This is a genomic window from Streptomyces sp. NPDC058751, from assembly GCF_042746485.1.
Taxonomy (GTDB): Bacteria; Actinomycetota; Actinomycetes; order Streptomycetales; family Streptomycetaceae; genus Streptomyces.
In genome coordinates this window covers 1-57671 of record NZ_JBHYPZ010000051.1, presented here as the reverse complement: position 1 = coordinate 57671, position 57671 = coordinate 1, and the positions used below count along the sequence as shown (strand labels likewise).

At 73.0% G+C, this 57671-nt stretch carries 50 protein-coding genes and 2 pseudogenes (1 of these 52 running past the window's edge); 36 read left to right on the top strand and 16 right to left on the bottom strand.

Features of this window, described 5'->3' with window-relative positions:
• From ACFW6B_RS34910 to ACFW6B_RS34900, 3 genes are all read left to right on the top strand, one after another.
• Positions 1–607, top strand: the 3' portion of a protein-coding gene (locus tag ACFW6B_RS34910) for a FecCD family ABC transporter permease (protein WP_386602651.1). It extends 437 nt beyond the left edge of the window; 607 of the gene's 1044 nt are visible here — the last part of the coding sequence; the start codon falls outside the window, past its left edge; it ends in the stop codon at positions 605–607.
• Positions 608–702: 95 nt separating this feature from the next.
• A complete protein-coding gene (locus ACFW6B_RS34905; protein WP_386602659.1) occupies positions 703–1704 on the top strand; it encodes a FecCD family ABC transporter permease in 1002 nt (333 codons plus the stop codon).
• Positions 1701–2636 (top strand): ABC transporter ATP-binding protein, encoded by a 936-nt coding sequence (locus tag ACFW6B_RS34900; RefSeq protein WP_386602649.1) that lies wholly within the window; start codon positions 1701–1703, stop codon positions 2634–2636. Before ACFW6B_RS34905 ends, ACFW6B_RS34900 begins: the two co-directional genes overlap by 4 nt.
• Here the strand turns inward: ACFW6B_RS34900 and ACFW6B_RS34895 are convergent.
• Complete coding sequence (locus ACFW6B_RS34895; RefSeq protein ID WP_386602647.1) at positions 2620–2967, bottom strand: sterol-binding protein; 348 nt, start codon at positions 2965–2967, stop codon at positions 2620–2622. The genes ACFW6B_RS34900 and ACFW6B_RS34895 overlap by 17 nt on opposite strands.
• 42 nt (positions 2968–3009) lie before the next feature.
• Between ACFW6B_RS34895 and ACFW6B_RS34890 the strand changes: the two genes are divergently transcribed.
• The 5 genes from ACFW6B_RS34890 (at position 3010) to ACFW6B_RS34870 (ending at position 8723) form a co-directional block, all read left to right on the top strand.
• A complete protein-coding gene (locus tag ACFW6B_RS34890; protein ID WP_386602646.1) occupies positions 3010–3327 on the top strand; it encodes a hypothetical protein in 318 nt (105 codons plus the stop codon).
• A 96-nt stretch (positions 3328–3423) separates the two neighbouring features.
• Positions 3424–4239, top strand: a complete 816-nt coding sequence (locus ACFW6B_RS34885) for a TlyA family RNA methyltransferase (RefSeq protein ID WP_386602644.1) — start codon at positions 3424–3426, stop codon at positions 4237–4239.
• Positions 4236–5141 carry an NAD kinase gene (locus ACFW6B_RS34880; protein ID WP_386602642.1) on the top strand — a complete coding sequence of 302 codons (906 nt, stop codon included), beginning with the start codon at positions 4236–4238 and terminating at the stop codon, positions 5139–5141. The genes ACFW6B_RS34885 and ACFW6B_RS34880 overlap by 4 nt, the downstream gene beginning before the upstream one ends.
• Before the next feature lie 139 nt (positions 5142–5280).
• Complete coding sequence (recN, locus tag ACFW6B_RS34875; RefSeq protein ID WP_386602640.1) at positions 5281–7023, top strand: DNA repair protein RecN; 1743 nt, start codon at positions 5281–5283, stop codon at positions 7021–7023.
• 563 nt (positions 7024–7586) lie between these two features.
• Positions 7587–8723 (top strand): glycosyltransferase family 4 protein, encoded by a 1137-nt coding sequence (locus ACFW6B_RS34870; protein ID WP_386602638.1) that lies wholly within the window; start codon positions 7587–7589, stop codon positions 8721–8723.
• Positions 8724–8743: 20 nt separating this feature from the next.
• On the opposite strand, the gene ACFW6B_RS34865 is transcribed toward ACFW6B_RS34870, so the two are convergent.
• The 3 genes from ACFW6B_RS34865 to ACFW6B_RS34855 form a co-directional block, all read right to left on the bottom strand.
• On the bottom strand, positions 8744–10372 hold the full coding sequence (locus tag ACFW6B_RS34865) for a PucR family transcriptional regulator (protein WP_386602636.1): 1629 nt from the start codon (positions 10370–10372) through the stop codon (positions 8744–8746).
• Positions 10373–10471: 99 nt separating this feature from the next.
• A complete protein-coding gene (locus tag ACFW6B_RS34860) occupies positions 10472–11866 on the bottom strand; it encodes an FAD-binding oxidoreductase (protein ID WP_386602635.1) in 1395 nt (464 codons plus the stop codon).
• A gap of 103 nt (positions 11867–11969) precedes the next feature.
• Complete coding sequence (locus ACFW6B_RS34855) at positions 11970–13772, bottom strand: glycoside hydrolase family 15 protein (RefSeq protein WP_386602657.1); 1803 nt, start codon at positions 13770–13772, stop codon at positions 11970–11972.
• A gap of 547 nt (positions 13773–14319) precedes the next feature.
• Here ACFW6B_RS34855 and ACFW6B_RS34850 point away from each other — a divergent pair.
• From ACFW6B_RS34850 to ACFW6B_RS34795, 12 genes are all read left to right on the top strand, one after another.
• Entirely contained in the window at positions 14320–15987 is a 1668-nt protein-coding gene (locus ACFW6B_RS34850) for a CTP synthase (protein ID WP_386602633.1), read from the top strand.
• A gap of 111 nt (positions 15988–16098) precedes the next feature.
• A complete protein-coding gene (locus tag ACFW6B_RS34845) occupies positions 16099–16725 on the top strand; it encodes an NUDIX domain-containing protein (RefSeq protein WP_386602631.1) in 627 nt (208 codons plus the stop codon).
• A 283-nt stretch (positions 16726–17008) separates the two neighbouring features.
• Complete coding sequence (locus ACFW6B_RS34840; protein ID WP_386602628.1) at positions 17009–19090, top strand: tetratricopeptide repeat protein; 2082 nt, start codon at positions 17009–17011, stop codon at positions 19088–19090.
• Positions 19091–19251: 161 nt separating this feature from the next.
• The gene (gene ald, locus ACFW6B_RS34835) at positions 19252–20376 is read left to right on the top strand and encodes an alanine dehydrogenase (RefSeq protein WP_386602626.1); all 1125 of its coding nucleotides are present in this window, start codon (positions 19252–19254) and stop codon (positions 20374–20376) included.
• Between the two features lie 426 nt (positions 20377–20802).
• Positions 20803–21930, top strand: coding sequence for a ParA family protein (locus ACFW6B_RS34830; protein WP_151474659.1), 1128 nt, complete (start codon positions 20803–20805; stop codon positions 21928–21930).
• Entirely contained in the window at positions 21915–22493 is a 579-nt protein-coding gene (locus tag ACFW6B_RS34825; protein WP_386602624.1) for a hypothetical protein, read from the top strand. Before ACFW6B_RS34830 ends, ACFW6B_RS34825 begins: the two co-directional genes overlap by 16 nt.
• An 18-nt stretch (positions 22494–22511) precedes the next feature.
• The gene (locus ACFW6B_RS34820) at positions 22512–23954 is read left to right on the top strand and encodes a segregation/condensation protein A (protein ID WP_386602622.1); all 1443 of its coding nucleotides are present in this window, start codon (positions 22512–22514) and stop codon (positions 23952–23954) included.
• A complete protein-coding gene (gene scpB, locus ACFW6B_RS34815; RefSeq protein WP_386602620.1) occupies positions 23951–24607 on the top strand; it encodes an SMC-Scp complex subunit ScpB in 657 nt (218 codons plus the stop codon). Before ACFW6B_RS34820 ends, scpB begins: the two co-directional genes overlap by 4 nt.
• Positions 24607–25830, top strand: a complete 1224-nt coding sequence (locus ACFW6B_RS34810; protein WP_386602618.1) for a pseudouridine synthase — start codon at positions 24607–24609, stop codon at positions 25828–25830. The genes scpB and ACFW6B_RS34810 overlap by 1 nt, the downstream gene beginning before the upstream one ends.
• Positions 25831–25984: 154 nt before the next feature.
• Complete coding sequence (locus tag ACFW6B_RS34805; protein WP_386602616.1) at positions 25985–26779, top strand: NUDIX domain-containing protein; 795 nt, start codon at positions 25985–25987, stop codon at positions 26777–26779.
• Between the two features lie 10 nt (positions 26780–26789).
• The gene (locus ACFW6B_RS34800) at positions 26790–27812 is read left to right on the top strand and encodes an ADP-ribosylglycohydrolase family protein (protein ID WP_386602614.1); all 1023 of its coding nucleotides are present in this window, start codon (positions 26790–26792) and stop codon (positions 27810–27812) included.
• A 3-nt stretch (positions 27813–27815) separates the two neighbouring features.
• Positions 27816–28613, top strand: coding sequence for a DNA polymerase beta superfamily protein (locus ACFW6B_RS34795; protein ID WP_386602612.1), 798 nt, complete (start codon positions 27816–27818; stop codon positions 28611–28613).
• Here ACFW6B_RS34795 and ACFW6B_RS34790 read toward each other — a convergent pair.
• Genes ACFW6B_RS34790 through ACFW6B_RS34775 form a run of 4 tightly spaced genes read right to left on the bottom strand, consistent with a single transcriptional unit; the run spans position 28581 to position 31104 of the window.
• Complete coding sequence (locus tag ACFW6B_RS34790; RefSeq protein ID WP_386602610.1) at positions 28581–29387, bottom strand: DNA polymerase beta superfamily protein; 807 nt, start codon at positions 29385–29387, stop codon at positions 28581–28583. The genes ACFW6B_RS34795 and ACFW6B_RS34790 overlap by 33 nt on opposite strands.
• A 22-nt stretch (positions 29388–29409) precedes the next feature.
• On the bottom strand, positions 29410–29820 hold the full coding sequence (locus ACFW6B_RS34785; RefSeq protein ID WP_386602608.1) for a Rieske (2Fe-2S) protein: 411 nt from the start codon (positions 29818–29820) through the stop codon (positions 29410–29412).
• On the bottom strand, positions 29817–30401 hold the full coding sequence (locus ACFW6B_RS34780) for a DUF6529 family protein (RefSeq protein ID WP_386602605.1): 585 nt from the start codon (positions 30399–30401) through the stop codon (positions 29817–29819). Before ACFW6B_RS34780 ends, ACFW6B_RS34785 begins: the two co-directional genes overlap by 4 nt.
• A gap of 25 nt (positions 30402–30426) precedes the next feature.
• On the bottom strand, positions 30427–31104 hold the full coding sequence (locus ACFW6B_RS34775) for a hypothetical protein (RefSeq protein WP_386602603.1): 678 nt from the start codon (positions 31102–31104) through the stop codon (positions 30427–30429).
• A 256-nt stretch (positions 31105–31360) separates the two neighbouring features.
• Here ACFW6B_RS34775 and aroH point away from each other — a divergent pair, with 256 nt between their 5' ends.
• The 5 genes from aroH (at position 31361) to der (ending at position 35861) form a co-directional block, all read left to right on the top strand.
• Complete coding sequence (gene aroH / locus ACFW6B_RS34770; protein ID WP_386602601.1) at positions 31361–31723, top strand: chorismate mutase; 363 nt, start codon at positions 31361–31363, stop codon at positions 31721–31723.
• Positions 31720–32805, top strand: a complete 1086-nt coding sequence (locus tag ACFW6B_RS34765; protein ID WP_386602599.1) for a prephenate dehydrogenase — start codon at positions 31720–31722, stop codon at positions 32803–32805. The genes aroH and ACFW6B_RS34765 overlap by 4 nt, the downstream gene beginning before the upstream one ends.
• A 133-nt stretch (positions 32806–32938) precedes the next feature.
• A complete protein-coding gene (gene cmk / locus ACFW6B_RS34760; RefSeq protein WP_386602597.1) occupies positions 32939–33634 on the top strand; it encodes a (d)CMP kinase in 696 nt (231 codons plus the stop codon).
• Positions 33592–34305, top strand: coding sequence for a lysophospholipid acyltransferase family protein (locus tag ACFW6B_RS34755; RefSeq protein WP_386602596.1), 714 nt, complete (start codon positions 33592–33594; stop codon positions 34303–34305). The genes cmk and ACFW6B_RS34755 overlap by 43 nt, the downstream gene beginning before the upstream one ends.
• A 77-nt stretch (positions 34306–34382) precedes the next feature.
• A complete protein-coding gene (der, locus tag ACFW6B_RS34750) occupies positions 34383–35861 on the top strand; it encodes a ribosome biogenesis GTPase Der (protein WP_386602594.1) in 1479 nt (492 codons plus the stop codon).
• 77 nt (positions 35862–35938) lie between these two features.
• Here the strand turns inward: der and ACFW6B_RS34745 are convergent, their stop codons facing one another.
• Complete coding sequence (locus ACFW6B_RS34745) at positions 35939–36280, bottom strand: hypothetical protein (protein WP_386602592.1); 342 nt, start codon at positions 36278–36280, stop codon at positions 35939–35941.
• 268 nt (positions 36281–36548) lie between these two features.
• On the bottom strand, positions 36549–37322 hold the full coding sequence (locus ACFW6B_RS34740) for a hypothetical protein (protein ID WP_386602590.1): 774 nt from the start codon (positions 37320–37322) through the stop codon (positions 36549–36551).
• Between the two features lie 535 nt (positions 37323–37857).
• Here ACFW6B_RS34740 and ACFW6B_RS34735 point away from each other — a divergent pair.
• Both ACFW6B_RS34735 and ACFW6B_RS34730 read left to right on the top strand, forming a co-directional pair.
• The gene (locus ACFW6B_RS34735) at positions 37858–38562 is read left to right on the top strand and encodes a transglycosylase family protein (RefSeq protein ID WP_386602588.1); all 705 of its coding nucleotides are present in this window, start codon (positions 37858–37860) and stop codon (positions 38560–38562) included.
• 192 nt (positions 38563–38754) lie between these two features.
• Positions 38755–39288: pseudogene (locus ACFW6B_RS34730) on the top strand (transglycosylase family protein); the annotation flags it as partial.
• A gap of 34 nt (positions 39289–39322) precedes the next feature.
• Here the strand turns inward: ACFW6B_RS34730 and ACFW6B_RS34725 are convergent.
• From ACFW6B_RS34725 to ACFW6B_RS34715, 3 genes and pseudogenes are all read right to left on the bottom strand, one after another.
• Complete coding sequence (locus tag ACFW6B_RS34725) at positions 39323–40069, bottom strand: ATP-binding cassette domain-containing protein (RefSeq protein ID WP_386602586.1); 747 nt, start codon at positions 40067–40069, stop codon at positions 39323–39325.
• Complete coding sequence (locus ACFW6B_RS34720; protein WP_386602584.1) at positions 40066–43248, bottom strand: ATP-binding cassette domain-containing protein; 3183 nt, start codon at positions 43246–43248, stop codon at positions 40066–40068. Before ACFW6B_RS34720 ends, ACFW6B_RS34725 begins: the two co-directional genes overlap by 4 nt.
• Positions 43249–43364: 116 nt before the next feature.
• Positions 43365–43832, bottom strand: a pseudogene (locus ACFW6B_RS34715) (hypothetical protein); the annotation flags it as partial.
• Positions 43833–43954: 122 nt separating this feature from the next.
• Here ACFW6B_RS34715 and ACFW6B_RS34710 point away from each other — a divergent pair.
• From ACFW6B_RS34710 to ACFW6B_RS34695, 4 genes are all read left to right on the top strand, one after another.
• The gene (locus tag ACFW6B_RS34710; protein ID WP_386602582.1) at positions 43955–44500 is read left to right on the top strand and encodes a hypothetical protein; all 546 of its coding nucleotides are present in this window, start codon (positions 43955–43957) and stop codon (positions 44498–44500) included.
• A gap of 6 nt (positions 44501–44506) precedes the next feature.
• Positions 44507–45787, top strand: a complete 1281-nt coding sequence (locus tag ACFW6B_RS34705) for an ABC transporter substrate-binding protein (RefSeq protein ID WP_386602580.1) — start codon at positions 44507–44509, stop codon at positions 45785–45787.
• 55 nt (positions 45788–45842) lie between these two features.
• Entirely contained in the window at positions 45843–46892 is a 1050-nt protein-coding gene (locus ACFW6B_RS34700) for a helix-turn-helix transcriptional regulator (protein WP_386602578.1), read from the top strand.
• A 362-nt stretch (positions 46893–47254) separates the two neighbouring features.
• Positions 47255–47470, top strand: a complete 216-nt coding sequence (locus tag ACFW6B_RS34695; RefSeq protein ID WP_386602576.1) for an I78 family peptidase inhibitor — start codon at positions 47255–47257, stop codon at positions 47468–47470.
• A 161-nt stretch (positions 47471–47631) separates the two neighbouring features.
• Here ACFW6B_RS34695 and ACFW6B_RS34690 read toward each other — a convergent pair whose 3' ends face one another.
• Both ACFW6B_RS34690 and ACFW6B_RS34685 read right to left on the bottom strand, forming a co-directional pair.
• A complete protein-coding gene (locus tag ACFW6B_RS34690; protein ID WP_386602574.1) occupies positions 47632–48675 on the bottom strand; it encodes a phosphatase PAP2 family protein in 1044 nt (347 codons plus the stop codon).
• Between the two features lie 251 nt (positions 48676–48926).
• Positions 48927–50105, bottom strand: coding sequence for a glycosyltransferase family 39 protein (locus ACFW6B_RS34685; protein ID WP_386602572.1), 1179 nt, complete (start codon positions 50103–50105; stop codon positions 48927–48929).
• A 256-nt stretch (positions 50106–50361) separates the two neighbouring features.
• On the opposite strand from ACFW6B_RS34685, the gene ACFW6B_RS34680 reads away from it, so the two are divergent.
• Together ACFW6B_RS34680 and ACFW6B_RS34675 are read left to right on the top strand one after the other, a co-directional pair.
• Positions 50362–52077, top strand: coding sequence for an MFS transporter (locus tag ACFW6B_RS34680; protein ID WP_386602570.1), 1716 nt, complete (start codon positions 50362–50364; stop codon positions 52075–52077).
• 130 nt (positions 52078–52207) lie between these two features.
• On the top strand, positions 52208–53398 hold the full coding sequence (locus tag ACFW6B_RS34675) for an acyl-CoA dehydrogenase family protein (RefSeq protein WP_386602568.1): 1191 nt from the start codon (positions 52208–52210) through the stop codon (positions 53396–53398).
• A 65-nt stretch (positions 53399–53463) separates the two neighbouring features.
• Here the strand turns inward: ACFW6B_RS34675 and ACFW6B_RS34670 are convergent, their stop codons facing one another.
• Positions 53464–53901 (bottom strand): cell division protein SepF, encoded by a 438-nt coding sequence (locus tag ACFW6B_RS34670; RefSeq protein WP_386602566.1) that lies wholly within the window; start codon positions 53899–53901, stop codon positions 53464–53466.
• A gap of 287 nt (positions 53902–54188) precedes the next feature.
• Here ACFW6B_RS34670 and ACFW6B_RS34665 point away from each other — a divergent pair, with 287 nt between their 5' ends.
• The 3 genes from ACFW6B_RS34665 to ACFW6B_RS34655 all read left to right on the top strand — a co-directional run bounded on the left by ACFW6B_RS34665 (position 54189) and on the right by ACFW6B_RS34655 (position 57477).
• Positions 54189–55424: a DUF5685 family protein gene (locus ACFW6B_RS34665; protein ID WP_386602564.1), complete on the top strand. Its 1236-nt coding sequence runs from the start codon at positions 54189–54191 to the stop codon at positions 55422–55424.
• A 106-nt stretch (positions 55425–55530) separates the two neighbouring features.
• The gene (locus tag ACFW6B_RS34660) at positions 55531–56331 is read left to right on the top strand and encodes a DUF1684 domain-containing protein (RefSeq protein ID WP_386602562.1); all 801 of its coding nucleotides are present in this window, start codon (positions 55531–55533) and stop codon (positions 56329–56331) included.
• A gap of 243 nt (positions 56332–56574) precedes the next feature.
• Entirely contained in the window at positions 56575–57477 is a 903-nt protein-coding gene (locus ACFW6B_RS34655; protein ID WP_386602560.1) for a S1 family peptidase, read from the top strand.
• Positions 57478–57671: the final 194 nt, after the last annotated feature.

Genomic DNA, 57671 nt, shown 5'->3' with positions numbered 1-57671 from the left:
AGCGCTGGTCTGGTTCCTGGGCGGCAGCCGGGGCGCGACCCCGGTACGGCTCGCGCTCGCCGGAACCGCGATCAGTGCCGCGCTCTACGGCTATCTGCAAGCCGTGATGATCATGGACAACGCGGCGCTCGGCAAGATGCGCTTCTGGACCGTCGGTTCGCTCGCCTCGGCGACCGACTCGACGATCGAGCAGGTGGCCCCCTTCCTCGCCGTCGGCACCCTCGTCGCGCTGGCCCTCGCCCGGCCGCTGAACGCGATGGCCATGGGCGACGACACCGCCCGGGCGCTCGGCGCCAACCTGAACCGCACCCGCGCGCTGTCCATGGCCGCCGCGACCGTGCTCTGCGGCGCCGCGACCGCCGCCTGCGGGCCCATCGTGTTCGTCGGGCTCATGGTCCCGCACGCCGTCCGCTCCTTCACCGGGCCCGACCTGCGCTGGATCCTGCCGTACGCCACCGTCCTGTCGCCCGTCCTGCTGCTCGGGGCCGACGTCCTCGGGCGGATGGTCGCCCGGCCGGCGGAGCTCCAGGTCGGCATCGTCACCGCGGTGCTGGGCGGTCCGGTCTTCATCTTTCTCGTACGGCGACGGAGGACGGCGCAGCTGTGACGACCCCACGTGTCCCAAGCACCCGGAACGCCCGCGAACGGGGCGTCCCGGCACGTCCCGGCCGCCGCGTCCGGGCCGTCCGCACCGGCGGCGGACTGTCCGTCCGCCTCGACGTCCGCGCGTTCACCGTGACCGTCCTGCTGCTGGTGGCCGCGGCCGCCGCGAGCGTGGTGCTCATCGGCACCGGCGACTTCCCGATACCGGCCGTCGACGTGCTCAAGACCCTGGCCGGCGACGGCAACCCCGGCCAGGAGTTCATCGTCAACGAGCTGCGGCTGCCGCGCGTTCTCGTCGGGCTGCTGGTGGGGGCCTCGCTCGGGCTGTCCGGGGCGCTCTTCCAGTCCATCTCGCGCAACCCGCTGGGCAGCCCCGACGTGCTCGGGCTCGGACAGGGGGCCACGGCCGGCGCGCTCATCATGATCGTGCTGTTCTCGGGCAGCGCGACGGAGGTCGCACTCGGGGCGCTCGTCGGGGGACTCCTGACCGGGTTCGCGATCTACCTGCTCGCGTGGAAGCGGGGCGTGCACGGCTACCGGCTCGTCCTGGTCGGCATCGGTGTATGCGCGGTCGCCACGGCGGTCAACGGCTATCTCCTCACCAAGGCCGACCTCGTCGACGCGGCCCGTGCCGTCGTCTGGATGACCGGCTCCCTCAACGGCCGGGACTGGGCCCAGGTCTGGCCGCTGCTCATCATGTGCGCCGTCCTCGTCCCCCTCGTCCTCGGCAACGCGCGCGGGCTGCGGATGACGGAGATGGGCGACGACGTGTCGTACGCCCTCGGAGTGAGCGTCGAGCGGACGCGGCTGCTGCTGATGGTGGCCGCCGTGCTGCTCACCGCGGGTGCCACCGCCGCCGCGGGCCCGGTCGGTTTCGTGGCGCTCACCGCCCCGCAGCTCGCCCGGCGGCTCACCCGCTCGCCCGGACCGAACCTGATGGCGTCGATGTGCATGGGCGCGACCCTGCTCGTCGTCGCGGACTGGGCCTCGCAGCGCGCCTTCGGCGCCGACCAGCTGCCGGTCGGCGTCGTGACCGGCGTCGTCGGCGGCGTCTACCTGTTGTGGCTGCTGGTCACCGAACGCAAGGCGGGCCGGATATGAGCGGCGCGGCGGACCAGGCCGTGAGCGGCCCGGCGGACCAGGCCGTGCGAGGACCGAAGAACGCGGCGCGTGCGAACGACCGGGCGCACGAGAACACCCCAAGGAGCACTGTGAACCGCCTGTCCGCCGACAACGTCACCCTCGCCTACGACCAGCGCGTCATCGCGGAGAAGCTGTCGGTGGAGATTCCCGACCGGTCCTTCACGGTGATCGTCGGCCCGAACGCCTGCGGCAAGTCCACCCTGCTGCGCGCCCTCTCCCGCATGCTGAAGCCCTCGGAGGGGCGGGTGCTGCTCGACGGACAGACGATCCAGTCGATGCCCGCGAAGAAGGTGGCGCGCACCCTCGGGCTGCTGCCGCAGTCGTCGATCGCGCCGGACGGGATCACGGTCGGCGACCTCGTCGGCCGGGGCCGCTACCCCCACCAGGGGCTGCTGCGCCAGTGGTCCGCGGAGGACGAGCGGGTGGTCCAGGAGTCGATGGCCTCGACCGGGGTCGCCGAGCTCGCCGACCGCTACGTCGACGAACTGTCGGGCGGTCAGCGCCAGCGCGTGTGGATCGCGATGGCGCTCGCGCAGCAGACCCCGCTGCTCCTGCTGGACGAGCCGACGACCTACCTCGACATCCAGCACCAGATCGACGTCCTCGACCTGTGCGCCGAGCTCCACGAGACGCAGGGCCGCACCCTGGTCGCCGTCCTGCACGACCTCAACCACGCGGCCCGCTACGCCACCCACCTGATCGCGCTGCGCGGCGGCGAGGTCATCGCCGAGGGCGCCCCCAACGACATCGTCACGGCCGAGCTGGTCGAGGAGGTCTTCGGACTGCGCTGCCAGGTCATCGACGACCCCGAGACCGGGACGCCGCTCGTGGTGCCCGCGGCGCGCAAGGCCAGGGTCCGCACCGCCGTGGTCGCTAAAGAAGCGTCCTGAGCCGCAGCAGGTCGCGCAGGCCCGCCTCCAGCTTCACCCGGCCCGAGCCCCAGGCCCTGGCGAAGTGCAGCTCGCCGTCCACCATCGACACCAGGTCGTCGCCCTTCATCGTCAGACGGATCTGGGCCCGCTCGGGCGGCGGGCCCTGGAGCGTGTCGAGCACCTCGATCCGGCCGCCCCTGAGGCGGCCGACGAAGGTGATGTCCAGGTCGGTGATACGGCAGCTCAGCGAGCGGTCCAGGGCCGCCGCGGCACGTACGTTCCCGTCGGCGCCCGCCATGTTGTCCGAAAGTTTGTCGAGTGCGGCGCGGCACTCCTCAGTCGTCGCCATCGTGCTCGACGGTACCTCAGCCCTTCGCGGTAGCGTCGGGGCATGAACGACTCAGCCCCCGAGGGCGAGCTCCCCGAGGCCGTGACCGCGGAGGAGCCCGGTCCCGTCGCGGACACGGAACAGGGACCCGCGTACGACCCCGCCGCACCGGCCCCGCTCGACGTCCCGCGCGTCCCCACGGGCCACGCCGACGTCGACGCCCGGCTCGACCGGCTGGCCGACGCCGACGACCTCACCACCGACGGACACCTCGAGGTGTACGAGGATGTGCACCGGGGGCTGCGCGACGCGCTCACCGCGCTCGACGTCCGCCCGGGAGCCCCGGCTCCCGCCGTCCGTCCGTCCGGCGTCCCCCAATGAGATCCTTCGGGAACACCCGGAAGACCTCCGGGACACCCGGGGAGCCTCCCGGGCGCCCGTTTCCATCACCGTACGACCGCAGGAGCTGAACCGAACGTGGCAGGAGTGGCACGCCGCCGCCTCGACGCCGAGCTGGTCCGCAGGAAGCTCGCCCGCTCGCGCGAGCACGCCGGACAGCTGATCGCGGCGGGCAGGGTCAGCGTGGGCAAGACCCTCGCGACCAAGCCCGCCACGCAGGTCGAGACCGCCGCGGCGATCGTGGTCAGCAAGGACGACAGCGACCCCGACTACGTCTCGCGCGGCGGGCACAAGCTCGCGGGCGCGCTCGCCGTCTTCGGACCGCAGGGCCTGAAGGTCGAGGGCCGGCGGGCGCTGGACGCCGGCGCGTCCACCGGAGGCTTCACCGACGTACTGCTGCGCGCGGGCGCGGCCCACGTCGTCGCCGTGGACGTCGGTTACGGACAACTTGCGTGGTCTCTCCAGAGCGATGAACGCGTCACCGTCAAGGACCGTACGAACGTACGCGAGTTGACGTTGGAGGCGATCGATGGGGAGCCCGTGGACCTTGTTGTCGGGGATCTGTCCTTCATCCCGCTCGGACTGGTGCTGCCCGCCCTCGCGCGGTGCACGGCGCCGGACGCCGATCTGGTGATGATGGTCAAGCCGCAGTTCGAGGTGGGGAAGGACCGGCTGGGCAGCGGCGGTGTCGTGCGCAGTCCGGAGCTGCGTGCCGAGAGCGTGCGCGGCGTGGCGGGGCGAGCCCGGGAACTGGGGCTCGGAGTGAAGGGCGTGACAGCGAGCCCGTTGCCCGGACCGTCGGGCAACGTCGAGTACTTTCTGTGGCTGCGAGCCGGGGCACCCGCACTCGACCCGGCCGACGTTGACCGTGCAGTGGCGGAGGGGCCGCGTTGACACAGACCCGAGCTCGTACTGTTTTCCTGCTGGCCCACACCGGGCGGCCGGCAGCCATCCGCAGCGCCGAACTGGTGGTCCAGGGGCTGCTGCGTTCCGGCATCGGCGTACGGGTCCTCGCCGCCGAGGCGGCCGACCTGCCGCTGCCGCACGAGGTGGAACTGGTCCAGGAGGCGACTCCGCAGTGCCTCGACGGCTGCGAACTGCTCATCGTCCTCGGCGGTGACGGAACGCTGCTGCGCGGCGCCGAGTTCGCCCGCGCCTCCGGCGTGCCGATGCTCGGCGTCAACCTCGGACGGGTCGGCTTCCTCGCCGAGGCCGAGCGCGACGACCTGGACAAGGTCGTCGACCGGGTCGTCACCAAGGCCTACGAGGTCGAGGAGCGCATGACGGTCGACGTGGTCGTGCACCGCAACGGCGACATCGTGCACACCGACTGGGCGTTGAACGAGGCGGCCGTGCAGAAGGTGTCCGCCGAGAAGCTCCTCGAAGTGGTGCTGGAGATCGACGGGCGGCCCGTCACCGGGTTCGGCTGCGACGGCATCGTCTGCGCGACCCCGACCGGGTCGACGGCGTACGCCTTCTCCGCGGGCGGGCCCGTGGTCTGGCCCGAGGTCGAGGCACTGCTGATGGTGCCGATCAGCGCCCACGCCCTGTTCGCCAAGCCGCTGGTCACCTCGCCGGACTCGGTGCTCGCCGTGGAGGTGCTGCCGCACATCCCGCCGGGCGTGCTGTGGTGCGACGGGCGGCGCACGGTGGAGCTGCCGCCGGGCGCGCGGGTCGAGGTGCGCCGCGGGACCGTGCCCGTGCGGCTCGCCCGGCTGCACCACGCGTCCTTCACCGACCGGCTCGTCGCCAAGTTCGCGCTGCCGGTCTCCGGGTGGCGCGGGGCACCGCACTAGGGACACGTACGGCACCCGGGTTCCGCCCGGGTGCCGGGGCCGCCTCCGCGCGGACCCCGGCGAACGAGATCGCTCCCGGAAAGTAACGCTCGGTTCTCTTTGCGGGGGGCGGCGTCGCACGGCGCCGGGAAAACCTCGTATGGTCGGGGACGTGTTGGAGGAGATGCGGATACGGTCGCTCGGAGTCATCGACGACGCGGTCGTCGAGCTGTCGCCCGGCTTCACCGCCGTGACCGGTGAGACCGGCGCGGGCAAGACGATGGTGGTCACCAGCCTCGGGCTGCTGCTGGGCGGGCGCGCGGACCCGGCCCTCGTACGGATCGGCGCCAAGAGCGCCCTCGTGGAGGGGCGGATCAGCGTACCCGCGGACGGGACGGCCGTCGTACGGGCCGAGGAGGCCGGCGCCGAGCTCGACGAGGGCGTGCTGCTGATCAGCCGTACCGTTTCGGCCGAGGGGCGTTCACGCGCGCACCTGGGCGGGCGCTCGGTGCCGGTGGGCGTGCTCGCCGAGCTAGCCGACGAACTCGTCGCGGTGCACGGCCAGACCGACCAGCAGGGGCTGCTCAAGCTGTCCCGGCAGCGGCAGGCCCTGGACCGGTACGCGGGTGACGCGGTCGCCGTACCGCTCGCCAAGTACGCGGGCGCCTACCGTCGGCTGCGGGCCGTCTCGGCCGAGCTGGACGAGATCACGACGCGTGCGCGGGAACGGGCCCAGGAAGCCGACATGCTGCGCTTCGGCCTCGACGAGATCGCGGCCGTCGAGCCGCGCGCGGGCGAGGACGCGGAGCTGGCCGCGGAGGCGGAACGGCTCGGTCACGCCGAGGCGCTGGCGTCGGCCGCCACCGCCGCGCACGCCGCGCTGGCGGGCAACCCCGAGGACCCGGAGGGCATCGACGCGGCCACGCTCGTCGCGGGCGCCCACCGGGCGCTGGAGGCCGTGCGGTCGCACGACGCGGCCCTCGCCGTGCTGTCCGGGCGCATCGGGGAGATCAACATCCTGCTCGGCGACGTCGCGGGCGAACTCGCGGGCTACGCCGACGACCTCGACGCCGACCCGCTGAGGCTGGCGGCCGTCGAGGAGCGCAGGGCCGCGCTCACCCAGCTCACCCGCAAGTACGGCGAGGACGTCGACGCGGTGATCGCCTGGGCCGAGGCGAGCGCCGAGCGGCTCACCGAACTCGACGGCGACGACGAGCGGATCGGCGAGCTGACCGCCGAGCGGGACGCGCTGCGCGGCGAACTGGGCGGTCTCGCCCAGGCGCTGACGGACGCCCGTACGGAGGCGGCCGAGCGGTTCGCCGCAGCCGTCACCGCCGAGCTGGCCTCGCTCGCGATGCCGCACGCGCGGGTGTCCTTCGAGATCCGGCAGACCGACGACCCGGAGGGGGTGGAGGTCGGCGGACGGCCGGTGGCCTACGGTCCGGCCGGCGCCGACGAGGTGGAGCTGCTGCTCGCCCCGCATCCCGGGGCGCCGCCGCGGCCCATCGCCAAGGGGGCGTCCGGTGGTGAGCTCTCGCGCGTGATGCTCGCGGTGGAGGTCGTGTTCGCGGGCACCGACCCCGTGCCGACGTATCTCTTCGACGAGGTCGACGCGGGTGTCGGCGGCAAGGCCGCGGTCGAGATCGGGCGGCGGCTGGCGAAGCTCGCCAAGAGCGCGCAGGTCGTCGTCGTGACGCATCTGCCGCAGGTGGCCGCGTTCGCCGACCGGCAGCTCCTGGTCGAGAAGACCAACGACGGCTCGGTGACACGGTCCGGCGTGAAGGTGCTGGAGGGCGAGGAGCGGATCCGGGAGCTGTCCCGGATGCTCGCCGGGCAGGAGGACTCCGAGACGGCTCGGGCCCATGCGGAGGAGTTGCTCGCGGCGGCCCGCGCGGACGCCTAGGGGCGGTTCTGCCGCCCCCTCGGCGGGGGCGGGGCCGACCCGGTCGGGCGGGGGCTGCCCCCGACGGGGGACTGCCCTTTGGCGGGGTCTTGCCCGGGTGGGCGGTCCCGCCCGGGCTGCGGGGCCGTTTCGTCTGCTTTTTCGCCCCTCCGTCCCTACCCTTCCCGTACCCGGGGCTCCGCCCCGGACCCCGCTCCTCAAACGCCGGAGGGGCTGAAACCTCTCCCCCCGTGTGCCGGGGGAGTGCGGGGGCTTCGGTGCGCCTTTTGGTGCGCGGGTGCACCTTCCTCGGGGTGTGGTGCGTGCGAGGGGGGCCTGGGGGGCCGTTCGCTCTTGTGGTCCCGTCCTCCCCGGAACGGGCTATTCATCACTCGTGAGGGTGATCGTCGTCGCCGGGTTGCCCCGTCTGACGTGCCCTCGTCGTGACGGCGGTGCGGAGAGGCCCGGGCGGCCTGGCATCCTTGGCGTAGTACGCGGTGCACGACGTGCGGCCCCTTCCCCCGCACGATCCTTCTGTACGTTTCCCCGTGACCGTCCGACGCCGAACCAGGAGCCCCGGCCACGTGAGCCACGTGAGCAGCCACTCAGCGCACGGCCAGTCCCCGCTGCGCACCGTGCAGGTGCTCGGCGGCGGAAGCGCGGGCAGCAGCGCGCACGTACGGTCGCTGGCCGCGGGTCTGGTCGCCAGGGGGGTCCGGGTCACCGTCTGCGCTCCCGCCGAGGCGGACCGCGTGTACGGGTTCACCGGGGTCGGCGCGCACCACGTCCCCGTGCCCCGCAGCAGCGACCCCGCCTCGGTGTCCGCGCTGCGGGCGGCCTGCGCGGACGCGGACCTGGTGCACGCGCACGGGATCCACGCGGCCCTGCGGGCGGTGCTGGCGCTCAGCGGACGGCATGTTCCCCTCGTCGTCACCTGGCACACCCGCTCGGAGGCGGACGGCGCCCGGGCCCACGTCCTGCGGCTCCTCGAACGCCGGGTCGCCAGGGCCGCGGCCGTGGTGCTCGGGACCTCGTCCGACCTGGTGGACCGGGCCCGCAGGAGGGGAGCGCGTGACGCGCGGCTCGCCGCCGTCGCGTTTCCGGCGCCCCGCCCGCCCGCCGAGCCGGTGGAACCCGACCGGTTCCGGCACAAGGCGCGGGCCGAACTCGGTGCGACCGACCGTCCGTTGCTCGTCGCGGTCGGCTCTCTCGACCGGTACCGCGGCTACCACACCCTGCTGGACGCCTCGCGCGCCTGGTGCCGCCTCGACCCCGTGCCGCTGTTGGTGATCGCGGGGGAGGGGCCGCTGCGCACCGTTCTCCAGCGCCGGATCGAGGACGAGGAACTGCCGGTCCGGCTCATCGGACGGCGCGAGGACGTCACGGAACTGCTGGCGGCCGCCGACCTCGTCCTGCTGCCCAGCAGATGGGAGTCGCGCTCGGTGCTGGCGCGGGAGGCCCTGCAGGCGCGCGTCCCGCTCGTCGCCACGGCGGTCGGGGGCATTCCCGAGATGGTCGGTGACGCGGCCGAACTCGTCCCGTACGGGAACGCCAAGGCGTTGGGCGACGCCGTCGTACGGCTGCTCGCCGATCCGGCGCGGCAGGAGGCGCTGCGGGAGAAGGGCGCCCGGCAGGCCGCCACATGGCCGACCGAGGACGAGACGGTCGCCCAGGTACTGAGCGTCTACGACGAGTTCACGCGGTTCCGGCCGCTGGTCTGACACCGGGCCGCGGGCGGTCCTCAGGGAACGTGTCTGCGGGCCCGCAGCGCCAGGCTCAACGCCAGTACGGTCTGCGGGTCGTCCAGGTCCATGCCCAGCAACTCGCCGATCCTGGCGAGGCGGTTGTACAGGGTCTGCCGGTTGAGGTGCAGTTCGCGGGCGGTCTCCGCCTTGCGGCCGGCGTGCGCCAAGTACGTCTGCAGGGTGGGGAGGAGAGGCGGTTTCGAGCGGACGTCGTGGTCGCGGAGCGGGCCGATCGCGCGCTCCACGAAGGCCGCCAGGTCGGGGTGCTCGCGCAGTCGCCACAGCAGCAGGTCGATGTCCAGCCGGCGCGCGTCGTACCAGGGCCGGTCCGACAGGCCCTGCGCGGCCGTCGCCGTCTCCGCCGCGTGCCGAAGGCCCGCCGACGCGGCCGCCCAGCCCCCGGCGGCGCCGACCACCACCACGGGCGGATGCGCCCCGGGCCGCTGCATGCCCGCGCGTTCCACACCGGCGCGCAGCGCCGCCGCGACACGGTCCGCCACGGCCACCCGCTCCGACTCCGAGCGCAGGCCGAGCAGCAGCGGGACCCGGCCCTCGACGGGACGTACGCCCAGCAGGACCGGGACGCCCACCGAGGCCAGCTCCTCGGCCACGGCGCGGGCCAGGACCGCCCAGCCGCCGCCGGGCGCGAGGCCGTCGGCGAGCCGCATCACGACCGGCAGGAGCGGGCCGCCGCCGGGCTTGAACCCGAGGACGCGGGCCTCGGCCGGCGCGTCCTCGGCCTCGATGCGGCCCTCGGCGAGGTCGGTCAGGAAGTCGCCGCGCCCCCGCGCCGCGAGCTCCTCCTCCTGGCGGGCCTGCATCAGCACGACGGCCAGGATGCCGGCGGCCCGCTCGGCGGCGATCCGGTGCACCGGGGCGACCGGCGCGCCGACGGGCAGCAGCACCAGGCGGGCGCGCACGGAGCCGGTGCCGGGGCCGCCGCCGGGCACGTCGACCAGGGTGGTCCCCGCGGGCGGCTCCTCCTTGTGCTGGCCGCGCAGCCCCTCCCAGACCTGGAGCGGGTCGGCGCCGGTGGGGCCGGCGCCGGCGGCGTACAGGAGCTGTCCGTCGGCCGTCTCCAGGAAGACCGGGTTGCCGCTGAAGTCGGCGAGGATGCGCAGGACCTGGGGCACCCCGCCGCCGCCGAGCAGGGCCTCGGTGCAGCGCCGGTGCACTTCCTCGGCCTGCTGGAGCAGGGCGTAGTGGCCGTTGACGATCTCGGTGTGGATCTCCTCCGTGACCGTCACGAAGGGCACCTCGCGGTGGAGCTGGACCAGTGGCAGACCGGTGGTGCGCGCGGTCTCCACGAGCGCGGCCGGGAGCCGGGCGAAGCGCGGGCCGAGCTCCACGACGAGCGCCGCGATCCCGCGCTCGGCGAGCGTGCGGACGAACGCGCGCTGGTCGGCCGGACGGGTGCCGAGACCGTAGCCCGTGGTCAGCAGCAGTTCGCCGCCCTTGAGCAGCGAGGCTATGTTCGGCACCTCGCCCGCGTGCACCCAGCGCACGGTCCGGTGCAGCCGCTCGGCGCCCGCGACGATCTCCGGCAGCCCGCCGCGCAGTCCGGGCAGCTCGAGGGCCCGCTGCACGGTGATCCCGGCGCCCTGGGTGTCGTGACGGCTGTCCATGGAGCGGACGCTACCCGCGGACGGCTCGCGGAGGCATCCCCGGGCCGTCCGGGGGCGACGGCGGGGCCGCCGCGGGCGGTGTCCGGGTGGGTGCCGGGGTCAGGCGCCGGCCGGTACCGGGGTGATGTTGTGGTTGAAGCGGAAGACGTTGTCCGGGTCGTACTCGGCCTTCACCGCGGCGAGCCGCCGCAGGTTGTCCTCGCCGAGGCCGGCCGTGACGCGGTCCGTGCCCTCGTCGCCGATGAAGTTCAGGTAGACCGCGCCGGTGCTCCACGGCCGGACGTCCTCGCGGACCTTCCTGACCCACTCGACGCACCGCTCGTCGTCGGCCGGGTCCTCCCAGACCCCGAAGGGGTGCACGGCCCAGGGTGCGTCGCGGTAGGGGACCGGGAAGCGGGACGGTCCGGAGGCGATGGCGCCGCCCTGCGGGAACAGCACGTGCTGGGTGCCGGTGGGGACGGGCATGGTGTCGCCGAGGGCGCAGAAGACGTCCACGAAGTCGTCGGGCGCGCCGGTCAGGTACTCCGCCGACCAGTAGTTCCGCATGCCGGGCGGGTCGTCGATCATGCACTGGAAGTCGGGGTAGGGCAGGGCGGTGACGATCTCGACCTCGTGCGGCAGCGCCAGCAGGGGCTGGGCGACCTTGCGCATGGCGTCCTCGGGGCCCGCGTACGCGACGAGGGCGCCGCACAGGAGCTTGCCGACCACTTCCTCGGGCACGAACTCCTCGGGCGGGCCGGTGAGGTAGAGGATGCCGCCGCTCGCTTCCGGCGGCCCGTTCGTGATGATCTCGCGGTAGACGCGGACCACGTCGGGGCCGTGCTCCGGCCGGTACATCAGCAGGGCGATCGAGAACTCGGGCAGCGGGTGCAGCTTGAGGGTCAGCGCGGTGGCGACGCCGAAGTTCCCGCCGCCGCCGTGCAGGGCCCAGAACAGCTCGGGGTTCTCCTGGTCGGTGGCGCGCACGGGCGAACCGTCGGCCGCCACCAGCTCGACCCCGAGCAGATTGTCGACGGCGAGGCCGAAGGACCGGTCCAGCCAGCCGCTGCCGCCGCCGAGGACGAAGCCGCCGACGCCGGTTGTCGAGACCCGGCCGCCGGTGGTGGCGAGACCGTAGGGCTGGGTGGCCCGGTCGAGATGGCTCATCAGGGCCCCGCCCTCGACCCGGACCGTCTCGGACCCGGGATGGACGGTGACCGCGTTCATACGGCTGAGATCGATGACGAGTCCGCCGTCGTTGAGCGACATGCCGGAGACGCTGTGACCGCCTCCGCGTACGGCGATCGGCAGGTCCAGCTCACGCGCGAAGCGCACCGCGCGCGTCACGTCGGCCTCGCCCTCGCACCGGGCGATCACGGCGGGCCGCCGGTCGATCATCGCGTTGAAGATCGTCCGGGCTTCGTCGTATCCCGGATCGTCGGGGGTGAGCACCTCACCGGAGAGACTCGCGCGGAGCGCGGCCAGTGCCGCGCCGGCCTTCGAAAGGGGAGCCATGGAAGCCGCCCCCTTCCATGAGGGGACAGGACTTCTTCCAGGCTAGGCGGGCACGGCGCATCGGGCGCGCCGGGGAGGTCCCGGCGCGCCCGCGCGGTGCGGTTCAGCCGCCGTACGCCCCGCTCGCCGTCAGCCTGAGGGCCGTGTCGATCAGCGGAACGTGGCTGAACGCCTGCGGGAAGTTCCCGACCTGGCGCTGCAGCCGCGGGTCCCACTCCTCGGCCAGCAGGCCGAGGTCGTTGCGCAGGGCCAGCAGGCGCTCGAAGAGCTTGCGGGCCTCGTCGACCCGGCCGATCATCGCGAGGTCGTCGGCCATCCAGAACGAGCAGGCGAGGAAGGCGCCCTCGTCGCCCTCCAGTCCGTCCACGCCCGCGATTTCGCCTTCGGTCGGGTAGCGCAGGATGAAGCCGTCGGAGGTGGACAGCTCGCGCTGGATCGCCTCGATGGTGCCGATCACCCGCTTGTCGTCGGGCGGCAGGAAGCCCATCTGCGGGATCAGCAGCAGCGAGGCGTCGAGCTCCTTCGAGCCGTAGGACTGCGTGAAGGTGTTCCGCTCCTGGTCGTAGCCCTTCTCGCACACGTCCCGGTGGATGTCGTCGCGCAGTTCGCGCCACTTCTCCAGCGGGCCGTGCGCGTCCCCGGACTCGATGAGCTTGATGGTGCGGTCGACGGCGACCCAGGCCATCACCTTGGAGTGCACGAAGTGCCGCCGCGGGCCCCGGACTTCCCAGATTCCCTCGTCCGGCTGGTCCCAGTGGGTCTCCAGGTAGCGGATCAGTTTCAGCTGGAGGAGCGAGGCGTAGTCGTTGCGGGACAGGCCCGTCATGTGGGCCAGGTGCAGGGCCTCGGTGACCTCGCCGTAGACGTCGAGCTGGAGCTGGTGCGCGGCGCCGTTGCCGACCCGGACCGGCGCCGAACCCTCGTAGCCGGGAAGCCAGTCGAGCTCGGCCTCGCCCAACTCCCGTTCCCCCGCGATGCCGTACATGATCTGGAGGTTCTCCGGGTCGCCGGCGACCGCGCGCAGCAGCCACTCGCGCCAGGCGCGGGCCTCCTCGCGGTAGCCGGTGCGCAGCAGCGAGGAGAGGGTGATGGCCGCGTCGCGCAGCCAGGTGTAGCGGTAGTCCCAGTTGCGTACGCCGCCGATCTCCTCGGGCAGGGAGGTGGTGGGCGCGGCGACGATGCCGCCCGTGGGTGCGTACGTCAGGGCCTTCAGCGTGATCAGGGAGCGGACGACGGCCTCGCGGTAGGGGCCGTGGTACGTGCACTGGTCGACCCAGTCGCGCCAGAACCCCTCGGTCGCCTCCAGCGACTGCTCCGGCTCGGGCAGCGGCGGCGGCTGCTTGTGCGAGGGCTCCCAGGAGACGGTGAAGGCGACCCGCTCGCCCGGCGCCACGGTGAAGTCGGCGTAGGTGGTCAGGTCCTTGCCGTACGTCTGGCACTCCGTGTCGAACCAGACCGAGTCGGGTCCGGCGACCGCGACCGTGCGCCCCTCGTGGCGGCGCACCCAGGGCACCACGCGGCCGTACGAGAACCGCATGCGCAGCGCGGAGCACATCGGAACCCGGCCGCTGATGCCCTCGACGATCCGGATCAGCTGCGGGGCGCCGTCGCGGGGGGGCATGAAATCGGTCACCCGGACCGTGCCGCGCGGGGTGTCCCACTCGGATTCGAGGATCAGCGAGTCGCCGCGGTACCGGCGGCGCGAGGCCGTCGGCGGCTGGGCGTCGGCGGCGTGCGCGGGACCGATGCGCCAGAAACCGTGATCCTCCGTGCCGAGCAGTCCCGCGAAGATGGCATGGGAGTCGAAGCGGGGCAGGCACAGCCAGTCGACTGTGCCGTCCCGGCAGACCAGCGCGGCTGTCTGCATGTCTCCGATGAGTGCGTAGTCCTCGATGCGCCCGGCCACGTGCATCTCCAGTCGAACGGCCACGGCGCCCCTCGCGGGGCGGTCGCTCTTGCGGTCAAAGGGAACGTAGGTACTGCAAAAACAGTAGGCAATGAGAGTGGGTAACTGCAGAACGTCGATGATGGGGGACGTCCGCCGTACGTCGCTGCAAAACGCCGGTTGTGGGTGCGATGGGCGATGCGATTGTCGTTTCGAACGAACTGACAGGCCCTCTTCGTTCCGGTTGCGTGCGGGGTGATGCCGTGTGCCGGAGGGGCTCGGCAGCGAGTGTCCGAGCAGGATACGACGCACGTGGAAGATCCGCGTGCCGCTCCGGACAACCCGGCTGAGCCGATCGAGTGAGTGGTATGCGAGCCGTGTGCCGGGCCGGAGTGTCCGGGCGTGCGCGGAGCGTGGCCGGAAGCGGCCTCCTCCGGTCGCTGATACCCTGGTAGCCCGTGGACCGGTGGGCGAGAAACCCCCGAACCGCAGCGACGGCACCCCCGGAAATCTCCGGGCCCCACGCCGGCACGCACCCCAGACCGACCACGGGAGCCCCCTCTTGGCCATGCCGCCCAGTGCTTTTCGAAACAGCACAGCCACGACGACCAAGCACATCTTCGTCACCGGGGGTGTCGCCTCCTCCCTCGGCAAGGGACTGACCGCCTCCAGCCTGGGCGCGCTGCTCAAGGCACGGGGTCTGCGCGTCACCATGCAGAAGCTCGACCCGTACCTGAACGTGGACCCGGGCACCATGAACCCGTTCCAGCACGGCGAAGTGTTCGTCACCAACGACGGCGCCGAGACGGACCTGGACATCGGGCACTACGAGCGCTTCCTCGACGTGGACCTGGACGGCTCGGCCAACGTGACCACCGGGCAGGTGTACTCCACCGTCATCGCCAAGGAGCGGCGCGGCGAGTACCTCGGCGACACCGTGCAGGTCATCCCGCACATCACCAACGAGATCAAGCACCGCATCCGCCGCATGGCGACCGACGACGTCGACGTCGTCATCACCGAGGTCGGCGGCACGGTCGGCGACATCGAGTCGCTGCCCTTCCTGGAAACGGTCCGCCAGGTCCGTCACGAGGTCGGCCGCGACAACGTGTTCGTCGTGCACATCTCGCTCCTGCCCTACATCGGTCCCTCCGGCGAGCTGAAGACCAAGCCGACCCAGCACTCGGTCGCGGCGCTGCGCAACATCGGCATCCAGCCGGACGCGATCGTGCTGCGGGCCGACCGCGACGTCCCCACCGCGATCAAGCGCAAGATCTCGCTGATGTGCGACGTCGACGAGGCCGCCGTGGTCGCCGCGATCGACGCCAAGTCGATCTACGACATTCCGAAGGTCCTGCACACCGAGGGCCTGGACGCCTACGTCGTCCGCAAGCTGGACCTGCCGTTCCGCGACGTCGACTGGGCGACCTGGGACGACCTCCTCGACCGCGTCCACAACCCGGTCCACGAGATCACCATGGCGCTCGTCGGCAAGTACATCGACCTGCCCGACGCCTACCTCTCGGTCACCGAGGCGCTGCGCGCCGGCGGCTTCGCCAACAAGGCCCGCGTCAAGATCAAGTGGGTCACGTCGGACGACTGCAAGACCCCGGCGGGCGCCGCCAAGCAGCTCGGCGACGTCGACGCGATCTGCATCCCCGGCGGCTTCGGCGACCGCGGTGTGTCCGGCAAGGTCGGCGCGATCCAGTACGCCCGCGAGAACCGCGTCCCGCTCCTCGGCCTCTGCCTCGGCCTCCAGTGCATCGTGATCGAGGCCGCGCGGAACCTGGCCGACATCCCCGACGCCAACTCCACCGAGTTCGACTCCGGCACCGGTCACCCGGTCATCTCCACGATGGCCGAGCAGCTCGACATCGTGGCGGGCGAGGGCGACATGGGCGGCACCATGCGTCTGGGCATGTACCCGGCCAAGCTCGCCGAGGGCTCGATCGTGCGCGAGGTGTACGACGGCAAGGAGTACGTCGAGGAGCGCCACCGTCACCGCTACGAGGTGAACAACGCCTACCGCGCCGAGCTGGAGAAGAAGGCCGGCCTGCAGTTCTCCGGCACCTCCCCGGACGGCAAGCTCGTCGAGTACGTCGAGTACCCGCGCGAGGTCCACCCCTACCTGGTCGCGACCCAGGCGCACCCCGAGCTGCGCTCCCGTCCGACCCGGCCGCACCCGCTCTTCGCGGGCCTGGTCAAGGCCGCCGTGGCGCGCAAGACGGGCAAGTAGCACCAGGGTTGTACGGTGACCGGGGTGCGGGTCCTCGGGTTCTCCCGCAGGGCGCGCGCCCCGGTCCCGTCACCGGACCGGCTTCTGTTTGCGCGTGTGGGAGGACAGGCCATGACGATCAAGGACACCCCCGAGGAGTGGGAGGTCCGGGCGACCGAGACCCCCTTCAAGGGCAACAAGACCTCGGTGCGCACCGACGACGTGGTCATGCCCGGCGGGTCGGTCGTCCGCCGTGACTACCAGGTCCACCCGGGCTCCGTGGCCGTGCTCGCCCTGGACGACGAGGACCGCGTCCTGGTCCTGCGCCAGTACCGCCACCCCGTGCGCCACAAGCTGTGGGAGATCCCGGCGGGCCTGCTCGACGTCCCCGGCGAGAACCCGCTGCACGCCGCCCAGCGCGAGCTCTACGAGGAGGCGCACGTCAAGGCGGAGAGCTGGCGGGTGCTGACCGACGTCTACACCACGCCGGGCGGCTGCGACGAGGCCATCCGGATCTTCCTGGCCCGCGGCCTCTCCCAGGCGGAGGGCGAGCGGTTCGAGGTCGAGGACGAGGAGGCCGACATGGAGCTGGCCCGCGTCCCCCTCGGCGAACTCGTCAGCGGTGTGCTCGCCGGCGACCTGCACAACAACTGCCTGGTCGTGGGCGTCCTCTCGCTCCTCGCCGCGCGGCAGGGCGACGGACTCGACGCCCTGCGCCCGGCCGAGGCGCCCTGGCCCGCCCGCCCCTTCGAGGCCTGACGTCCGCCTCCGGGGCGGCCCGGCCGTCCCGGAAGGCGCCCCGGGCGGTCCTCCGGTACCCGCCTCGGACGCTCCGGCGCGTCCGTCAGGGCTGCCGGGTGCGCCCGTCCGGGGATCCTGGCGGGCCGTCCGGGGATGCCGGTCCTACGATCACCTGATCCGATCGGGGGACGTCACCGCCGCGCTCCGCCCGGATCGTCGCAGAGCGTGAACTAGGCTCTGGAAAACGCCCGTACCGGAGTCCCGGCGGGCTAGCGCGTGCAGTGGAACGGGAGCGTGGCCCGTGGCGGATCAGGCAGTGGACGGCGGCGGCACCGGGGTGTCGTCCGAGGGGCAGCTCCCGGCTGCCGGGTCCGCTCCCACGGTGAGTCAGTTCCTGGGCCGTGCAAGAGAGTTGAAGGAACTCCGGGCGGACATCGAGCGCGCGGGCCTCGACACCATCGCCGGCCGCAAGGCCCCGCGGGCACGGGTGCTGCTCATCGCGGGCAAGCCCGGCTCCGGCCGTACCGCGCTCGCCGACCGGCTCGCCGCGCAGGTCGCCGAGAGTTACCCCGACGGCATACTGCGCGCCCGGCTCGCCGAACCCGACGGCACACGGGTGCCCACCGAGGCCACCGCGCGGGAACTGCTCACCGCCCTCGGACTGTCCGCACCCCCCGGAGCCGACGCCGACGACCTGGGCGAGCGGCTGCGCGAGGCCCTGGCGGTCCGCCGGGCGGTGCTCCTGCTCGACGACGCGGCCGACGCCGAGCAGGTCGACGCCCTGCTGCCCGACTCCCCCGACTGCCTGGTCGTCGCCGTCTCCGGCGGGCCGCTGACCGGGATCGCGGACGTCCGCCCCTGCACGCTGGGCGGCCTGGACACCAAGTCCGCCCTCGAACTCCTCGGCCACTTCACCGGCTCGGTGCGCATCACCGTCGACCCGCTCGCCGCCGAAGGGCTGGTCGAACTGTGCGCGGGCCAGCCGACGGCCCTGGTGCTGGCCGGCGGCTGGCTCGCCGCGCGCCCCGCCTCCGCCGTCGCCGACCTGGCCAAGCACCTGCGCACCGAGGGCGAGGACGGCACACCGCTGGACCGTGTCTTCCGGCTCTCGTACGCGTCCCTGCCGGGCCCCGCCGCACGGATACTGCGACTGCTCTCGCTGGCCCCCGCGGGCCTCGTCGACCCGCACACCGCCTCCGCGCTGGCCGGCTGCTCGGTCCAGGCCGCGCACACCACCCTGGACGAGTTCGCCGGCCTCGGCCTGCTGCGCGCGGTCCCCTCGGCGCTGCCCCAGTACGAGGTGCCCGGTTGTCTGCACCCCCTGCTCCGGGCGCTCGTCGACACCCACGACCGGCCCGCCGAGGTGCAGCTCGCCCGCGCCCGGATGCTGGAGCGGACCGTACGGCTCCTGGTGTCCTGCCGCGCCATCACCGAGACCGACAGCTCGCCCGCCCGGGAGAAGCTCGCCGGGATGCCGCGCGCCCTGCGCTTCGCCGGCCCCAAAGCGGCCGAGGACTGGCTGCGCGTACGCCGGCCCGCGCTGCTCGCCTCCGCCCGGCTGGCCGTCGCCGACGGGGAGCTGGACACCCTCGCCCGGCGGCTGATGGCCGCCCTGGTGCGGGCCATGGCGGCTCATTTCGGCACCCGGGCCGCGGCGCCCGACCTGTACGGCATCCACCGTCTCGTCCTGGGCGTCGCCGAGCGCCGCGACCTGCCCCGTGAGAGGGCGGCGGCTCTGCTCAACCTCGCCGACCTGGACGCGCAGACCGGCCGAAGGACCGACGCCCTCGCCCGCTACCGGGCCGCGCTCGACGCCGGACGCGAGGCGAACGACCCGTACGCGACCGGCCGCGCGATGGAATCCGTAGGCGGCGCCCACCAGGAACTCGGGGACCACGACCGGGCCGCCGACTGGTACGGCAGGGCGCTCGCCCAGCGGCTCGCGCGCGACGAGCGCGTGGACGCCGCCCGGCTGTACGGGCGCATCGCCACCGCGCACACCTACGCGGGCCGTTACGGCGAGGCGCAGGTCAACTGGCGCGCCGCGGTCGCCTGGCACCGCAAGAACGGTGATGTCGCCTCCCAGGCAAGGGCGTTGAGCGAGATGGCCCGGGTCCAGGAGTACGCCGGACGGCCCGAGGAGTCGCTGCGCACCTGCCAGGAGGCCGTCGAGTGGGCGCGCCGCGCCGACGACGTACGCCTGCAGGCCGCGCTGCAGGTCAGGCTGGCCGACACCCTGGACCGGCTCGGCGACCCGGCGGCCGCCCGGCTGCACCGGGCGGCCGCCGAGCGCATGCTGGGAGATGAGCTCCCGGAGAGCGCATCCGACGCGAAACGCGACGCTAACGCCTACGAAATCCGCAGTGCATCACCTGAAGATTGATGCATTGAAAGGCTAGACACTGGGAATCCCTTCATTAGACTGGCTCCGCCGCGTTCTTCCGTGGTGTCTCCCGGTGTGCTCCCGTACGTCGGGTATGTCATGCATCGCCAGGCTTGCATCGCCCCGGCATGCACAGCCCAGAGCCCTCTGAGTCAAGGACCGTGATCGACGTGAAGGTCGGCATCCCCCGCGAGGTCAAGAACAACGAGTTCCGGGTGGCCATCACCCCCGCCGGTGTGCACGAGCTCGTGCGCCACGGCCACCAGGTCGTCGTCGAGCAGAACGCCGGTGTCGGCTCCTCGATCACGGACGAGGAGTACGTCGCCGCCGGCGCGCAGATCCTGCCCACCGCCGACGAGGTGTGGGCCACCGCGGACCTGCTGCTGAAGGTCAAGGAGCCCATCGCCGAGGAGTACCACCGCCTCCGCAAGGACCAGACGCTCTTCACCTACCTGCACCTGGCCGCTTCCAAGGAGTGCACGGACGCCCTCCTGGAGTCCGGCACCACGGCGATCGCCTACGAGACCGTCGAGCTGCCCAGCCGCGCCCTGCCGCTGCTCGCCCCGATGTCCGAGGTCGCGGGCCGTCTCGCCCCGCAGGTCGGTGCCTATCACCTGATGCGCGCCAACGGCGGCCGCGGTGTCCTGCCCGGCGGTGTCCCGGGCGTGCTGCCGGCCAAGGCCGTCGTGATCGGCGGCGGTGTCTCCGGCTGGAACGCCGCGCAGATCGCCATCGGCATGGGCTTCGATGTGACGCTGCTCGACCGTGACATCAACAAGCTGCGCGAGGCCGACAAGATCTTCGGCACGAAGGTCAAGGCCGTCATGTCCAACTCCTTCGAGCTGGAGAAGGCCTGCCTCGAGGCCGACCTCGTGATCGGCGCCGTGCTGATCCCCGGCGCCAAGGCGCCGAAGCTGGTCACCAACGAGCTCGTCTCGCGGATGAAGGCGGGAAGTGTCCTTGTCGACATCGCGATCGACCAGGGCGGCTGCTTCGAGGACTCGCGTCCCACCACGCACGCCGAGCCGACCTTCCCGGTCCACGGCTCGGTCTTCTACTGCGTCGCCAACATGCCCGGCGCGGTCCCCAACACCTCGACGTACGCGCTGACCAACGCCACGCTGCCGTACATCGTCGAGCTCGCCGACCGCGGCTGGACCGAGGCGCTGCGCCGCGACAACGCGCTGGCCAAGGGTCTCAACACGCATGACGGCAAGGTCGTTTACCGCGAGGTCGCCGAGGCCCACGGGCTGGAGCACGTCGCGCTGGAGAGCCTGCTCGGCTGAGTTTCCCGGACGACTCCGGAAGTCGACATTCGCGGCCGACTCGCCGCTGACAAAAGGCGATAGGTCAACACGGGTCGTCAACACCGCTCACCAGGCCGGACCTTGCCCGACAAGGTCCGGCCGGGTGTGTGTCAGGTCACTTCGCGGCACTCGTTCAAGTCGCCGCGAACGTGACTCTTCGACCGATTCGCACACCGGTGAAACCTGCCGTGCGACGGCCTTACGCCCTTGACAGAGGGGTGTTCGGTTGCCGACACATCGGGTCGGGTCCGGCGGATTGTGTTGCTGCGGAGCGGTGACACGCCATAGAGTCGCCAACCGTCGGCATGGTGCCACGCTGACCTATCGAGAAGTTCCCTGGTCACCAAGGAGGTAAGACGACTTGTGAATGAGTCGACATTTACTCCCGGGGGTGGTCAACCAGGAATGCCGGCGCGGGGCCAGGACTCCACGGGGCTCGAGGCTGTCGGCTCCGTCGCTGTCCGCACCTTCGCAGCCCACCAGAGTCCCCGGACGACTCAGACAGCACACCCGAGCATGGATGGCCATCACGTGAACGCCATGGCCGGCAACGGAAGTGGCGAGAACCACACCCACTTCGCCGACTACGACGAACTGCCCGAGGGGCACTTCTACGACCCCGACGCCGAGTACGAGCCCGATCCGGAGTACGCGGCCACGCTCGCGCCCGACGCGGCCCGCCAGCGCCGTGAGCGCATCGGTCCGACCGGGCGCCCGCTGCCGTACTTCCCGATCCCGGGCCCGCTGACCAGTCACGGCCCCGCGACGATCATCGCGATGTGCAACCAGAAGGGCGGCGTGGGCAAGACCACGTCGACCATCAACCTGGGGGCCGCGCTCGCGGAGTACGGACGCCGGGTGCTGCTCGTCGACTTCGACCCGCAGGGCGCGCTGTCCGTGGGGCTCGGCGTCAACCCGATGGAGCTCGACCTCACCGTCTACAACCTGCTCATGGAGCGGGGCATGGCGGCCGACGAGGTGCTCCTGAAGACGGCGGTCCCGAACATGGACCTGCTGCCCAGCAACATCGACCTGTCCGCCGCCGAGGTGCAGCTCGTGAGCGAGGTCGCCCGCGAGTCCACGCTGCAGCGCGCCCTGAAGCCGCTGATGGCCGACTACGACTACATCGTGATCGACTGCCAGCCCTCGCTCGGCCTGCTCACCGTGAACGCGCTGACGGCGGCCCACAAGGTGATCGTGCCGCTGGAGTGCGAGTTCTTCGCGCTGCGCGGTGTCGCGCTGCTCACCGAGACGATCGAGAAGGTCCAGGAGCGGCTCAACCCCGAGCTGGAGCTCGACGGCATCCTCGCCACGATGTACGACTCCCGCACGGTGCACAGCCGTGAGGTGCTCGCGCGCGTCGTCGAGGCCTTCGACGATCACGTCTACCACACCGTGATCGGCCGGACCGTCCGCTTCCCGGAGACCACGGTCGCCGGTGAGCCGATCACCACGTACGCGTCCAACTCCGTCGGCGCCGCCGCCTATCGCCAGCTCGCCAGGGAGGTGCTCGCCCGGTGTCACGCCGAGTGAGTCTGCCGGGGGCCGACGAACTGTTCCGTACCACCGGGGGCATGGCGCTCCAGTCGTCCACCCCCACGCGCCGGACCAACGGCGAGGCCCGGGTGCCGGCTCCGGCCGGCGAGGGCGACGCGGCGGCCGGGGAGGACGCGCCCCAGTCGGTGCCCGTCCAGGGCGGTGACGGCGAGGGCGACGAACACGTCGCCGCCGACGCCGAGCCGTCCGGCGCGGGGGAGTCGCGCAGCCGGGGTGGTGCGCCGGAGGGTCCGGGGCGCCGTCAGCCGGTGCAGGAAGGTTCTGGCGCCCCTTCCACGTCCGTGCAGTCGTCCCGCAAGCGGGGGCGCGCGGCGAACCGCAGGCCCAGCGGGCGGGAACGGCACGACGAGAAGATCACGGTGTACGTGTCCGCCGAGGAGCTGATGGACCTCGAGCACGCGCGCCTGGTGCTCCGCGGGGAGCACGGTCTCGCCGTCGACCGCGGGCGGATCGTCCGCGAGGCGGTCGCCGTCGTCCTGGCCGACCTGGAGTCCCGCGGGGACGCGAGCATTCTGGTACGACGACTGCGCGGGCGGTAGCGGTAGCCTTCGACGGCTATGACCGCGAACGTCCCGCCCCCGTCAGCCGCCTCCGGCGGCCGTCGGCGTGCGCTGGGGCACGGTCCCGGCACCGCACCGGGACCGGCCGAGGCCCCACCCGGTGCCCCGCCCGCCCCGCCGCCGGGCCCTGCGCCCGCCCCGCCGCCGGGACCGGCCGCTGAAGCGCCGTCCGCTCCGGCCACCGCGCCACCGCCCGGTCCGGCCGCCGAACCGTCGGCCGAGCCACCGAAGGCCCCCGGGGAGGCGCCCCGAGCGCCGCGGGAGGGCGCCGGGAGGCGCCGCGGGACCGGAACACCGGCCGAGCCCTCCGAAGCGCCTGGAGGCCCCGCGGAGCGCTCCGCGACGCCGGAGGCGCCCGGCGGGCGACAGGCGGCCGGCGAGACGACCGAGGCGCCCCCGGCCCCCACGGCGGTCACGGAGCCGCGACAGGAGCCCGCCGGGCGGCCGACGGCACCCGTGTCGCCCCGGGCGCCGGGGGTGCCCGGGAAGAGCGCGAGGAAAGCCCCGAAGTCCGGGACGGACGGTGCGGGCGCCGGGCCGGTCCCCGTGGGCGGCGAGGAAGCCGTACCCGGTGGGGCGGACGGCCGTGGTTCCGAGGCGGACGCCGGGGACGGTGTCTTCAAGGTGCGGCTCTCGAACTTCGAGGGTCCCTTCGACCTGCTGCTCCAGCTCATCTCCAAGCACAAGCTCGACGTCACCGAAGTGGCGCTCTCCAAGGTCACCGACGAGTTCATGGCGCACATCCGGGCGATGGGCCCGGACTGGGACCTCGACCGGACGACCGAGTTCCTGGTCGTCGCGGCGACCCTGCTCGACCTGAAGGCGGCCCGGCTGCTGCCGGCCGCCGAGGTCGAGGACGAGGCCGACCTCGCCCTGCTGGAGGCCCGGGACCTGCTGTTCGCGAGGCTGCTCCAGTACCGCGCGTACAAACAGATCGCGGACATCTTCAACGCGCGCCTGGAGGAAGAGGCCCGCCGCCACCCCCGTACCGTCGGCCTGGAGGCGCAGTACGCCGAACTGCTGCCCGAGGTCGTCATCAGCATCGGGCCGGAGGGCCTCGCGCGGCTCGCCGTGAAGGCGATGCAGCCCAGGCCCGAGCCCCAGGTGTACGTCGACCACATCCACGCGCCGCTCGTCAGCGTGCGGGAACAGGCCGGGATCGTCGTGGCGCGGCTGCGGGAACTCGGCGAGGCGAGCTTCCGCTCGCTCGTGCAGGACACCGGCGACACCCTCACCGTGGTCGCCCGCTTCCTGGCCCTGCTGGAGCTCTACCGGGAGAAGGCCGTCGCTCTGGACCAGGAGGAGGCCCTCGGGGACCTCATGGTGCGCTGGACGGGCGGGGAGGGCGAGGAGGGGCCGCGGGTGACCGACGAGTTCGACCGGCCGGCGGACGCGGCGGACGACGGGGCGCGGCGCGGGACCCGGAAGGAGAAGACGTGAGCGAGGAGACCACCGGCACCCCCGCGGGACGGACCGCCGTCGCCGACCTCGAACTCGGGGCCGCCCTGGAGGCGGTCCTGATGGTCGTGGACGAGCCGGCCACCGAGGAACACCTCGCCAGGATCCTGGAGCGGCCCAGACGGCAGGTCGCGGACGCGCTGCGCGCCCTGGCCGACGAATACACCGTCCAGGGCCGCGGATTCGAGCTCAGGCTGATCGCGGGCGGCTGGCGCTTCTACGCGCGTCCCGCGTACGCGAGCGCCGTCGAGCGCTTCGTCCTGGACGGCCAGCAGGCCCGGCTCACCCAGGCGGCCCTGGAGACGCTGGCCGTCGTCGCCTACCGCCAGCCGGTCAGCCGGTCCCGGGTCTCGGCGGTCCGCGGAGTCAACTGCGACGGCGTGATGCGGACCCTCCTCCAGCGCGGTCTGGTCGAGGAGGCGGGCACGGAACCCGAAACAGGTGCGATCCTGTACACGACGACGAACTACTTCCTGGAGCGAATGGGCCTGCGCGGCCTGGACGAGCTCCCGGAGCTCGCGCCCTTCCTCCCCGAGGCGGACGCGATCGAGGCAGAGACGCTGGAAGGGGTCCCGTCGTTCGATCCGGACGCACCGGATGCAGACGCAGACGACACGACGACGACGGAACTTTGATGCGAAGCAGTGGCAGCGGCAGTGGCAGGAACAGCGGGAGCGGCAAGCCGCGCGGAACCGGCGGGAGCGGCGGTTCGCGCGGCGGCGGCGCGCCCCGCGGGACCGGCGGGGGCGGTGGCTCGCGCGGCGGAAGCGGGGGCGGCCCGCGCGGCGGAAGCGGCGGCGGCTCGCGCGGTACGGGCGGCGGCTTCCAGCCGAGGAGCTCGGCGGCGGGTTCGGGCGCGGGCCGTGACGACCGGCCGAAGCGTCCCAGCAAGCCCCGTCCCGAGGAGCGCCTCTACGACGTAGGCCCCGGCGCCTCGCAGGCCGGCCCCAAGTCCGGCCGCGGAGCCTCCGCGCGCGGCGGTGCCAAGGGCGGCCCCCGGCAGGGCCAGCAGCGCGGCGGCCGGACCGAGCCCGCCCGCTCGCGCGAGTACGAGACCCGGGCCGAGGAGCGCAACCGCGACCGGTACGCGGGCAAGCCGGAGGTCAAGCTGCCCAAGACGTTCCCGGGCGCCGAGCAGGAGGGCGAGCGCCTGCAGAAGGTGCTCGCGCGCGCGGGCTACGGATCCCGGCGGGCCTGCGAGGAACTGGTCGAGCAGGCCAGGGTCGAGGTCAACGGGCAGATCGTGCTGGAGCAGGGCCTGCGCGTCGACACCGACAAGGACGAGATCAAGGTCGACGGTCTGACCGTCGCGACGCAGTCGTACCAGTTCTTCTCGCTGAACAAGCCGGCCGGTGTCGTCTCCACGATGGAGGACAACGAGGGCCGCCAGTGCCTCGGCGACTACGTGACGAACCGCGAGACGCGGCTCTTCCACGTGGGCCGGCTCGACACCGAGACCGAGGGCGTCATCCTGCTCACCAACCACGGCGAGCTGGCGCACCGGCTGACCCACCCCAAGTACGGCGTGAAGAAGGTCTACCTCGCGCACATCGTGGGCCCGATCCCGCGCGACCTGGGCAAGCGGCTCAAGGACGGCATCCAGCTGGAGGACGGGTACGCGAAGGCGGACCACTTCCGTGTCGTCGAGCAGACCGGCAAGAACTACCTCGTCGAGGTGACCCTGCACGAGGGCCGCAAGCACATCGTGCGCCGCATGCTCGCCGAGGCCGGGTTCCCGGTCGACAAGCTGGTGCGCGTCGCCTTCGGCCCGATCACCCTGGGAGACCAGAAGTCGGGCTGGCTGCGCCGCCTGTCGAACACCGAGGTCGGCATGCTCATGGCCGAGGTCGGCCTCTGACCTCCACGAGCCCCTGCGACGGCCGGTCCCGGAACTCCTCCGGGGCCGGCCGGTCCGTTTTCCGTCCCTCCGGCGGCAACCTCCCCGGCCGAAAGCCTTGTTGGCACCCCGCGCTCCCTTTATGGTCGTAACGACCATGGTCAAGGTGACCATAATGAGTGGTCGTGAGGCGGGCGTGAAGACGGCCGTGGAGAAGGGGCGTGGGGTGGAGGCAGGAGAGGACCGGGCCCCCGGGGGCGCGGCACCCGAGGGGTACGACAAATACGCCTTCGAGCCCTTCGCCGTCACCGTCGACCTGGCAGTCCTGACCGTGCGCGCCGGCGCGCTCCAGGTCCTCCTGGTCGAGCGCGGCCAGGAACCGTACGCCGGCCACTGGGCCCTGCCCGGCGGCTTCGTGCTGCCCCGCGAGTCCGCCGAGGCGGCGGCCCGGCGCGAACTCGCCGAGGAGACCGGCCTGTCGGACCTCTCGGGACTCCACCTGGAGCAGCTGCGCACCTACAGCGAACCCGACCGCGACCCCCGCATGAGGGTCGTCTCCGTCGCGTTCGCCGCACTGCTGCCCGACCCTCCCGAACCGCACGGCGGCGGCGACGCGGCGCAGGCCCGGTGGCTGCCGTACGAGGACCGCGGCCCGCTCGCCTTCGACCACGACCGGATCCTCGCCGACGCCCACGAACGCGTGGGCGCCAAGCTGGAGTACACCTGCCTCGCCACGTCCTTCTGTCCGCCCGAGTTCACCCTCGGCGAGCTGCAGCACGTCTACGAGACGGTGTGGGGCACCACGCTCGACCGGCCCAACTTCCGGCGCAAGGTCCTCACCACGCCCGGATTCGTCGAACAGGTCCCCGGCGCCGCACGCCTCACCGGCGGCCGCGGCAAACCCGCCGCCCTCTACCGCGCGGGCGGCGCCAAGGTCCTGCACCCGCCCCTGCTGCGTCCCACCCCGTAAGGACGGCCCGATGACCAGCACGACCCTGACCAAACGCGCCGCCACCGGTTCCCTCATCGGTCTGGCCCTCGGCGACGCGCTCGGGTTCCCCACCGAGTTCAGCACCGTGCCCGCCATTCTCGACAAGTGCGGCCCCTGGCGGCAGATGGCGCTGCCCACCCCCGCGATCGTCACCGACGACACCCAGATGACCCTGGCGCTCGCGGGCGGACTGCGCACCGCCATGGACCGCGGGCTGCTCGGCCCGCTGCGGATGGAACGCCCGGTCCGCGAGGAGTTCGTCGACTGGTACCAGTCGCCCGAGAACAACCGGGCCCCCGGCCGCACCTGCCTGGTCGCCTGCGACCTCCTCAAGGACGGGAAGCGCCGCTGGCAGGAGGCCAGCCAGACCGGATCCAAGGGCTGCGGCGCCAACATGCGCGTCGCGCCCGTCGGCCTCGCCCGCGGACTCAGCGACGAACAGCGCGCGGGCGCCGCCCAGCTCCAGGCCGCCCTGACCCACGGCCACCCCACCGCGCTCGCCGCCTCGGACCTCACCGCGCACACCGTCCGGCTGCTCTCCCAGGGCACCCGGCCCGCGGAACTGATCGGCCTGCTGCTCTCGTACGCGCACGAGAACCGGCACCGCTACCACTCCCGCTGGCTCGGCGACCTGTGGACCTTCACCCACGACGCCACCCCCGAGCACTACATCTCCCGCGGCTGGGACGAGTGCATCGCCGTCCTGGAGAACCTCCGCCGGGCCGTGCGCACGGCCTCGCCCGAGGACGACCCCTGCCTGGCCACCGGCGCGGGCTGGATCGCCGAGGAGGCGTTCGCCACCGGGCTGCTGTGCTTCCTGATGTTCGCCGACGAACCCGTCACCGCGCTGCGCCGGGCCGCCTGCACCTCGGGCGACTCCGACTCCATCGCCTGTCTGACCGGAGCGTTCGCGGGCGCCCACCACGGCTCGGACGCCTGGCCGGCCGACTGGGCCGACCGCATCGAGTACCACGGCGACCTCATGTCGCTGGGGGCGCTCTGGGATGATTGAGCCATGACCGACGTCCTCGGCCCCGGTGCCGACCTCGCGAGCGTGGTGGCCGAGCAGCCCGACCCCGTGCTCTTCGCCACCGTCTCCGGGGCGCACCTGTACGGCTTCCCCTCCCGCGACTCCGACGTCGATCTGCGCGGTGTCCATCTGCTGCCGACGGCCGACCTCGTCGGGCTGACCGAGCCGGAGGAGACCCGGTCCCGCATGTGGTTCCGGGACGGGACCGAGATGGACCTGGTCACCCACGACCTGCGCAAGTTCGTACGGCTCATGCTGCGGCGCAACGGCTACGTGCTGGAGCAGCTCCTGTCGCCGCTGGTCGTGCACACGAGCGACGAACACCGGGAGCTGGTCTCGTTCGCCCCCGGGGCCCTCACCCGTCACCACGCCCACCACTACCGCGGGTTCGCGGGCACGCAGTGGCGGCTCTTCGAGAAGACCGGTGAACTCAAGCCGCTGCTCTACACGTTCCGTGTGCTGCTGACCGGCATCCACCTCATGCGCAGCGGCGAGGTGCTGGCCGATCTGCCCGCGCTGGCCGGACAAATCGCCTCCCCCGCGTATCTCCCGGACCTGATCGCCGCGAAGGCGGAGCGCGAGCACGGGCCTGCGGACATCCCGCGCGCACGCGTGGAGGAGGACGTGGAGCGGTTGCACGTCCTGCTCGACGAGGCGCAGGAGACCTCGGAACTGCCGGACGCCCCCTCCGTGCACGACGAGCTGCACGCCTTCGTCGTCAGGGTCCGGCTGGAGGGGGCCGGGGCGGGATCACCGGCCGTCGTCGGCGTCCCGGAGCGCTGAGGCCCGGCGGGTCCGGACCAGGAAGTCCTCCACGCGCGCGTGGTCCGGCTCGGGCGGCAGCGGGCTGCGGGCGGCCGCCTCGTCGGTCTCCGCAGCCAGCCGGAGCATCCGGCGCTCGACCTCGTCCCAGGACACCTCGCCCCGCTTCACCGCGAGCAGCGGCTCGCGCTGCTCCCCGACGTCGATCGTCAGGGACCCGGTGCGCAGCAGGTCGCGCGAGCTCGTCAGCAGGCGCAGCAGGTGCATGGCGTGCTTCCAGCGCGGGGCGCCGTGCGTGCGGACGTCGGCCTCCAGCTTCTTGCGCTGGCCCAGGGCGTAGCGGGTGAACGTCTCGTGCGCCTGACGGGAGAGGAAGGCCTGCCGCAGGGCGAGGAGTTCGCGGCCGGTGTCGTCCACGTACTCGACGAGCGGGGAGTGCAGGCACTCCAGGATGTTCGGGTTGGCGCGCAGCGCGAGCTCGCAGAACCGCTCCAGTTCCCAGCCGAACTGCTCCGGCGCCGGGCCCTCGACGTGCGTCGGCGGCTTTTGGAAGCGCCAGAACAGCGCGGTCGGGGCGAGGAAGACGCCCCGGAGGTCCGTGTCGCTGCCCTCCGTGGCCAGCCCGAAGGCGCGTGACCCCATCACACAGGAGTAGATCGTGTGGTCCCGCACCAGTGCGATCCCGTCCGCCGGGACCGCCGGCGCGGGCGGTGCGGACGGCGGGGGCGACACCGCCGGTGCCGGGGAGGCGGTGTGTGCCGGGGCTGCCTGGGGTGCGGGGGGCTCGGAGCGCATGTCCAGGAGCGTACGGCCCCTCTCACGCCAGCCGGATCGAGTCTCCCTGCACCGTGATCTTCTCGGCGGGCAGCGGACGCGTCGCGGGACCGGCCTTCACCGCCCCGTCCTCGACACCGAACCTGCTGCCGTGGCACGGGCAGTCGATCGTGCCGCTCGCCACCTTGTCCACCAGGCACCCCTGGTGCGTGCAGACCGCCGAGAAGGCCTTGAAGTCGCCCTTCGCCGGCTGGGTGACCACGATCTTCTGTTCCTTGAAGACGGTGCCCCCGCCGACCGGGATGTCGCCGGTCGAGGCGAGCCGCTGCCCGCTGGACGCCTTCGGCGACGCGTCCGAGGAACCGTCGCCGTCGTCGTACTGGCTGCACCCCGCGAGCAGCGCGGACGCGCCCGTCGCGAGGATCACCGTGCGCCGTGCCGGGCGGTGGGTCATGTCGTCACTCCGAACGTACGGAAGAACCAGAAGGCGGACGTGATCCAGAGGGCGGTGAGCACGGCGAAGACGAGGCCGCCGACGAGGGGCAGCAGCCAGCCGGGCAGGCGCTCCGAGCGGAGCAGCAGCATCTTGGCACTGAAGGCACCGAAGAAGAAGCACCCGAGGAACGAGTGCCACGCAACGCGCGCGCTGTACGTCTGATAGCCCAACGCGTACAGGCAGTGCACCGCGACCGGCACCGCCACCAGGAACGCGACACGCCCCGACCAGCGGTGCAGCGTCGCCGACCAGGACGGGCCCGGCAGCTTCCCGTACAGCATGAGCGCCGAGACGAGCTGGACGAGGGCGAAGAGGAACGCCGTCGTCGCCAGCCAGGACTTCACCGCCCCCGTGCTGCTGAAGCCGGCGAGGTTGAACGCCGTTCCCGCCGGGTCGTGGACCTTGCCGTAGACACCGAGGGCCACCGCGACGGCCGCGGCGACCAGGGCCGGGACGAGGTAGCGGGCCGCGCCCGGGCGGCCGCGCTCGGGCGGCGGCGAGGGGAAGCCCTGGGTGGCGGCGTTCGGGTCCACGGTCATGGACGGCTCCCTGCGGAAGAGGCGGTCAGGGGGTGACGGGGCGGGCGATGATCTTCTGGCCGTCGATCGTCACGGCGCCGGTCTCCGGGTCGATCTCGGGTGCCGCCGAAGGCGTGCCGTCGCGCTCGACGACGCCGACCTGCGCTCCGCCGGGCAGCACGATCCAGCCGCCGTCGATCTTCGCGCCGCGCACGGTGGCGGTCGCCCGGTACAGACCGGAGGGCTTGACGGCCCTGTCGGCGGTGAACGTGTACCGCTGCCCGCCGACGTCGGCGGTGCCGCGGATCAGCTCGTCGTCCTGGAGGGTGCCGTTCAGCTCGTCGCCGTGGCTGCCCGTGAGCTTCATCGTGCCGTCGTCCTCGACGTCGCCCTTCAGCCAGGACTCCTTGTCGTGCCCGTCGCAGAAGTAGGCGATCGCCCTGCCGCCCCGCACGGAGACCGCGACCGCCGAGGAGTCGTCGTCGGTGCGGCCCGCGTAGTCGGCGTTGGGCACGGCGCTGCGGGACGCCGACGGACTCGACGGCCGCGAGGGCGACGGTGAGGCGGAGGCCGGTGGCGCGGTGGCCGACACCGAGTCGGCCGGCGACGCCTCCTTGTACGGGTTCGACGCGTTCTTCGTCCCCGTCGTCGCGTTGAGCGCCAGCAGGAACACGCCGAACACGAGCCCCGCGAAGAGGGTGAGAAGGGGTCCTGGTCTCTTCATCCGGTCCTCCCCCGGAGCGGGCCTCCTGCCATGAGAGCGGACGAGCGCGCCCGCGTCCAGAGGCGCACGGGCGCGTTCTCGCCCCGGGTGAAGGAATGGGGCGATTCGGGTGACATCGGCTCGGTCGGCCGCCCGGCCGGGGCCGGATCCGGCGCGTGGTCCGCGTCTCGTCAGGCGGGCGCCGCGCACCCGCGCGCGAGCGGCTGACTACGCTGGTGCGACACGACGTGCACACAGACCAGCGAGGAGCATCACCGTGGCGGTACGAGCGGTCCGGGGCGCCGTCCAACTGGAACGGGACGACGCCGGACACATGGACGAGCAGGTCAGCGAACTGCTCACCGCCATCCTGGAGCGCAACGCGCTCACCACGGACGACCTGATCAGCATCTGGTTCACGGCGACCCCCGATCTGCACAGCGACTTCCCGGCCGCGGCGGCGCGCAAGCTCGGCATCGTCGACGTCCCGCTGATCTGCGCGCAGGAACTGGACGTCGAGGGCGCCATGCCCCGGGTCGTCCGGGTCCTCGCCCACATCGAGTCCGACCGGCCGCGCGCCGACGTCGTGCACGTCTACCTCGGCGCCGCGGGCGCACTGCGCAAGGACATCGCCCAGTGAGGACCGCGCTCGTCATCGGAACCGGGCTGATCGGCACGTCCGCGGCCCTCGCGCTCGCCGCCCGCGGCGTCGTCGTCCACCTCGCCGACCACGACCCGGAGCAGGCCCGCACCGCGGCCGCGCTCGGCGCCGGCACGGACGAGACCCCCGAGGGGCCGGTCGACCTCGCGATCGTCGCCGCCCCGCCGGCGCACGTCGCCGCGACCCTCGCGGACGCCATGAGCCGCGGTCTCGCCCGCGGCTACCTCGACGTCGCCAGCGTCAAGGGCGGCCCCCGCCGCGAGCTGGAGGCCCTCGGCCTCGACCTCACCCCGTACATCGGCACGCACCCCATGTCGGGCCGCGAGAAGTCCGGCCCGCTCGCCGCGAGCGGCGACCTCTTCGAGGGCCGGCCCTGGGTGCTCACCCCGACCCGGGACACGGACACCGAGGTCCTGAACCTCGCCCTGGAACTGGTGTCGCACTGCCGCGCCGTGCCCGTCGTCATGGACGCGGACGCCCACGACCGCGCCGTGGCGCTCGTCTCGCACATGCCGCACCTGGTGTCCAGCATGGTCGCCGCGCGCCTGGAGCACGCGGAGGAGACGGCGGTACGGCTCTGCGGGCAGGGCATCCGTGACGTGACCCGGATCGCGGCCTCCGACCCCCGGATGTGGATCGACATCCTCTCCGCGAACCCGGGCCCCGTCGCGGACCTCCTCGCGGACGTCTCCGCCGACCTCGACGAGACGGTCCGGGCCCTGCGCGCCCTGCAGTCCTCCGACGAGGCCAAGCGCCGCGAGGGCGCCGGCGGCATCGAGGACGTCCTGCGCCGCGGCAACGCGGGCCAGGTCCGCGTCCCCGGCAAGCACGGCTCCGCGCCGCGCGTCTACGAGGTCGTGGCCGTCCTCATCGACGACCAGCCCGGCCAGCTCGCCCGCATCTTCGCCGACGCGGGGATGGCCGGGGTCAACATCGAGGACGTACGCATCGAGCACGCCACCGGTCAGCAGGCCGGTCTGGTGCAGCTCATGGTCGAACCCAAGGCGGTGCCGGTGCTCGGCGCGGCCCTGCGGGAGCGGGGCTGGGCGCTGCGCCAGTAGGGCCGTGGCCCCTCCCGGTGAGCCGGTGCCGGGAAGGGCCAGTGATACGGGGTCCGCGGGGCCGGTAACCTTGTGCGGGGCGCGCTCGCGTCCCGCAGAGACCTCCACCCCGCACCAGGAAGGTGTTCCCACCGTGGACAACGGCGCCGCCCGTACCGCTCCGGCTGTGATTGTCGCCATCGACGGCCCCTCCGGCACGGGCAAGTCGAGCACCTCGAAGGCCGTGGCCGCCAAGCTCGGCCTGAGCTACCTGGACACCGGGGCCCAGTACCGCGCCATCACGTGGTGGATGGTCAGCAACGACATCGACATCACGGACCCCTCCGCGATCGCCGCCGTGGCCGGCAAGCCGGAGATCGTCTCCGGCACCGACCCGGCCGAGCCGACCATCACGGTCGACGGGACCGATGTCGCGGGCCCGATCCGTACGCAGGAGGTCACCTCCAAGGTCAGCGCGGTCAGCGCCGTCCCCGAGGTGCGCACCCGCATCACCGAGCTGCAGCGCGCCCTCGCCGCGTCCGCGCCGGCCGGCATCGTCGTCGAGGGCCGGGACATCGGCACCACCGTGCTGCCCGACGCCGACCTGAAGATCTTCCTCACCGCCTCCCCGGAGGCGCGTGCCGCCCGGCGCAGCGGCGAGCTGAAGGGCGCGGACATCAACGCGACCCGTGAGGCGCTGGTCAAGCGGGACGCGGCCGACTCCAGCCGCAAGACCTCCCCCCTCGCCAAGGCGGACGACGCGGTCGAGGTGGACACCTCCGACCTCACGCTCCAGCAGGTCATCGAGTGTGTCGTCACCCTCGTCGAGGAGAAGCGGGCCGCCGCGTGAGCGCACCCTCCGAGAGAGGCGCCGAGATCGGACGCCGCATCGGCGTCGGCCTGATGTACGGGCTGTGGAAGCCGCGCGTCCTCGGCGCCTGGAAGGTCCCGGCGACCGGCCCGGTGATCCTGGCCGTGAACCACTCGCACAACATCGACGGGCCGATGGTCATGGGTGTCGCGCCCAGGCCCACGCACTTCCTGATCAAGAAGGAGGCGTTCGTCGGCCCGCTCGACCCGTTCCTGCTGGGCATCGGCCAGCTCAAGGTCGACCGGGAGATAGCGGATCGCGCCGCCATCACCGACGCCCTCGGCGTCCTGGCGGCCGGCGGAGTCCTCGGGATCTTCCCCGAGGGCACCCGGGGCGAGGGCGACTTCGCCTCGCTGCGGGCCGGACTCGCCTACTTCGCGGTGCGCAGCGGAGCCCCGATCGTCCCGGTGGCGGTGCTGGGGAGTGCCGAGCGGACCAGCCGGCTGACCAGGGCGCTGCCCCCGCTGCGCAGCCGGGTCGACGTCGTCTTCGGCGACCCCTTCGAAGCGGGCGACGGCAGCGGCCGGCGCACCCGACAGGCGCTGGACGAGGCCACCGGCCGTATCCAGAAGCAGCTGAGCGCCCATCTGGACAACGCCAGACACCTGACCGGACGCCGGGAAAACACCGGGCGCGCCACCGGGCGTTAGGCGACACTTAGTAGTGGATCACCCGGTTTGCGGGCGATCCACCGATCACCACGAATGAACGACGAGGTACGGACTTCATGAACGACCACATCCAGCCCGACGGTTCGGCAGAGCACGACCACGGGGCGCTTGGCGATGCCGAGTACGCGGAGTTCATGGAGCTCGCCGCGGAAGAGGGCTTCGACATCGAGGACGTCGAGGGCGCGATCGAGGAGGCGGGCCACGGCCCGCTGCCCGTCCTCGCCGTCGTCGGCCGCCCGAACGTCGGCAAGTCGACCCTGGTGAACCGCATCATCGGCCGCCGCGAGGCGGTCGTCGAGGACAAGCCCGGGGTCACCCGCGACCGCGTCACCTACGAGGCCGAGTGGGCGGGGCGCCGCTTCAAGGTCGTCGACACCGGCGGCTGGGAGCAGGACGTCCTCGGCATCGACGCGTCCGTCGCCGCCCAGGCCGAGTACGCGATCGAGGCCTCCGACGCGGTCGTCTTCGTCGTCGACGCCAAGGTCGGCGCCACGGACACCGACGAGGCGGTCGTACGCCTTCTCCGCAAGGCCGGCAAGCCCGTCGTCCTGTGCGCCAACAAGGTCGACGGCATGAGCGGCGAGTCCGACGCCGCGTACCTGTGGTCCCTCGGTCTCGGCGAGCCGCACCCGGTCTCCGCGCTGCACGGCCGCGGCACCGGCGACATGCTCGACGCCGTTCTGGAGGCGCTGCCCGAGGCCCCGGCGCAGACCTTCGGCACCGCGGTCGGCGGACCCCGCCGCATCGCCCTCATCGGCCGGCCGAACGTCGGCAAGTCCTCGCTGCTGAACAAGGTGGCGAACGAGGAGCGCGTGGTCGTCAACGAGCTCGCGGGCACCACCCGGGACCCGGTCGACGAGCTCATCGAACTCGGCGGCATCACCTGGAAGTTCGTCGACACGGCGGGCATCCGCAAGCGCGTCCACCTCCAGCAGGGCGCCGACTACTACGCCTCGCTGCGCACCGCCGCCGCCGTCGAGAAGGCCGAGGTCGCGGTCATCCTGATCGACGCGTCCGAGACCATCTCGGTGCAGGACCAGCGCATCGTCACCATGGCGGTCGAGGCCGGCCGCGCCGTCGTCCTCGCCTTCAACAAGTGGGACACCCTCGACGAGGAGCGCCGCTACTACCTGGAGCGGGAGATCGAGACCGAGCTCCTCCAGGTGGCCTGGGCGCCCCGGGTGAACGTCTCGGCCCGCACCGGCCGTCACATGGAGAAGCTCGTCCCGGCGATCGAGGCGGCTCTGGACGGCTGGGAGACCCGCGTTCCCACCGGCCGTCTGAACGCCTTCCTCGGCGAACTGGTCGCCGCCCATCCGCACCCGATCCGCGGCGGCAAGCAGCCCCGCATCCTGTTCGGCACGCAGGCCGGCACCAAGCCCCCGCGGTTCGTGCTCTTCGCCTCCGGCTTCATCGAGGCCGGCTACCGCCGCTTCATCGAGCGCCGGCTGCGTGAGGAGTTCGGCTTCGAGGGCACGCCGATCCACATCTCGGTGCGGGTGCGCGAGAAGCGCGGCACCAACAAGAAGAAGTAGCGCCCACGGGCGAAGCGTGAGGGGCGGCTCCCTCAGGGAGCCGCCCCTCACGCGTCACCGCTCACGGTCCTCGCCGCTCACAGGCCCCTGCGCGGGGCGGGCGGCAGAGCGGCCGGGATGTGCTGCATCCCCGTGCCGTGCTGGCGTGCGCCGGGCTGCCAGGCGGCCGTCGTGGCCGAGGTCTGCCCGTGCTGCGCGGCGATCTGCCGGGCGGTCTGCGCTCCCGCGCTGTACGAGCTGTACGCGCCCGGCGAGCTGAACGAGTTCGGGCCGCGCCCGAGGATGCCGAAGGCCTTGAAGGCGAGGTTCTCCTCGCCGTGACGGTCGCCGGGCAGGGTCCTGAACGCCCGGATCCACTCGGCGTAGAGCGCGTCGTAGATGGGCGTGGCCGATGAGCCGCCCTGATGGGAATCCAGCACCGGTCTCGACGCCTCCACCTCTCTGCTCGGACGGAGGGGGGAGCCAGAGGGAGGGACCGGCTGGAAGGGCCGGTGGCCGGGGACGTCGTAGGTGTGCACGTACGTGCCAACGACCTCGCGGCCCGACGGATGCGGCCGGAGACCGTCATTTCGCGGACCGTCCGGAGTGAGCGGCGCGCGCGGGGGCGCGGGGAACCGCGCGGGCACCCCTCGGCGGCCGGCGTCGGCCACCTGCCCGCGGTTCCCCGCCCCTTCCCGTCGAGGGCCCTCAGGTGCCGGCGAGCGGCATCGCCGCCGCGACCAGCTTGCCGTTGGCCGCGGCCTTGTCGAGCGCGTCGCGCAGCAGGTCCTCCCGGGGCTGACGGCCGATCGAGCCGACAGGCGCCGCGAACAGGAGCACCTGCTGGAGCTTGTTGGCGGCGGCGCGCCAGCTGTCGGTGACCTGGAGCGCCTGGTGGGCCTGCCACCAGGCGACGGGGGAGCCGCCGCCGGTGCCCGGCTGGAGCACGGCGTGGAGCTGGCCCGCCGCGAGCAGGACGGACCAGCCGTACAGGACCGGCGGCACCGCGTTCAGCTCGGTCGCGGGCATGAAGCCCTGCTCGATCAGCAGGGGCAGGAAGTCGTCGCCGATGTCGGTCGAGCCGGGACGCACGATCGGCCCGGTCGGTTCGACGACGAGCGCCGGGTGCAGCTCGCCGTTGATCAGGACGAGTCCGCTGGTGACGCCGAGCACGGCCTGCTCGGGGACGGGGTGGGCGGGAGCGCCGTCGGGGTGGATCGAGCGGACGGCGCCCTGGAGTTGTTCCTCGGTGACCTGCACGACGTGCGAGGGCAGGCAGGTGGCGTGGGCGAAGGCGAGGACGGCGGTCTCGTCGCCGATGAACAGGACGGTGCTGGTGCGTTCCTGTTCCGAGTCGCCCGGGGTGCGGCAGGACGTGCAGTCGTAACTGCCGGGGGCGTTCTCTCCGGCGAGCAGCCGGTCGGCTTCTTCGTCGCCGATCTCGGCGCGTACGTCGTCGCCGACGTCGAGCATGCGCGGCACGGTGGCTCCTCGGGATGCGGTGCGTGGCGGTGCCGGGCGGCTCCCGGCCCATGGACCGGGGGTTCCCGGCTCATGAAGATGTCAACGGGTGATCTGTGGCCGGAGTCACGCCCGACGGCGAACGGAATCGAACCATCCGACGCCCAGGGTGAAGGCGCCCCCGGAATTGGTCACTCCCAGTCAACTTCAAGGAAGACGAAGGAAGTTGACTGGGTGAAGTAAGTCACAGATCACTCGGTGCACGGGTCGACAAATCCGGAAATCACCCAATGAAATGGGTGGCCGAAAATCGATGATACCTGCGGTAACCGCCAACTGGCCTCGAATGACAAGGAGTTGGTTGATATCGGGGCGCCGGGGTCCATAGATTCCTCCGCCGTGTGCAACGAGCACCGCTCGGGTACGTCCGCCGGCCGATCCGCTTCGGATCACAGCACGCCGCCGGTGGACGGGTCGGAGCGCGAGGGCCGCGTCCTACGCGCAGGTCACCGCGTCCCGTTCCTGGGGGACCCCGGGTGTTTCGAGAGGGAAATACATGTCCGCATGTGCCGACAGCACTCACGAGAACGGCCACAAGGCTCGTACGGCGAACAAGACACGTACGACGGCGGTCCTGGCCGGGGCGGCACTGCTTGCCCCGCTCGGACTGCTCGCCGCGACCGGTGACGCCGCCGCGGCCGACAACGGAGTGTGGGACCGCATCGCCCAGTGCGAGAGCGGCGGCAACTGGCACATCAACACCGGCAACGGCTACTACGGGGGACTCCAGTTCTCCGCCGGCACCTGGCGCGCCTACGGAGGCACGGCGTACGCGCCGACCGCCGACAAGGCGTCCAAGAGCGCGCAGATAGCCGTCGCCACCAAGGTCCAGAACGCACAGGGGTGGGGCGCCTGGCCCACCTGCTCGGCCCGCGCCGGCGCCTACGGGAACGCGCCGGGCTCCTCCGGGTCCGGGCGGACCACGGGGTCCGCGAACGCCGAGGCGGTCTCGAAGCCGGCGCACCAGCCGGCGCGGAAGTCCGTGCCGGCCAAGCGGGAACCGGCGAGGACGCCGGCCCGTACACCGGACCACGCCGACCGCGGTTCGTCCCGCGGCAACTACACCGTCCGCGAAGGCGACACCCTGAGCGGCATCGCCGCGCGGCACGGGACCACCTGGCGGAAGATCTACGCCGCCAACCGGTCCGTGATCGGCGGTGATCCCGACCTGATCGTGCCCGGCCAGCGGCTCGAGATCTGAGCCACGCTCCCCCCTCGTGCCGGGCACCAGGCCCCGCCCGGTCCTTCCGACCGGGCGGGGCCCTGGGCGTGGGCCGGTCCTTCCGTCCGGGTGAGGCCCCCGGCGTGGGCCGGTCCTCCGACCGGGTGGGGTGCCGGGCGTGCCGGGCGTGGGCTGGGAGGAGCGGCGGGACGGCCTGCATAGCGTGGCCCGATGCCGATGTCCTTCATGCCGACCAGACGGACGCAGCCGACCGCACGCACCTCGGTCCGGCCGCCGGGCGGACGCGTGCGGTACGCGGCCGTGGCCGCCGCCGCACTGGCCGTCCTAGCTCCCGGCGCCGCGAACGCGGCGCCGCCGCTCCCGGACCCCGGGCCCGCCCGGCGGGCCTTCGACTGCGCGAACGACGACTGGCCCTGGGCCTGTCTCGCCGAGTGCGAGAGCGGCGGCCGCTGGCACATCAACACCGGGAACGGCTACTACGGCGGGCTCCAGTTCTGGCAGCCCACCTGGATCAGCTTCGGCGGGCTCGACCACGCCCCCCGTGCCGATCTCGCCACCCGCGCCCAGCAGATCGCGATCGCCAAGAAGGTGCAGGCCTCCCAGGGCTGGGGCGCCTGGCCCGAGTGCTCCAGGGTCTACGGACTCCTGGGCCCCTTCCACGTGGTGAAGGCCGGCGAGACGCTCGCGTCGATCGCCCGCAAGCACCGGGTGCCGGGCGGCTGGCGCACGCTCTACAACGCCAACAAGAAGAAGATCGGCGGCAGCCCCGACCGGCTGGTCAAGGGCCTGAAGCTCGTCGTCCCGAAGGCGGCGGGCGCCTCCCGTACCGGGGTGCCCGGCCTGTTCGGTCCGCCCCTGAACCCGGCGGCCCACCGCTCCGCACCGCCGTCTCCGTGGCCTCTCCGCTGAACACGACCGCGCCACGGCGCAGTTCGTGCACGTACGTCGTCCGGCCCGCCCGTTCGCGCAGCCCCGGGGGCAGCCGCTGCTCGGCGATCACCACACACGCGTCGAGAGCGCCCAGCAGCGCGTACGTACGGGCCGCGACCGCCGGCGACATGCCCTGCGCGGGTTCGTCGACGAGCACCACGCGCGCGCGGGCCGCCAGGACGCGCGCCAGGGCCAGCATGCGCCGCTCCCCGCCGGAGAGGGTGCCCGCGCGGCGGGGGAGCAGCGGCGCCAGCTCCGGATAGGCCTCCAGCGCCGCCGGCAGGCCGGCCCCGCCGAGTTCCAGGTTCTCGCGGACGGTCAGGGAACCGAACACCGCCCGGCGTTCGGGGACCAGGCGGAGCCCGCGCCGGGCCCGCTCGAACGCGGGCAGGCGCGTCACGTCGGCGCCGTCCCAGACGACGGCACCGGACGCCAGCGGCACGGTACCGGCGAGGGCGCGCAGCACGGTCGTACGGCCGGAGCCGTTGCGGCCCAGCAGTACGGTGAGGCCGGACGCCGGGGCGGCCAGGCTCACGCCGTGCAGGGCCTCCAGGGGGCCGTAGCGTACGCGCGCGCCGCGCAGGGCGATGCTCATCCGCCGGTCCTCGTGTCCAGGACACGGTCGGCGGGGCCCGAGGTGACGATCCGTCCGGCCGCCATGACGTGGACGGTGTGCGCCAGACCGGCGACCAGGTCGAGGTCGTGCTCGACGACCAGCAGGGCCGTGCCGTCCGCGGCCAGCGCCCGCAGCACCCGGGCCAGCGCGGCCACTTCGGCGGTGTCGAGACCGGCCGCCGGCTCGTCGAGCAGCAGTACCCGGGGGTTCCCGGCGAACGCCCGGGCCAGTTCGACGCGCCGGAGCGTTCCGGTCGGCAGCCCCGCCGCGGGCAGCGACCGCACCGGCCCGTCGAGACCGAACAGCCGCAACGCCCGCTCCACCGACCCCGGATCGGCGGCCCGGCCCTGCTCGGCGCCCACGCGCACGTTCTCGGCGACGGTCAGCGACGGGAAGACCGCGAGTTGCTGGAAGGTCCGCGCGATCCCCAGCCGTGTGCGGGCGTGCGCCGTCAGCCGCGTGATGTCCCGCCCGCCGAGCAGCACGCGTCCGCCCGAGGGGCGCAGTGTGCCCGCGAGACAGTGGAAGAGGGTGCTCTTCCCGGCCCCGTTGGGTCCCACGACCGCGGTGACCCGTCCGGGCGGGACGTCGAGGGAGACCCCGTCGAGCGCGGTGAACCCGCCGTGGACGACGCGGAGCCGACGGGCGGTCAGCAACGGCGCGCCCCCGCCTCCGGTCCGGACCCCGCCCCCGTCTCCGGTTCGGGCCGCGCCCCCGTCTCCGGTTCGGGCCGCGCCGCCGTTCCCGGTCCGTACCGCGTCGCCGCCTCCGCCGGACGCGACGGTCGCGCCGGGTTCCGGGTGGGGGCCGCCGTTCCGGCCGTTGCCGCCGGGTGCCGGGTGTTCCGGGCGGGGCCCGCTCTCCCGGCCGCCGCCGTCCGGCGTGCCGTGCCGCGGATCCTGCCCGGCTCCTCGCCGCCGGTCGGCGGGCGCGGCCGGGCCCGGGTGCGGGCCGGTGCGCGCGGGGGGTGCCGGGCGGGGTCCGGGTTCCCGGGCGGTGCCGGCCGGTGCGGTGGGACTCGGCCGGGGCCCGGCCCCCGGGCCCGTGCCGGCCGGTGCCGCGGGACCTTGGCGGCGCCCGGGTTTCCCGCCCGGGCCGGCCACCGGGGTCCCCGGGGCCGGCCCGGACACCTCGGTTGACCCGGCTCCCCTGGTCGACCCGGCCACTCCGGCCGTCGCGGCGCCCGCGGCGGGCACGTTCGCCGGGCCCGCCGAAGGTCCGCGTGCTTCGGGGCGGTCCCCGTCGGCCCTGAGCAGGTGCCGGCGGGCCCGGGCGCCCAGGGGGGTCAGGGCGGGACGGGAACGGAGGCGGAGGCGGGACGCCGCCGTGCGCAGGGCCTCGTAGGGGCCCTCGGGGAAGCGGCCGACGAGGACGGCGAGGAGGCCGACGAGGGCGGCCGCCACCCCGCCCCGGGCCCCCGCGTCGAGCCCGACCAGCAGGGCGGCGGCGACGAGCGCGCCGAGGACGCTGTCGGCGCCGAGCACGACGACCGCCGCGAACCAGAGCAGACTGCGGACCGGGTCGTACTGGCCGGCGTCGAAGGCGCGCAGCCCCATGCCGAGCATGCCGCCGCCCAGCGCCGCCAGCGCGGCCCCCGCGACGAACGCGGTCAGTTTCAGCGCCGGCACGCGGACGCCCGCCGCCGACGCGCCCGCCTCGTGGTCCCGCATGGCGGCCAGGGCACGGCCGGTCCGGCCCCTGCGCAGGGTGTGCGCGGCGAGCAGGGCGGCGGCCAGCAGGACGAGTTCGAGGACGTAGTACGCGCGGTCCCCGCCGAATCCGGCCGGCCGGTCCAGGGACAGACCGTCCACCGCGTACGGCTGAGCGAAGACGAACCGGCTGACGCCCACGCCCACCGCGAAGGTGGCCACCGCGAGCGCCAGGCCGTGCCGCCTGATGGCCGGCCGGCCGGTCAGCACACCGAGCGGGGCCACCAGGATCACGGCCACGGCCAGCGCGGCCAGTTCGGGCAGCGCGGGCAGCCCCGGGAACCGCCCCGCGGCCAGCAGCGCCGTGAAGAGGGCGCCCAGACCGGCGTACGCGGCCTGCCCCAGCGAGATCTGGCCGCCGCGGCCGGTGACCACGACCAGCGACAGCAGGACGACGCCGAGCGCGGGCACCTGCACCGACGTGTGCAGGTCCGAGCCCGCGAAGCCCAGCGGCAGCAGGAACAGCACGACGGCCACGGCCCAGGCTCCCGGCGGCGTCGGCACACGGACCGTCGCCGGACGCGGGAGCGCGTCACGGGTGCCGATGCCGGGCAGTACGAGCGCGGCGACGAGCAGCGCGACCACGAAGAGGTTGGCGCCCACGGCCCGGAGCAGCGGCTCCGCCCAGCCCGAGGGGTGCAGCCGGGTCAGCTGGCTCTGGGCGACACCGATGCCGAGCGCGACCACGATCGCCACGGGGAGACTGCGCATCCGGGCCGCCACCGCGACCGCCATCACCTCGATGACGAGCAGCGGCAGGCCGTACGGGTCGAGCCGCACGTACGGCGCGAGGAGCACGCCCGTCAGACCCGCCGTGAACGAGCCGAAGGCCCAGCCCGCCGCGGCCACCCGGTCCGCGTCGACACCGCCGAGCACCGCGAGCGGGCGGTCGTCGACGATCGCCCGCAGCTCCGTGCCGAAGCGGGTCCAGCGGGTCACCGCGCCCACCCCCGCGGCCAGCGCGACGGCCACCGCGAGCTGCCCCCACGGATCCGCCGACACCAGCGTCGGCGCGTCCGCCCGCGCACCGGTGCCCCACACGAGCGCCGCCCCGCCCACCAGCAGGACGAACACCCCGATGCTCGCGACCAGGGTCTGCGCCGGGTCGCCGCCGAGCAGGGCCAGCGGTCGGAACACAAAGCGCTCCAGGGCCATGCCGATCGCCGGGGCCACCAGCAGCAGGGTCACCGAGGCGCCGAGCGCGAGCGGCCAGCCCCACTCGACCGTGAACTGACGCAGCAGATACGCGCACACCATCGCGATCGCTCCGTGCGCGAAGTTGAGCACGCCGGTGGCGCGGTAGGTGACGATCAGCCCGATCCCGGTGAGCGCGGCGGCACCGCCGATCGACAGACCGGCCAGGGTGAGGTCGTACGTCAGGGAGGACGTCGCCGGGGAGACGAGCGGGGACGTCAGCTGGGACGTCAGTGGGGACACGAGCGGGGACATCAGTCGTCCGGACCTGTGGACGGGCGCTCCGGGCCGGACGGGCGGTCGGGAGGGAAGGGCCGCTCGGCGATGGGCGGCCCGGCGGAGGAGGAGGGCGGCCCGCCGGCGGAGGGGGCGTCCTCGGCGTCGGGCTCGCAGATCGGGCACGGACCCAGGTCCCCGCCCGCCAGGACGCGCGAGTCGGCCGGCACGGCCTCCGGCTTCCCGGCGACCAGCGGGCAGTCCGCCCGGTGGTACAGGGTGCCGCCGGGCACCATGAGGAGGTCACCGCTGACGGCCACGGGCGCGGCCGCCGGCCCCGGCTCCCCGTCCTCCGCGGACCCGGCCGCCACCAGCAGCCCGTACAGCTCCTCGACGCGCGCCGCCGCCGAGGCGTTCCTGCCCTGGGCGATCAGCACCGCGCCGGAGACGATCAGCGCGGCGCCGGGCACCGTGCAGGAGGCGAGGTAGGGCAGCTGACGTTCCGCGTACCGCTCGCCCGAGACGCCGTACCAGCCGATGACGCACAGCACCGCCCCGGCGGCCAGCGCGGCCCAGCCGGCCCACAGGGCGGGGTGCGCGCCGCGCGGTCGAACTGTCCGCATCAGGACTCCCACACGTCGGGTATCTGTCCGTGCCGGCCGATGGCTTGCACTATGCCTTCTGGAAGCCGACCCTGAAAGCACCGGGCGCTTTTGGCCCGGACCGACACCCGGTGGTGAGCCAGATGGTTCTCGGGAGCGAACTCAGGCGGGGGAACGTCGGGGGAGCGGTGGCGGCGGCGGTCCTCGTCCTCGCCGCGGTCCTCACGGCGTGCAGCGACGACGACGGCGGCGGCGGGGGTTCCGCGTCGCCCACGCCTCCGGCGGAACAGTCCACCGGCGTGCGGCCCACCGCCACGGTGCCGGCCGACCCGGTGGCGGCCCAGCAGGAGATCAAGCAGAACTGGGAGAAGTTCTTCGACCCGGCCGTCTCCGCGGAGGAGAAGCAGGCCGTCCTGGAGAACGGCGAGCAGATGGCCCCGGTGCTGCAGGGCTTCAACGGCGACCAGCGCGGTCAGCAGGTGAAGGCGAACGTGCAGAAGATCGAGTTCACCTCGCCGACCGAGGCGAACGTGACCTACACGCTCCTCCTCCAGGGCGCCACCGCCCTGCCGAACGCCTCCGGGACGGCCGTCGAGCAGAACGGCACCTGGAAGGTCTCCACCAAGACGCTCTGCGCGCTGGTGCAGCTCAGCGGCAACGGGTCGTCGAGTCCCGTCCCGGGCTGCTGACCCGCGGTGCGGCGTACAGCGGCCGGCGCCGCCGTCGCGGTCCTGCTGCTCCTGCTCGGCACGGCCTGCGGCAGCCGGCTCCCCGAGAGCGACTTCGAGAACCGCGCCACGCCCGCACCCCGGGGATCCGCCGCGCCGATCCGCGTCGGCGTCATCAGCAGCGTCACCAGCCCCGTCGGTGCCGCCGCCTTCACCGGACCGCGTGACGGGGCGAAAGCCTGGTTCGACCGGCTCGACGCCCGGGGCGGCATCGGCGGACGGCGGGTCGAGGTGCGGCTGTGCGACGACGGCGGCAGCGGCGTCGGCAACAGCGCCTGCGTGCGCCGGCTGATCGACCACGACAAGGTCGTCGCCCTCGTCGCCACGACCGCGCTCGACTACGCGGGCGCCTCCCAGGTGTCCCGCGCGGGCGTGCCCGACATCGGCGGCCAGCCCATCGGCGCCGCCTACGACACCTATCCGCACCTGTACGGGATCTACGGCAGCCTCGCGCCGCGCCACGGCACGCCCGGCTGGGACGGCGAGCTGTACGGCGGCACCGAGGTCTACCGCTACTTCAAGCGCGTCCACGGCGCCCGCACGGCCGCCGTCGTCTCCTACAACCAGTCCGCCTCCGCCGCCTACGCCCGGCTGGTCGCCAAGGGGCTCAGGGCCGAGGGCTACCGGGTCGTCACCGAACAGGTCGACTTCGCGCTGCCCGACTTCCGCGCCGCCGCGGCCGACCTGAAGGCGCAGGGCGCGGACCTCGTCCTCGACGCCCTCGACACCCACGGCAACGCCCTGCTGTGCAAGGCCATGGACGACGTCGGCGCCCGGGTCACCGCCAAGGTGACCAACGTCCAGAACTGGACCTCCACCGTGCCCGAGGACTACAAGGACGCGCCGCACTGCCGCAACGCGCTGTGGGCCACGGGCGCGAGCCGCAACTACGAGGACACCGGCGACAGCGCCGTACGGGAGTTCCGCGACGCGACCGAGGGACTGCCGGCCCACTCCCAGTGGCAGCTGGAGGGGTGGGCGGCGGCACGCTGGTTCACGGACGCGGCGAAGTCCTGCGCGCGCACGGGCGTCACCCGGGAGTGCGTCGACGCCTTCATGGACCGGGGCGGGCCCTACACGGCGGGCGGGCTGCTGATCCCCGTCACGTACGAGCGGCTGGCCGAGCCGCCGAGAACGCGCCGGACGTGCCTCTCGGTGGCCCGCTGGAGCGACGGCAGGGGCTGGGTCACCCAGGGCGACATGAACACGAACTGCTTCGACGTACCGCAGATCGCCTACCGTCCATGAGGGACCGTCCCCTTGCGGACAGCGGCTGTCCGCAAGGGCTGGCAGACTCGGCCGCATGTTGGAGACATCCGCACGACTGCTGCGCCTGCTCTCTCTGCTGCAGGCCCACCGCGAATGGTCGGGCGCGGACCTCGCCGACCGGCTGGGCGTCACCGCGCGCACCGTCCGCCGTGACGTGGACCGGCTGCGCGAGCTGGGCTATCCCGTCAACGCCAGCCCGGGCACGGGCGGCGGCTACCAGCTCGGCGCGGGGGCCGAACTGCCGCCGCTGCTCCTGGACGACGACGAGGCCGTCGCGGTGGCCGTGGGGCTGCGCACGGCGGCCGGGCAGGGGATCGAGGGCATCGGCGAGTCCTCCGTACGCGCGCTCGCCAAGCTGGAACAGGTCCTGCCGAGCCGGCTGCGGCGCAGGATCGGCGCGCTGAACGCCTTCACCGTGCCGATGCTGCACGGGCCGCGGTCCTCCACCGTCGACCCCGCGGTCCTCACCGAACTGGCCAACGCCTGCCGCGACAGCGAGCGGCTGCGCTTCGCGTACCGCGATCACGGGGGGTCCTCCACCCGCCGGACCGTCGAGCCGTACCGGCTGGTGTGCACCGAGCGCCGCTGGTACCTGGTCGCCTGGGACGTCGACCGCGAGGACTGGCGCACGTTCCGGGCCGACCGCATCACGCCCAGGCCGCCGCACGGACCGCGCTTCACCCCCCGTACGCCGCCGTCCGGGAACCTGGCCGAGTACGTCTCGCGGGGCGTCTCCACCGGCGCCTACGCCACGGAGGCCGTCGTCCGGCTGCTGGTGCCGCTGGAGGAGGCGGCCGCGCGGATCTCGCCCTCGGCCGGGACCCTGGAGGCGTCGGGGGAGGGGAGCTGTCTCCTGCGCGCCGGTGCGCCGAGCCTCGACGTCATGGTCATCCACGTGATGATGACCGGCTTCGAGTTCGAGGTCCTGGAGCCCGCTGGACTCGGCGACGCGATCAGGGCGGCCAGGGACCGGTTGTCCCGGGCACTGGAGAGGCAGGGGCCAAAGGCCCCGGCTGCTTCCGGGGAGCCGGGGGCCGGGAGACCCGGTCCCGAGGGGGCGCCGGCCGTGGTCCGCGTGCCGTAGCGGAAGCCCCTGGTGCCGCGGCGGCCGTGCGGGGGTTCTGTGTCCGAAGCGTGCATTTCCTATGCGGCGTCAGCTTCCACGGCGCGTGGCGGAATCGGAGCGGTCCGGAACGGAAAAGTTCCACCGGGCCCGTGACGGCGCCCGCCGCGCACATTTCGCGGGGTATTCGGGACGTCCGGACGGCGACTCCGAATTTCGTTCGAAGGAGTGCGGAACACGGAAGCGGCCCCTCGTACGGGTGATGGAGTTCGGCGAAACACGTGTCGTGATCCTGTGACAGAAGTGTGACCGGCGGGGGACAGGTGACGCTTCGTCGCCGATCGGGCTTCCACCGCCCGGGCGCGCCGCCTAACGTGGCGGTCATGGCACCCATTCCCCCCTCGCACACAGAGCCGCAGGACGATCCGGAGAGCTATACCGGGCTGGAGGTGAGCAGGGCGCGGGAGCTCGCGCGGGAGCGCGGCTGGTCGACCGTCCGCTCGCTGCCGCCCGGCGCGATCATCACCCTGGAGTACCTGGTGGGGCGGCTCAACTTCGAGGTCACGGACGGCACGGTGACGCGCTGCTGGAAGGGCTGAGCGAACGCCCCCGGCGCTTGGAGGGCTGGGCGGCCGCCCCGCGGCCCGCCGCCGCGCCGCTCGGGGGCGGACCTGGCCCACGACGCGCGAAGGCCCCCTGCTCGTCGAGCGGGGGGCCTTCACTGTGCGGGGAGAGGCTGTGCGTACCGACCCCGCAGTCCTCAGCCGCCGGTCAGCGGCCGGGCCGTGGCGGCGGACGCGCGTGCCGGGCGCTCCGGATGCGGTGGGCGCTCCGGGTGCGTCGGGCGGCGGCTGCCCGCCGGTGTCACCGGCGTGCGCTCCGAACGGGCGGTGTGCGGGCCCGGGGCCAGGTGGACGGGGGATCTGGCCGGACGGGAGGGGACGGTCCCGCGGGCCGGCAGCTCGCCGTCCACCGCGGCGGCCCGCGGGGACATGACGGGCGAGGGCAGCGGGACGGGGGCCGGCGCGGGTACGGGGGCGAGGCCGCGGCGGGTGCGCCACAGGTCGCGGAGCGCGAAGATCCCGGCCTCGGAGCGGGCGATCAGCGGCTCGCACCAGGGCAGCGCCAGCAGGATCAGCAGGCCCGCGGCCCAGCCCAGCAGGACGTCGCTCAGCCAGTGCGTGCCCAGGTAGACGGTGGTGAGGCCCACGCCCAGCGAGGTCACGGCGGACAGCGCCGAGAGCCATCGTCTGGCTCTCGGGGTCGACGCCAGGTAGGCCAGGATTCCCCAGGTCACAACGGCGTTGGCGGTGTGACCCGAGGGGAATATGTCGCCGCCCAGACCCATCTCGTTCGAGCCGATGGTGATGGCGTAGTGCGGGCCGAGACGGCCCATGCCGAGCTTCGCGGCGCCGACGGTGAGGTTGAGCAGCAGCAGGGAGGCGCCCAGGGTGAGCAGCGGGCGCAGCGTGTGCTGACGCCAGGAGCGCCAGCCCAGCCACGCGGCGATCATCACCGCGGTGGGGCCGCGCTGGCCGAGGACCACGTAGTAGTCCAGGAACGCGTGGATCTCCGGCCACTGCTGGTAGGGCCGGAAGAACATGACCTGCCAGTCGAACCGGACCAGCCACGACGTGATCGCCACGGCCCACACGATCGCGAGGTAGAAGGCCAGGGTCGCCGCGAAGAGGACGGCCCTGTGCCGGCTCATCCTCGGCACATCGATGTGGGCCGGTCGTTCCGGCTCACGGTCCAGCCGGGCGAAGACCCGGTCCAGACGGGTGAGGTTTCGTTCGGTACGCACCCAATCGACGTTACAGCGAGTGAGCTGCGTTCCAGGCCGATTCAGTCGGTTTGTGATGACGATGTGATGTGGGATTCCTCTCGGGATCATGTTTATTTCCAATGAATCGCTAATCCCCGGGTCGCGGAGCCTTCAATTCCATTGATCCCCGTGGGGCTTCGAGTTTATGGCACTTTTATATTCGTTCACCGGGGGATGGCGCGGAATTCGCCGCCCGCTCACCGGCCCCGCGAGGGGTGCCGCCGGACGGGTCAGGGCGGGCCCGATCCGTTCAGCCAGAAGGCCCCGTACGCCGCCGAGGCCGTCGCGACGCCCCCGAGGACCAGCGCCGACCTGGAGGTGCGCAGCCGGGCCAGGACCCTGGCGGGCGGGAACAGGAGGGGGAAGGCGGGCAGCAGCAGACGGGGTTTCGAGCCGAAGTAGCTCGACGCGCACAGGGCGAGCGCGACGACGACCCCCGTGTAGACCAGAAGCGCCGGCGGCTGCCCCTGGCGCACGCACCTCACGTAGACCGACAGGACGAGCACGACTCCGGCGATCAGGGCGGCACCGGCCAGGGCGGACGGGAACGAGGTGAGCTTCCCGGCCACGAAGCGCCCGAAGGCGTGACCGCCGTCGAAGCCGTTGCGCCAGCCCGCCTGGACGTCGAGATAGCCGAGCGGGCCCCCGCCGCTGCGGTGCCCCACCCACAGCACGAAGCCGGCCGTGCCGAGCGGCGCGACGGCCATGGCGAGGGCGCGCCGCCACGGACGGGCGCCGTCCGCCCGGGGCGCGCTTCCGCCGTGCCGGCGTTTTCCCACGAACGAGGTGATCGCCGCCACCCACAGGGCCGCGGCCACCGCGACTCCCGTCGGCCGCGTCAGCCCGGCGGACGCGGCGAGCAGCCCCGCCGTCAGCCAGCGGTCCGTCAGCACCGCGTACAGCGACCACGCGGCGAGCGCGGTGAACAGTGACTCGCTGTACGTTATCGACTGCACGACGCCGACGGGCAGGACCGCCCACACCAGCGCCGCGCAGATCCCGGTCCGGCGGTCGTGGACGTGGTCGGCGACCGCGAAGATCCCCCAGGCCGCGGCGAGCGAGGCCACCGCGGAGACCAGCAGGCCGGCGTCCGCGTACGACAGCGGCGTCACCGCGTGGACGATCCGCTCGAGCCAGGGCAGCAGCGGGAAGAACGCGAGGTTCGCGTGCACGTCACCGTTCGGGAGGCGGACCTCGTAGCCGTAGCCGAGCTCGGCGACCCCGGTGTACCAGAGCGAGTCCCAGCGTCCCGACAGCAGCCGGCGGGCGCTCTCGCCGTCCGCCGCGCTCCACACGGCGAGCGTGAGGAGCCCCAGGGCGCGCACCGCCGCGTACCCGAGGAGGGCGGGCGCGGCGCGGCGCAGGGCGTCCGCGAGGGGCCTCGCGGCGGGACTCTCGGCTTCGGTCACGGGCCCGATTATCTGCAGGTGGCGAAGGACGCGGGCCGCACGGGGCGTGACGACGGGCGGACGGCGTGGCGTACACCACACACCTGGCCGACGAACGTGAGAGGTCCGCCACGTGTCACCAACGAGAACTCGCGTACGCTGACGGCTCGCTCGCCTTTGCCGCGTGGGCCCGGGACCCCGTGATCCGGGCCGCAGCCCCAGGGAGTCCCCACCCTGCGGATCCGCAGAACGCGAGGGAACCTCTGGAGGTACGTACATGTCCGGGACGACCACGGCCGCCGCACGATGGCGTCGGGAGACCGGAGCCGGTGCCAACCGCTGGGTCGTCCTCGTCGTCCTGTGCGTCAGCCTGCTGCTGGTCGCCATCGACGCCACCGTGCTCCACGTCGCGGTGCCGGCCGTCACCGAGGACCTGAAGCCCGGCGCGATCGAGCTGCTCTGGATCGTCGACGTCTATCCGCTCGTCTGCGCCTCGCTCCTCATACTCTTCGGCACGCTCGGTGACCGGATCGGCCGTCGGCGTGTCCTCCTCCTCGGGTACGCCCTCTTCGGGGTGGCCTCCGGCATCGCGGCCTTCTCCGGGAACGCGCAGCTCCTGATAGCCGCCCGCGCCCTCCTCGGCATCGGCGGCGCGATGATCATGCCGGCCACCCTGTCGATCCTGCGCGACGTCTTCCCCGACCGGCGCGAGCGGGCGCTCGCGATCGGCATCTGGAGCGCCGTCGCCGCCGTCGGCGCGGCGGTGGGGCCGCTGCTCGGCGGCTTCCTCGTCGAACACTTCTGGTGGGGATCGGTCTTCCTCGTCAACATCCCGCTGATGATCGTCAGCTTGCCGGTCGGACGGCTGCTGCTGCCCGAGTCCCACGGCGACCGCGACGGTCCCTGGGACGTCGTCGGGGCGCTCATGGCCGCCGCCGGCCTGTTCGGAGTCGTCCTCGGCGTGAAGCGCCTCGGCGGCGGCGAGGCGCCCTTCGGCCCGCTCACCCTCGGATCGCTGCTCGTCGGCGCCGTGCTGATGACCGTGTTCGTGCGACGGCAGCGGCGGCGCGCGCACCCGTTGGTCGACCTGCGCATGTTCGCGCGCCCGGCCTTCAGCACGTCGGTGGGGTGCATCGTCCTCGCCATGCTCGCCCTGGTCGGCCTGGAGCTGATCGCCGCGCAGTACCTCCAGCTCGTACTCGGTCTGTCACCGCTCCAGACGGGCCTGCGGCTGCTGCCGCTCACCGTCGCGGCGATGGCCGCGGGTCTCGCGGGGGCGAAGCTGCTGCGCAGGTTCGGGCCGCGCGCGATGGTCTCCTTCGGGTTCTGCCTCACCGCCGCCGCCGTGGTCACGCTCATCGCGATGGGCCGGAACGACAACGCCGGGCTGCTGCTCTTCGGCTTCGTCCTGCTGGGCTTCGGCCTGGAGACCACGCTCTTCGGGGCGTACGAGTCCATGCTGAGCGAGGCGCCGCAGGCGCAGTCGGGCGGCGCGGCGGCGATCGGCGAGACCTCGTACCAGCTCGGCGCGGGGATGGGCATCGCGCTGCTGGGGAGCGTGATGAACGCGGCGTACGCGCCCGGGCTGGCGTCCGTCCCCGGGGTCCCCGCGGCCGATTCGGCGGCGGCGGGACACTCGCTGGGCGAGGCGTACCAGATCGCCGACCGGCTCGGCGGCGCGTCCGGCGACGCCCTGCGGCAGACCGCCCGGGACTCCTTCGTACACGGACTGCACGTGACGCTGCTGGTGAGCGCGGGCCTGCTGCTGCTCGGCGCCGTGATGGCACTGCGCCTGCCCCGGATCATGGACTGCGGCACCCCCGCGACGGACGCCGCGGGAGCCCCGGCCCGTGCGACGGGTCCGGCGGACGTCCTGACCCCGGCGCCGGGAGCCGTGCCGGTCCCGGTCCCCGCGACCGGTCCGGCGGATCCCGTCGCCCTCCCGGTCCCCCGGGAGACCACCGAGACCGCCGAGAGCCGCGTCTCGGCCTAGGCTCGCTCGGGGGAGGCGTGCTCCCCGGGGGTGTGCCGAAGTGCTCTGGACTTGCGGGACACCGCGTCGTAACGTCGGGCCGAGATCCGTAACTAGCGGTGCTAGTTATCACCCTGCCGGAGGCTGTCGTATGTCCGCGTCCTCGAAGCTGCCGTCCTTCGATCCCGCCGACCCGCTCGGGATCGACGACCTGCTGGACGCGGAGGACCTCGCCGTCCGCGACACCGTACGGGTCTGGGCCGCGGACCGGGTCCTGCCGTACGTCGCCGACTGGTACGAGAAGGGCGAGCTGCCCGGCATCCGGGAACTGGCGCGCGAACTCGGCGGGATCGGCGCCCTCGGCATGTCGCTCCAGGGGTACGGGTGCGCCGGGGCCAGCGCCGTGCAGTACGGCCTCGCCTGCCTGGAGCTGGAGGCGGCCGACTCCGGCATCCGCTCGCTCGTCTCGGTCCAGGGCTCGCTGGCCATGTACGCGATCCACCGGTTCGGCAGCGAGGAGCAGAAGCAGACCTGGCTGCCCCGTATGGCCTCCGGCGAGATCATCGGATGCTTCGGACTGACCGAGCCCGACCACGGCTCCGACCCCGCCTCGATGCGCACGCACGCCAAGCGCGACGGCGGCGACTGGGTCCTGAACGGCCGCAAGATGTGGATCACCAACGGTTCCGTCGCCGGTGTCGCCGTCGTCTGGGCGCAGACCGACGACGGCATCCGCGGATTCGTCGTGCCCACCGACGCGCCCGGCTTCTCCGCTCCCGAGATCAAGCACAAGTGGTCCCTGCGCGCGAGCGTGACCAGCGAGCTCGTCCTCGACGACGTGCGGCTGCCGGCCGACGCCGTCCTGCCCGACGTCGTCGGTCTCAAGGGCCCGCTCGGCTGTCTCTCGCACGCCCGGTACGGGATCGTGTGGGGCGCCATGGGCGCGGCGCGCTCCAGCTTCGAGTCCGCGCTCGCGTACGCGAGGACGCGCGAGCAGTTCGGGCGCCCCATCGGCGGCTTCCAGCTCACCCAGGCCAAGCTCGCCGACATGGCCGTCGAACTGCACAAGGGGATCCTGCTCGCCCACCACCTGGGCCGCCGCATGGACGCGGGACGGCTCCGTCCCGAGCAGATCAGCTTCGGCAAGCTCAACAACGTACGCGAGGCCATCGAGATCTGCCGTACCTCGCGCACGATCCTCGGTGCCAACGGGATCTCGCTGGAGTACCCCGTGATGCGGCACGCCACGAACCTGGAGTCGGTGCTCACCTACGAGGGCACCGTCGAGATGCACCAGCTCGTGCTGGGCAAGGCGCTCACCGGGCTCGACGCCTTCCGGTGAAGACCCCGCGGGTGAGGCCCCGCGCGTGAGGCCACGGCCTGGCAGGGCCGGTGAGCGGCCCTGCCTCAGCTCTGGTTGAAGAAGCCGTCCGTCTGCCGGCCCGCGGCCTCGCCGCTGATGATCTCCGTGTGCGCCGGGGTCAGCAGGAAGACCCGGGTCGCCACCCGCTCGATGGTGCCGCGCAGGCCGAAGGTCAGGCCGGCCGCGAAGTCCACCACGCGCTTGGCGTCGGAGGCCTCCATGGACGTGAGGTTGATGATGACCGGGACACCGTCCCGGAAGAGTTCGCCGATGCCGCGCGCGTCCCGGAAGCTGTCCGGGGTCACCGTGCCGATCCGGCGGCCCTTCTCCTCGGCCGTCTCGGAAGCAACCTTCACGCGAGGGTCGGTGACCCAGGCGTCGCCGGAGTCCTGACCCTCGGCGTAGTCGTCGTCGTAGTAACGCTCGTCATCGTTGTCGTCGACGAGGCCAAGCCAGGCACTCGCCTTGCGCACCGATCCCATGGACGCCTCCTCTCACAGCGGTCTTTCGTGCTTCCGCATCCCCATGGTCGTCCATGATGCGGATGTCGCGCCAAGTGGATAGACGCCGCGTGGGGGTTTCGTGACGGTACTGGTGCACAGCGAATCCGTCGAGAGCCCGCGCCCCCCAAGGGTCGTACGGGGTAAGGCTGCTGACTGAGAGTGAAATATGATTTCCCGCGGCGACCGGGTGACGAGCGGTGCGTACGGGTGAACGGTGGTAGGTACGATTCCCGACCTCAACGTCGTACGGGTCACGGGGGAGTGTCGTGTTCGGAATCGTGAGGCCCTGCAGCCACCGGCTCGGTGAAGGGCTCAAGACGCAGTGGATGGCGCATCTGTGCGGGCTCTGTCTCGCCCTGCGCGGGGACCACGGACAGTTCGCGCGGGTCGTCACCAACTACGACGGCCTGCTGATATCGGTTCTGACGGAGGCTCAGGCCGAGCGGACGACGGGATGGCGGCGCACCGCGGGCCCCTGTCCGCTGCGCGGCATGCGGACCGCCTCCGTCGCGCAGGGCGAGGGCGCGCGTCTCGCCGCCGCCGTCTCGCTGGTCCTCGCCTCGGCGAAGGTGCGCGACCACGTCGCCGACGGGGACGGGCTCCTCGCACGAAGGCCGGTCGCGCTGGCCGCGCGCCGGGTGGCCACGAGCTGGGGCAGGGCCGGGGCACGGACGGGGAGCGCCGTCGGCTTCGACACGGCCGTGCTCGTCGACGCGGTGGACCGGCAGATCGGGATCGAGTCGCTGGCCGGGCCGGGGACACCGCTGCTGACGGTCACCGAACCCACCGAGACCGCCACCGCCGCCGCCTTCGCGCACACCGCGGTTCTCGCGGGCCGCCCCGGCAACGCCGCTCCGCTGGCCGAGGCCGGACGGCTCTTCGGGCGGCTCGCCCATCTGCTGGACGCCGTGGAGGACAGGGAGACCGACGCCGCGTCGGGAGCCTGGAACCCCCTCACCGCCACCGGGACCTCGCTCACCGAGGCCCGCCGGCTCGCCGACGACGCCCTGCACGGGATACGACTCGCCCTGCGAGAGGCCGAGTTCACCGATGCCAAGCTGGCGCACGTGCTGCTCGTCCACGAACTGGGCCGCTCGGTGGACCGCGCGTTCGGGACGTCGGGGTGCGGGCACGCGGGGGACGGGGCGCACGGCTCCGGTCCCCTCCTCGACGCGCCGGGCTCGGCGGTCCTGCTCGGACCCGAGGGCTCGTTCGGGCCGCCGCCCCAGCACGGCGGCAATCCGTACACCGGTGGCGGCAACCCCTTCGGCGGGCCCTCCTTCCCGCCCCCGGCCCCCGGCAAGCGCGGATTCTGGGCCGGCTGCGCCGCCGCCGTCGGGCTGTGCTGCACGTGCAAGATGTGCTGCGCCGACGAGTACGAGGGCCCGTGGTCGCGCAAGAAGCGCGAAGGGTGCCTGAGCGACTGCGACTGCGGCAACTGCTGCGACGGGTGCCAGTGCTGCGAGTGCTGTGAGTGCTGCTCGTGCTGTGACTGCGGGTAGCGGGGGCGCGAGAGGGTGAGCGAAAGACGGGTGGCGCGAAAGGGCGTGTGAGGGACGGGCGGCGCGAGACGGGGAGCGGCCGGACCCGTATGGAAAAGTTGATCACATGACGACGGACGCATCCGAGGACTGGAAACACTGGCAGGAGCACCGAGTGGCGACGGTGTCCGCGCCGTACGGCCCGCTCGCGCTCACCGGAACCCACTGGATCGAGGACTATCCGGAAGGGCGACTTCCGGACATCCCCGGCCAATGGGCCGTCGAGGGCGGCCGCGTGACCCTCACGGCGGCCGCCGGGGACGGGCTCACGGTCGACGGCGAGCCCTTCACCGGCGACGTCGCGCTGGACGCCGACTACGGACCGGCCGGCGGAGCCCGGGTCGGGTGCGGGGAGCGGAGGTTCGTCGTCCTGGTGCGCGAGGGGGGCTGGGGTGTGCGCGACTACGACCCCGACGCGCCCGCCCGGAAGGCCTTCGCGGGCATCGAGGCGACCCCGTACGACGCTCGCTGGGCGGTGCCCGGACACTTCACCCCGTACGGCGAGAGCCGTACCGTGCGCGTCGAGAACGCCGACGGGGTGACCCGCGGGCTCGCCCTCGGCGGGGTCCTCGCCTTCACCCTGGACGGACAGGACCTCACCCTCCAGGTGTCGGTCGAGAGCGACGGCACGCTGTGGGCCGTCTTCGCCGACGCCACCAGCGGGGACGGCAGTTACCGCTTCCGGTTCCTGCGTCCCGCGGCGCCCGACGCCGAGGGGCGCACGGCGGTGGACTTCAACCGGACCGTGCTTCCGCCGTGCGCCTTCGCCGGTCATTTCGTCTGCCCGTTGCCGCCGCCCGGAAATGTGCTGCGGGTGGCCGTCGCCGCGGGGGAGCGCCGACTGGGCCGGGGTCTCCGGGACTTCTGAAAGCGCGGGGAAAATCGGTGCCTTCAGTGGTTGGACGATCAACCTCCGTCGTATGAAGGCAAGTTGAAGGCTGCACGGCCGAAAGGCGCCCTTGCGTCTGTCGGTCGCGCAGCCGAATACTCCCCCTCAGCGCTTGTCAGGGGCATGGCTTGTCCGGAATCCGGACGGGCGGCTCCCGGCTGCGCCTCACGGGCCCCGACCCCACGACACGGGGTCCCTTACTTCCCTTCGGAGGAACGAAACGTGAGGATCAAGCGCACAACCCCCCGCAGCGGCATCACGAGACGGAGCCGGCTGATCGCCGTGTCCACCGGACTCGTCGCCGCGGCAGCGTTCGCGATCCCCAGCGCGAACGCGTCCGACGTCCAGACCTTCAGCTCCACCCAGCTGAGCAGTGTCAGCAAGTCGGTACTCCAGTCCGACATCGCGGGCACCGCCTGGGCGGTCGACGCCAAGACGAACCGCGTGGTCGTCACTGTCGACAGCACGGTCTCGCAGGCCGAGATCGCGCAGATCAAGAGGGAAGCCGGCGTCAACGCCGACGCCCTCACCATCAAGCACACCCCGGGGACCTTCAAGAAGCTGATCAGCGGCGGCGATGCCATCTATGCGAGTAGCTGGCGCTGCTCGCTCGGCTTCAACGTCCAGGACAACAGCGGGAACTACTACTTCCTGACCGCCGGTCACTGCACCGACGGCGCGGGCACCTGGTGGTCGAACTCCGGGCACACGACCACGCTCGGCAGCACCGCGGGCTCCAGCTTCCCGACCAACGACTACGGCATCGTGCGCTACACGAACACGTCCGTCGCCAAGTCGGGCGCGGTCGGCAGCCAGGACATCACCAGCGCGGCCACGCCCTCCGTGGGCACCACCGTCTACCGTCGCGGCTCCACTACCGGTACCCGCAGCGGCCGGGTCACCGCGCTCAACGCGACGGTCAACTACGGTTCCGGTGACATCGTCTACGGCATGATCCAGACCACGGTCTGCGCCGAGGGCGGCGACTCCGGCGGCCCGCTCTACGGCGGCACCGTCGCCTACGGTCTGACGTCCGGCGGCAGCGGCAACTGCACCTCCGGCGGTACGACGTTCTTCCAGCCCGTCACCGAGGCCCTGAGCGCCTACGGGGTCCACGTCTACTGACCGGCGCGCAAGACAACCCCCCACGGCCAGACCTGCGACCGGCAGCAGAAGAGCCCCCGCACGCGACCCGCGTGCGGGGGCTCGCCCTTGACGACGGGGCCTAGGGCCTGTCGTCAAATTCCCGCCTGCCTCGCGACGCCTGGCACTCCCCCTAGCTCTTCGAGCAGGGGGGACCCCCACTCGCCGCACCGGGC

What these genes read in the sequence shown, in the direction of transcription:
- ACFW6B_RS34900 (WP_386602649.1), top strand. Translation starts at nt 1,701, where the DNA reads ATGAGCGGCGCGGCGGACCAGGCCGTGAGCGGCCCGGCGGACCAGGCC.
- ACFW6B_RS34895 (WP_386602647.1), bottom strand. Translation starts at nt 2,967, where the DNA reads ATGGCGACGACTGAGGAGTGCCGCGCCGCACTCGACAAACTTTCGGAC.
- ACFW6B_RS34890 (WP_386602646.1), top strand. Translation starts at nt 3,010, where the DNA reads ATGAACGACTCAGCCCCCGAGGGCGAGCTCCCCGAGGCCGTGACCGCG.
- recN (WP_386602640.1), top strand. Translation starts at nt 5,281, where the DNA reads ATGGTCGGGGACGTGTTGGAGGAGATGCGGATACGGTCGCTCGGAGTC.
- ACFW6B_RS34865 (WP_386602636.1), bottom strand. Translation starts at nt 10,372, where the DNA reads ATGGACAGCCGTCACGACACCCAGGGCGCCGGGATCACCGTGCAGCGG.
- ACFW6B_RS34860 (WP_386602635.1), bottom strand. Translation starts at nt 11,866, where the DNA reads ATGGCTCCCCTTTCGAAGGCCGGCGCGGCACTGGCCGCGCTCCGCGCG.
- ACFW6B_RS34850 (WP_386602633.1), top strand. Translation starts at nt 14,320, where the DNA reads ATGCCGCCCAGTGCTTTTCGAAACAGCACAGCCACGACGACCAAGCAC.
- ACFW6B_RS34845 (WP_386602631.1), top strand. Translation starts at nt 16,099, where the DNA reads ATGACGATCAAGGACACCCCCGAGGAGTGGGAGGTCCGGGCGACCGAG.
- ACFW6B_RS34830 (WP_151474659.1), top strand. Translation starts at nt 20,803, where the DNA reads ATGCCGGCGCGGGGCCAGGACTCCACGGGGCTCGAGGCTGTCGGCTCC.
- ACFW6B_RS34820 (WP_386602622.1), top strand. Translation starts at nt 22,512, where the DNA reads ATGACCGCGAACGTCCCGCCCCCGTCAGCCGCCTCCGGCGGCCGTCGG.
- ACFW6B_RS34810 (WP_386602618.1), top strand. Translation starts at nt 24,607, where the DNA reads ATGCGAAGCAGTGGCAGCGGCAGTGGCAGGAACAGCGGGAGCGGCAAG.
- ACFW6B_RS34805 (WP_386602616.1), top strand. Translation starts at nt 25,985, where the DNA reads ATGAGTGGTCGTGAGGCGGGCGTGAAGACGGCCGTGGAGAAGGGGCGT.
- ACFW6B_RS34800 (WP_386602614.1), top strand. Translation starts at nt 26,790, where the DNA reads ATGACCAGCACGACCCTGACCAAACGCGCCGCCACCGGTTCCCTCATC.
- ACFW6B_RS34795 (WP_386602612.1), top strand. Translation starts at nt 27,816, where the DNA reads ATGACCGACGTCCTCGGCCCCGGTGCCGACCTCGCGAGCGTGGTGGCC.
- ACFW6B_RS34790 (WP_386602610.1), bottom strand. Translation starts at nt 29,387, where the DNA reads ATGCGCTCCGAGCCCCCCGCACCCCAGGCAGCCCCGGCACACACCGCC.
- ACFW6B_RS34785 (WP_386602608.1), bottom strand. Translation starts at nt 29,820, where the DNA reads ATGACCCACCGCCCGGCACGGCGCACGGTGATCCTCGCGACGGGCGCG.
- ACFW6B_RS34780 (WP_386602605.1), bottom strand. Translation starts at nt 30,401, where the DNA reads ATGACCGTGGACCCGAACGCCGCCACCCAGGGCTTCCCCTCGCCGCCG.
- ACFW6B_RS34775 (WP_386602603.1), bottom strand. Translation starts at nt 31,104, where the DNA reads ATGAAGAGACCAGGACCCCTTCTCACCCTCTTCGCGGGGCTCGTGTTC.
- der (WP_386602594.1), top strand. Translation starts at nt 34,383, where the DNA reads ATGAACGACCACATCCAGCCCGACGGTTCGGCAGAGCACGACCACGGG.
- ACFW6B_RS34735 (WP_386602588.1), top strand. Translation starts at nt 37,858, where the DNA reads ATGTCCGCATGTGCCGACAGCACTCACGAGAACGGCCACAAGGCTCGT.
- ACFW6B_RS34725 (WP_386602586.1), bottom strand. Translation starts at nt 40,069, where the DNA reads ATGAGCATCGCCCTGCGCGGCGCGCGCGTACGCTACGGCCCCCTGGAG.
- ACFW6B_RS34720 (WP_386602584.1), bottom strand. Translation starts at nt 43,248, where the DNA reads ATGTCCCCGCTCGTGTCCCCACTGACGTCCCAGCTGACGTCCCCGCTC.
- ACFW6B_RS34710 (WP_386602582.1), top strand. Translation starts at nt 43,955, where the DNA reads ATGGTTCTCGGGAGCGAACTCAGGCGGGGGAACGTCGGGGGAGCGGTG.
- ACFW6B_RS34700 (WP_386602578.1), top strand. Translation starts at nt 45,843, where the DNA reads ATGTTGGAGACATCCGCACGACTGCTGCGCCTGCTCTCTCTGCTGCAG.
- ACFW6B_RS34695 (WP_386602576.1), top strand. Translation starts at nt 47,255, where the DNA reads ATGGCACCCATTCCCCCCTCGCACACAGAGCCGCAGGACGATCCGGAG.
- ACFW6B_RS34680 (WP_386602570.1), top strand. Translation starts at nt 50,362, where the DNA reads ATGTCCGGGACGACCACGGCCGCCGCACGATGGCGTCGGGAGACCGGA.
- ACFW6B_RS34675 (WP_386602568.1), top strand. Translation starts at nt 52,208, where the DNA reads ATGTCCGCGTCCTCGAAGCTGCCGTCCTTCGATCCCGCCGACCCGCTC.
- ACFW6B_RS34670 (WP_386602566.1), bottom strand. Translation starts at nt 53,901, where the DNA reads ATGGGATCGGTGCGCAAGGCGAGTGCCTGGCTTGGCCTCGTCGACGAC.
- ACFW6B_RS34660 (WP_386602562.1), top strand. Translation starts at nt 55,531, where the DNA reads ATGACGACGGACGCATCCGAGGACTGGAAACACTGGCAGGAGCACCGA.